We start from the raw sequence: 56,265 nt of genomic DNA, 5'->3' as shown, positions 1-56,265 counted from the left end.
ACGGCCGCATCGCCCGCGACCGCAGCACGGCGGTGGCCCGGTGAGCGCCGTGCTGCGGGCCGCCCGCGCGGCGGTCGCGCGCCGCAGGCTGCAGACCTTCGTCCTCGGTGTGGTGGTGCTGGTCTCCAGCGCGATGGTGGTCGCCACCCTCGGCCTGCTGGCAGCCGTGTCCGGCCCCTTCGACCAGGTGTACGCCGCCGCCAAGGGCGCCCACGTGGTCGCGGAGTTCGACGCCGCCCGGGTCACCCCCGAGCAGCTCACGCGGGCCGCGCACACCCCCGGCGTGAGCGCCGTCGCGGGCCCGTACCCGGAGGCGGTACTGCACCAGGCCGCCATGACCGGCGAGCGGCCGATCGGCCTCGCCGGTGCGCTGACCGTGGTCGGCCGTGACCGGACGGACACCCCGGTCGACGTCCTGAAGCTGTCCGCCGGGCGCTGGGCGACCGCCGTCGGCGAGATCGTGCTCGACCTGCCCCCGGGGCTCGGCCCCCTGCTGATCACCACCGACCGGCACCTCACCACGCCGGACGGCACCGACCTCAAGGTGGTCGGCTACACCGACTCGGCCAGCCGGTCGGCGGGCGGCTGGGTCACCCCCGAGCAGGCGCGGGCGCTGCACGCGGGATCGTGGCAGATGATGTACCGGTTCCACCGGGCAGGCTCCGAAGCCGAGTTGCGCGAGAGCACGGCTGCCGCGACCACCGGCCTGCCCGAGCACGCCATGACCGGGGTGAGTTCGTACCTGGCGATCAAGGCCGCCCTCGCCAAGGGGCCGGGCACGTACGTCCCGTTCCTGACCGTGTTCGGTGTCCTGGGCCTGCTGGTCTCCGTCCTGATCGTCGGCAACGTGGTGAGCGGCGCGGTGGTCTCGGGGTTCCGGCACATCGGCATCCTCAAGGCCCTCGGGTTCACCCCGAACCAGGTGACGGCGGTCTACCTGCTGATGGTCACCGCCCCGGCCGCGGCCGGCTGCGCGCTCGGCGCAGTGGTCGGCGGCGTGGTCGGCAAGAGACTGGTGCGCCAGGCGTTCTGGGGCATCTCCGGCGGCCAGCTGGTGCGCGACGGGGCCGGCATCCCGGGCTGGGCCTACCCGGTGGTGCTGCTCGGGATGCCCGCGCTGGCCGTGCTCTCGGCGCTGCTCCCCGCGCTGCGGGCCCGTCGGCTGCCCGCCGCGGTGGCCGTCAGCGCGGGCGGCGCACCGCGGACCGGCCGGGGCCTGGCCGTCCAGCGGTGGCTGAGCGGCTCGCGGCTGCCGCGCGCGGTGAGCCTGGGCCTGGGCTGGCCGTTCGCCCGGCCGGGCCGCACCGCGCTGACCCTGTCGACGGTGGTGCTGGGGGTCACCACGGTGACGCTGGCGCTCGGCCTCTCGGCCTCGGTGGTCGGGTACGGGCGCAGCCAGCAGCAGACGGACGTGATCCAGGTGCAGGCGCAGGTCGGCAACGCGCAGTGGGACCCGACCCCGGCCACCCACACCGACGAGCAGCTCATGGCACTGCTCAGGGCGATGCCCGGCACGGCGCACGTCCGTGCCGACGCGCCGCTGGAGACCAGGTCGCCCGGCTCCTCGGAGGTGGTCCAGGTCGGCGTCCAGCTGGGCGACAGCGAGGCGCTCCACCCCGATCTGGTGCGGGGGCGGTGGACGGCCGGGCCGGGTGAGGCGGTGGTCTCCGGTGAGTACTGGCGGCAGCACCGCGTCTCGCTCGGGCAGACGATCGTGCTGACCGACGCCGACGGGCGGGCCGTGCCGGAGAAGGTGGTCGGCGAGACCTCGGGCGGCTGGGACGTGACGAGCGTCGAGTGGGACAGGTTCGTGAAGCTCAGCGCCGGCCGGCGGGCCATGACCTTCTCCGTCCAGCTCACCCCCGGCACCGACCCGGCGGCCTACGCGGCGGCGGCCGGCCGGCTCGACCCGGGCCTGCGGGCCTCGGTCAACGGCGGGGCCGACACCATGGAGAAAGTGATCATCAGCGTGGTGTCCACGCTGACCCTGTTGCTGATCATCGTCTCGGCGCTGGGCGTGTTCAACACCGTGGTGCTGGGCACCCGCGAGCGGCGCAAGGACTTGGGGATGCTCAAGTCGATCGGCATGACCCCGCGCCAGGTGGTCGCCATGGTGGTGACCGCGATGACGGCGCTCGGCGCCCTCGGCGGCCTGGCCGGCGTCCCGCTCGGGATGCTGGCCCACCGGATCGTCATCCCGGCCACCGGGCGCAGCACCGGCATCGACCTGCCGGCCTCCCTGCTGCACGTCTGGCGCTGGCAGGTGGTGCTGCCGACCCTCCTGGCCGGTGCGGTGATCGCCGCCCTGGGGGCGTACCTGCCGGCCCGCGGCGCGGCGAAGACGCCGGTGGCCGAGGTGCTGCGGACCGAATAGCCGCCCGCGGCTGTGGTGCGGGTCACAGCGACATGCTGCCGTCACACTGAAATGCGGTGGCGCCCGGCGTGGTTGTGGGGCCTGTGGCGCATCCTCTCCGCGGGTGCGCGAAATGCCTGGGTACCTGTGAGGAACGCCGATGACTGTCGCTGAATCCGCCGCCTCGCGCGCGGCCGAGCTCCTCTCCCGGCCGGTCGAGCTGAACGGCCTGACCGTCCCGAACCGCATCGCGATGGCCCCGATGACCCGCGCGTTCTCCCCGGGCGGCGTGCCCGGGGAGGACGTGCGCTCCTACTACGCCCGCCGCGCCGCCGCCGGGGTGGGGCTGATCGTCACCGAGGGGACGTACGTCGGCCACGAGTCGGCCGGGCAGAGCGACCGGATCCCGCGCTTCCACGGCGAGGAGCAGCTGGCCGGCTGGGCGAAGGTGGCCGAGGACGTGCACGCGGCGGGCGGCACGATCGTGCCGCAGCTGTGGCACATCGGCATGGTCCGCAAGCAGGGCCAGCCGCCGTACGCCGAGGCCCCCGCCGTCGGCCCCTCGGGGCTGCGGCTGGACGGCACCGAGGGCACCGGCCGGGCGATGACCCGCACCGACCTGGACGAGGTGATCGGCGCCTTCGCCGAGGCGGCCGCGGCCGCCGAGCGGATCGGCTTCGACGGCGTGGAGCTGCACGGCGCGCACGGCTACCTGATCGACCAGTTCCTCTGGGCCGGCACCAACCGCCGCACCGACGCCTACGGCGGCGACCCGGTGGCCCGCGCCACCTTCGCGGCCGAGATCGTGGCCGCCGTGCGGGAGGCCGTCTCGCCCGAGTTCCCGGTGATCTTCCGCTACTCGCAGTGGAAGCAGGAGGCGTACGACGCCCGCCTGGCCGAGAGCCCGGAGGAGCTGGAGGCGATCCTGGCGCCGCTGGCCGCCGCCGGGGTCGACGTCTTCCACGCCTCCACCCGGCGGTACTGGCTGCCGGAGTTCGAGGGTTCGGACCTCAACCTGGCGGGCTGGACCAAGAAGCTGACCGGCAAGCCGACCATCACCGTCGGCTCGGTCGGCCTGGACGGCGACTTCATCCGCGCCTTCGTCGGCGAGGGCGCGCCCGTGCGCAATCTCGACAACCTGCTCGACCGCCTGGAGCGCGAGGAGTTCGACCTGGTCGCCGTCGGCCGCGCCCTGCTGCAGGACCCGCAGTGGGCCGAGAAGATCCTGGCCGGCCGCCACGACGAGCTGCAGCCCTACAACGCCGAGGCGACCAAGACGCTTAGCTAGCGGCCACGGTCCTGATCCGTGCGTGATCGCGCACGGATCAGGGCCAGGGCCTGCCGTTCGGGTCACGCCGGGCGGCAGGCCCTAACATGGCGGGATGGGCAGCGGCACAGAACTGGCAGATGCGCACCCCTCGCAGCAGTGGACGGGCGAGCGGTTGGACGCGGCCGCCGCCGTGCTGGCGCTGCTGGCCGACCGGACCAGGCTGGCGCTGATGGAGCGGCTGGGGCGGGGCGAGGCCGACGTCACCACGCTGACCGAGGCCACCGGGGCCCCGCGGCCGTCGGTCTCCCAGCACCTGGCCAAGCTGCGGCTGGCCGGGCTGGTGACCACCCGCAAGGAGGGGCGCCGGGTGGTGTACGCCCTGCGGCACGGGCATCTGCGGCGGCTCGTGGACGAGGCGCTGAACGTGGCGGACCACCAGCTCGGGGCGCTGCCGCCGCACGACTGAGCCCCGGGGAGCCGGCCGCGAGGCGCCTGACCGCCCCGAACAGGTGCGTGAGTGCGCACATGTTCGTACAATGGGACGGTCGCCCCTGCCATCCGCACCCCCGGGACGGGCCCGATGCTGTCCGTACTGCGCAACCGCACCTACCGCCGCCTGTTCACCGCCCAGGTCGTCGCCCTGGTCGGCACCGGCCTGGCCACCGTGGCGCTCGCCCTGCTCGCGTACGACCTGGCCGGGGCCGACGCCTCGGCGGTGCTCGGCACGGCGCTGGCGATCAAGATGGTCGCCTACGTGGCCGTCGCGCCGCTGGCCGGCGCGCTCGCCGGGCGGGTGCCACGGCGGGCGCTGCTCGTGAGCACGGACCTCACCCGGGCCGCCGTCGCGCTCGCGCTGCCGTTCGTGAGCCAGGTCTGGCAGGTCTACCTGCTGGTCTTCCTGCTGCAGGCCGCCTCGGCCGCGTTCACCCCGACCTTCCAGGCCACCATCCCGGAGGTGCTGCCCGCCGAGCGGGACTACACCGCCGCGCTGTCGATGGCCCGGCTCGCGTACGACCTGGAGTCGCTGTTCAGCCCGGCGCTGGCCGCGCTGGTGCTCTCCGCCGTGTCGTACGGCTGGCTGTTCGGCGGCACGGTGGTCGGTTTCCTGGCCTCGGCGGCGCTGGTGGTCTCCGTCGTCCTCCCGAAGGCAGCGGCCCAGCCCGGCGGCGGCTACCGCAGGGCGGGCTCCGGCATCCGGCTGTTCCGGGCCACCCCCCGGCTGCGGGCCCTGCTCGCGCTCGACCTCGCCGTCGCGGCGGCCGGCGCGATCGTCTTCGTGGACACCGTGGTGGTGGTCCGCGAGCACTTCCACCGCCCGGCCGGGGCCGTCTCGCTGGCGCTCGGCTCGTACGGGGCGGGCTCGATGCTCACTGCGCTGCTGCTGCCCCGGCTGCTGGCCCGGGCCGGTGACCGGCAGGTGATGCTGCCCGCCGCGCTCGCGCTGCCGCTCGCCCTCGCGGCGGCCGCCGCCGTCACCGCCGCCCCCGGCACCGGTGCGAGCTGGGCCGCGCTGCTCGGGGCCTGGGCGCTGATCGGCGCCGCGAGCTCCGCCGTGCTCACCCCCGGCGGCCGGGTGGTCCGCCGCTCGGCCGCCGACGCCGACCTGCCCGCCGCCTTCGCCGCGCAGTTCTCGCTCTCGCACGCCTGCTGGCTGCTCACCTACCCGCTGGCCGGCTGGCTCGCCGCCGGGGCCGGCCTGCCCGTCACCGCCCTCACCCTCGGCGCCCTCTCGCTGGCCGGGGTGCTCGCGGCGGCCGCGCTCTGGCCCGGTCACGACCCCGAGACCCTCGACCACGTGCACGCCGAACTCCCGGCCGGCCACCCCCACCTGGCCGACGCCCACCCCGCCACCGCCGGCGGCTGGCGCCACGGCCACCACTACGTGATCGACCAGCACCACCACAGCTGGCCCTCGGCCGCCGCCCACTGACGGGCCGTCGTATCGTGACCACCGGCGGAAGGAGCACCGTGGCCGAGACCCTGGGCACGAGCAAGGCGGAACTGGTCGAGCAGGCGCAGCGGCGGATGCGGGAGGTGATCCCGGACAACACCTGGACCACCCGGCAGAAGCTGGCGCTCACCTGCCGGATCCTCTTCGACGCGGGGCACGACTCCGGCCTGGCCGGGCAGATCACCGCCCGCGCCGAGCAGCCGGGCACGTACTGGACGCAGCGACTGGGCCTCGGCTTCGACGAGATCACCGAGGAGAACCTGCTCCTGGTGGACGAGGACCTGCGCGTGCTGGCAGGCGAGGGCATGGCCAACCCGGCCAACCGGTTCCACAGCCACGTCTACCGGGCCCGGCCGGACGTCAACTGCATCATCCACACCCACCCGCTGCACGCCTCCGCGCTGTCGATGCTGGAGACCCCGCTGGTCGTCTCGCACATGGACTTCACCCCGCTGTACGAGGACTGCGGCTTCCTCCCCGACTGGCCCGGCATCCCGGTCGGCAACGAGGAGGGCGAGATCATCTCCGCCGCGCTCGGCGACAAGCGGGCCCTGCTGCTGGCCCACCACGGGCAGTTGGTGGCCACCGGCTCGGTCGAGGACTCCTGCGTGCTCGCCGTGCTGATCGAGCGGGCCGCCCGGCTGCAACTGCTGGCCTCGGCGGCCGGGCAGATCCGCCCGCTGCCGCCGGAGCTGGCCCGCGAGGCCCACGACTGGACCTCCACCCCCAAGCGCGGCCAGGCCGCCTTCGCCTACTACGCCCGCCGCGCCCTGCGTGCCGGGCACGGCGACGCCCTCAGCGGCTGAACAAGCGGCTTGCGGTTGCCGCAACGTCAACTTCTACCGTCGTGGTCAGGGCCGGAGACACCGGCCCGGTGATGGGAGGCCCACCGCCGTGCGCTGGTCGATCGCGGAAGTGTCCCGGATGTCGGGCGTGACGTCCCGGACCCTCCGGCACTACGACGAGATCGGGCTGCTGCCGCCCGCGGGGATCGCGGGCAACGGGCACCGGTACTACGCCGAGGCCGAGCTGCTGCGCCTGCAACAGATCCTGCTGATGCGGGAGCTGGGCGTGGGGCTGCGGGAGATCCGGGCCGTGCTCGACAGCGGGGTCGACCAGGTCGCCGCCCTCCGCGAGCACCACCGGCAGCTCCTTGCCGAGCGGAGCAGGCTGACGACGCTGGCCCGGACGGTCGAGCGGACCATCGCCGAGTTGGAGGCACACGAGGAGCGGGACGAGATGACGACGATCAACCGGCCGGAGAACCTGTTCGAGGGCTTCGAGCTCTCCGAGGGCGGGACGGCCGCCGAGGCCGAGATCCGGGAGAAGTACCCGCAGGCCTGGGAGCAGTCCCGGCAGGCGGTCGCGGCGATGACCGCCGAGGACACCGAGCACTGGCAGCGCGAGGTGACGGCCCAGCTGATCCGCTTCGCCGAGTTCATGGTCGCGGGCACCCCGGTGACCGACCCGGCGGTGCAGGCCGAGGTCGACCGGCACCACCAGGGCGTCAGCCGGTTCTGGACCCCGAACGCCGCCGGCTACCGGGGCCTGGCCCGGACCTACGCCGAGGACCCGGCGTACCGGGCCAACTTCGACAAGATCGCCGAGGGCCTCGCCGAGTACCTGCGCGAGGCCGTGAACCACTACGCGGACACCCGGCTCAGCTGAGCCGCTCCCGGCCCGGCGCCGCCGCGAGCAGCCCCGCCACGGTCGCCGCCTCGGGGGCGCCGAGCCGGGTGAAGATCCGCAGGGCCGCGTCGAGATGGCCGGCCGCCTCCTCGGGGGCGGCCGGCTCGGGCAGCTTCGGCAGCGCCACTCCCAGGACGGTGTGGGCCAGGCCCTGGCAGTAGGCCTTGCCGAGCTCCTCGGCCATCCGCAGGGCCGCCGCGGCGTCCTGGGCGGCCTCGCCGTACCGCCCCTGGTCGACCCGGCACTCCGCCAGTCGCGCCAGGCACAGGCTCTCCCAGTCCCGCTTCCCGAGCTGCCTGAACTCGGCCAGCGCCTGCGTCAACTGCTCGGCGGACTCGTCCGGCCGACCGGCACTGCGCAGCACGCACCCGTAGCTGTAGAGCACCGTCCCCACCCCGTCCCCCTGGGCCCGGGCCAGCCGGACGGCCTCGGCGGAGGAGGCCACGGCCGCCTCCGCCTCGCCGAGCGCCAGCAGGACCCGGGCCGTGGTGGCAAGGACCCGGGAGGCCGAGGCCTGGTCGCCGAAGCCCTCCGCCAGCTCCTTGGCCAGACGCAGCAACGGAAGTGCCTCGACCGAGCGCCCGCTGGAGAAGTACAGCGCCCCCAGCGTGTTGGCGGCCAGGAAGCGGCAGCAGTCGTCACCCGCCCGCTCGGCGAGCGCCACGGCCAGGGCCAACTGCTCGGCGGCGGGCTCGTAGGCGTCCGTACCGTAGTCCAGCCTGCCCGCGAGGTAGTGCGCCCGCGCCTGCGCACCCAGCGCCCCGACGCTCTCGGCGGCCTCGACCGCGCACTCGATCAGCCGCCGGAACTCCGCCCGGTGCGCCGGCCCGGCCACCTGGGTGAACCAGAGCAGCAGCAGGTCCACCGCCTGCCGGACACCGTGCTCGCCCTCCCCGGGTTCGGCCGGGACCTCGCGCAGCGCGGCAGCCACCACGGTCGACAGCAGCTCGTGCTCCACCCGCAGCCACTGGCTGGCCCCGGCCGGGCCCGTCGGCACCAAGCCGGGGGCGGCCGTGGGCTGCAGGTGGCGCAGCAGGGCATGGGTCGGCTCGAGCAGCCGGGAGACACCGACGGCCGTGGCCAGCAGGTGGTCGAGCAGCCGGTCGAGCGCCGCCTGCCGCCCTTGCCGCGGGTCGGTCCGCAGGCAGAGCCGGCGGGCGTACAGCCGGATCAGGTCGTGGTAGCGGTAGCGCCCGAATCCGTACAGCTCCAGCAGGCCCGCGTCGACCAGGTCCTCGGCGTACTGCTCGGCCTGCCACTCCTCCGTGCCGAGCAGCGCGGCCACCGCGTCCAACGGCAGCTCGGCACTGTCAGCCAGCGCCAACAACCGGAAGGAGCGCGCCAGTTCGGGCGACAGTACCTCGTACCCGAGCTGGAAGCAGGCCTCCACGGCCAGATCGTCGGCCTTCAACTCGTCCAACCGGCTCTGCTCGTCGCGGAGTCGGGCGAGCAGAGCCGCGAGCGGGCGGCCAGGACGAGCCGCCGCCCGGGCCGCCGCGATCCGGATCGCCAGTGGCAGCTGCCCGCAGGCGGCCGTCAACTCCGCTGCAGCTTCGGGCTCTTCGGCCACCCGGTCGGGGCCGACCACGGCGGCGAGCAGCCGCAGGGCCTCCGACTCGTCGAGAACGGTCAGATCGACCTGCCGGGCGCCGGAGAGCAGCAGCGCCCGGCTGCGGGTGGTCACCAGGACCGCGCAGCCGGCTCCGCCGGGGAGCAGCGGCCTCAGCTGGGCGGCGTCCCGGGCGTTGTCCAGCAGCACCAGCACCCGGCGCTCGGCCAGCAGTGAGCGGTACTGCGCGGCGCGCTGCTCCACGTCCTCCGGAATCGCCGCCTCGGCGACCCCGAGGCTCTGCAGGAAGTGCGCCAGTACGGTGCCGGCGGCGGCCGGAGCGGGGGAGGCACCACGCAGGTCGACGTACAGCTGCCCGTCGGGGTACTCCGCCCGGAGGCGGTGGGCCAGACGGACGGCGAGGGAGGTCTTGCCGACGCCGCCGATCCCGGAGAAGACGGCGATCGGCAGGCTCCGCTCGGCGCGGGAGCCGGGCTCGTCGGCAGCCGCACCCCGCCCGGCCAGCCAGTCCAGGCTGGACTCGACCAGGGCGCTGCGGCCGGTGAAGTCCGCCAGATCGGCCGGAAGTTGGCGCGGCACGGGAGCGTCGGCCCGGGCCGGGCGGGCGGGGGCGCTACGCGGCTCGGGGACGTCCAGGGTCAGGGCCGGGTCGGCCCGCAGGATGCGGGTGTGCAGGGCGGCAAGATCGGTGCCCGGATCGACGCCGAGCTCCTCGGCGAGCAACCGGCGGGTCTCGGCGTAGACCGCCAGGGCCTCCGCCTGCCGCCCGCTCCGGTAGAGCGCCAGCATCAGCAGACCGCGCGGCCGCTCCCGCAGCGGGTGCTCGGCGGTCAGCACCCGCAGCTCCGCCGCGCTCTGCTGGTGCAGCCCCAGCTGCAGCGCGCAGTCGTACAGGTCCTCCTGGGCGCGCAGCCGCAGCTCGGTGAGCCTGTCCCGCTGGCGCTCGGCGTACGGGCCGGGGACGCCCGCGAGGGCCGTGCCGTCCCAGCGGTCCAGCGCGCCGGCGAACCGCGCGTGCGCCTCGGCCGCGCCCCCGGCGGACCAGGACCGGTGGGCGGCCGCCACGTCCTGCTCGAACAGCTCGCTGTCCAGCGCCTCCGGCGTGGTGCGCAGCAGGTACCCGTCGGCGGCCGAGACCAGGACGGCACCGGTGCGCCTGGCCTGCCGCTCCGGCTCGAGCACCGTCCGCAGCCGCCAGGCATAGCTGCGCAGGACGCCGGCCGACCTGGCAGGCGGCTCCTCACCCCAGATCGCGTCGGTCAGCTCGGCCATGCCCACGGCCCGTCCGGCCTGCAGTGCCAGCACGACCAGCATGGCCCGCTGCTGCGGAGGCCCGAGGTCCAACTCCTGACCGGCCCGCCACCCCCTGACCGGCCCGAGCACACCGAACCGGACGTCAGCCGAAGACTGCGCGGCGTCGTGCGTCATCTCCCACCCCCGATTTCGACCACATTTTGTCCGGTTCTGGCCAGTCGATTGCTCGCCGTTGATCGAATATTGATTGATGCTACGCACACTTGCGGAGCCCGCCCACCGAGGCACCACCAGCGCAACGAAGCAGGAGAATCGCCATGGCCGAGCCCATCATCGCCGACCAGACGCAGGAAACCCCCACCCACCCGAACCACCAGATCGCTCCCAGCCACCTCCGGCACGGGTCCGGCACCATCCTGGACATCACCGGCGTCGCCGAGGGGACCAAGCCGCAGGACCCCCGCGGGGAGATCTGACCCTCCCGCCGGCACGCCGAAGGCCGCGTACACCTCCAGGGTGTACGCGGCCTCAGGTATTGCGGGCACTCACCGGGCCGGACCGGTCGTCATCTCCCGATGCGGCAGCCGAGCCCGGGCCCGTCCCGGGAGCAGCAGCAGACCGAACAGCACCTGCGCCACCACCAGGCCGGGCCGGCCGGGAAAGGCCAGTACCAGCACCGGCACCGCCAACCCCGCCGCCACCGCCGGCCGCACCCACGCCGCCCGCCGCCACGGCGAGACCAGCGCGAAGAGCAGGACCGCCGGAGCGGTCACGAACACCGCCAGGTACCACGGCAGAACGGCAAGCGTCAGGGCTCCGTCGGGCATGTCCCCGAGCGCCCAGGCCATCACCAGGACGAGCACCCACAGATACGCCAGGTACCGGACCGTCACCCGCGCGAACCACCGCCCGGCGTGCTCGTCTCCCCCGCTGCCACCCATCTCTCCCCCTTCGGACGGACTCCGTCCAGGGTGACGGACCGCGCGGGCCGGCACCTGAGTACCCGTACTCAGCTACGCGTGGACGGCTCCGGCCGGCCTGCCGTAGGCCTGGGCGGCCAGCTCGGCGTGCTTCGCCTCCTGCATGGCCGTCACCTTCCGCACCACCAGGACGGCGAGCACGGCGGCGACGATCATCAGGGCGTCCCCGGCGGCCTCCAGCGCCGCGCCCGTGCGGAAGGACTCCATGTCGGTGGCCTTGCCACCCAACCTGGCCCCGACCTGGCCGAGGATGTTGCCGCCCATGAAGGCGGCCCACCAGAAGTTCAGCAGGGCCGGGGAGGCGGGCTGCGGCACACCGTTCCCGTCGGGCCGGCCGCTCGACCACCAGATGTCACCGGCGATCTGCCGCGGGACCCACAGGGCCATGAACGGGACGAACCAGCCGCCGATCGCCCAGCCCCGGCCGCGCTGCTGCCTGCCGTAGTCGAACGCCTCGGCGTTGACCCGGGCCCGGTGGAACCAGGTGATGAAGGTGACGCCACTGGCGATCAGTGCCACCAGGCTGACCACCGAGGCCAACTGGGCGAAGTGGTCGGCGTCGTCGGCCGCGGCGAGGTCCACCGAGCTCAGGTCGGTGATCGCGTCGTCCGCCATACGAAAGAGCTTGAGATCGGCGATCAGCTCGAGGACGGTGGCCGCTCCGCAGACGGCGAGCAGGATGCAGGCGGCCACCGCCGCACTGCGCGGTGAACGGTAGACGGCGGGCTTGGCCATGCGCGTGTGCTCCAGGATCGGATGCCGGACGAGGAAGCGAAAACGTACCCTCGACCGCCTCCATCAAGGCAACACAATTTCCTCGCCGTATTCACGTCCTGTATCAATTGGCCGCATTATCCGGGCAAATGTCCGGTAAATTCCGTCAGCCGGCGGGGGTGAAGCTCTGGGTGCCGACCACGTCCAGCAGGGCCAGCCGGCCGGCCGCGTCCGTGCCCGGGGGCGGGGTGAACAGGACCAGGCGCTGGTCGCCCTCGGGGGCGAGGAGCACCTGGCAGTCGAGGTCGACCGGGCCGATCGCGGGGTGGAGCACCCGCATCCGGGTGTGCCGCCGGACGGCGACTTCGTGGCGCTCCCAGAGCGCGGCGAACTCCGCGCTGCGCTCGCGCAGCCGCTCCACCAGCCGGGTGGACGCGGCGTCGCCGGAGCGGCGCCCGGTGGCCGCCCGCAGGTCGGCCACGTGCAGGCGGCTGTAGTGCTCGTGCTCCTCGGCGGGGTACGCCGTCCGGGCCGCCGGGTCGGCGAACCAGCGCCAGACCACGTTGCGACCGTGCTCGGAGACGGTGCAGACCCCGCCGAGCAGGGCCCGGGCGATCTCGTTCTGGGCCAGGACGTCACCGAGGTCGTTCAGCACCTGGGCCGGTGTGGTGCTCAGCCGGTCGAGCAGGTGCAGCAGGCCGGGGCTGACGTGGTCGCCCGTGGCGCGCCCGGCCGGCGGCTGGTGCCCGGCCAGCAGGTGAAGGTGGTCCCGCTCGTCCCCGCTGAGCCGCAGCGCCCGGGCCAGCGCCGCGAGCAGCTGGGTCGAGGGCTTGGGGCCCCGGGCCTGCTCGAGACGGGTGTAGTAGTCGACCGACATGCCGGTCAGCTGGGCCACCTCCTCACGCCGCAGCCCCGGCGTCCGGCGCCGGGCCCCGGCGGGCAGGCCGACCTCCTCGGGGCGGACACGCTCCCGGGAGCAGCGCAGGAAGTCGGCCAGCTCGGCGCGGTTGATCGTCATGTGATCATCCTGCCGGAGGCGGCAGGGCTCATCCAGGGACTGCCGGTCCCAGGCTCCGCGAGGCTCTCCCGCCCACCCTGGCCCGGCTCCACAGTGGTGCCACCGACCACCGCTGAAGGAGCCTCACATGACCACCACCCGCACCGTCACCGTCGCCGACGCCCAGGTCGGCTACGACATCCACGAGGCGGAGGGCTCGACCGCCCCCGCCCTGGTCCTGGTGCACGGCACCGGCTCGGCCGGAGCGGCCCTGACCTGGGGTCAGCTCGCCCCGCGGTTCGCCGAGCGCCGCACCGTCATCACCCCGGACCTGTCCGGCACCGACCGCACCACCGACGGCGGCGGCCCGCTCACCGTCGAAGGCCTGGCCGCCCAGGTGATCGCCGTGATCGAGGACGCCGGCACCGGCCCGGTCGACCTGCTCGGGTTCTCGATGGGCTCGCCGGTCGTCACCGCCGTGGCCGCGCAGCGGCCCGACCTGGTGCGGCGCCTGGTCCTGGTGGCCGGCTGGGCCCACACCGAGGGGGACGAGTACCTGCGCAACCTCTTCACCCTCTGGCAGAGCCTGGGCCCGCTGGACGCCGGAGCCTTCGGCCGCAGCGTGACCATGACCGGTTTCAGCCGCGGCTTCCTCAACCTGATCGGCCGTGAGCAGGTCGAGCAGCTGACCCTCAACCTGCCGCCGACCCCGGGCACCCTGCGCCACGTCGACCTGGACGCCCGGATCGACATCCGCCACCTGCTGCCCCTGGTCCAGGCGCCGACCCTGGTGATCGCCGGCAGCCAGGACGCGACCGTGCCCGTCGAGCAGACCCGCGCCCTGCACGCGGCACTGCCCGACGCCACCTACGCGGAGGTCGACGCCGGGCACGTGCTGTTCTTCGAGCAGCCGGAGGAATTCCTCAAGCTGGTCGGCGAGTTCGTCTCCGCGCGGTGACTACAGCTTGAGCTGGTACTGGTGGCGGGTGTGGGTGGGGCGGTAGCCGAGCGCCTCGTTGACCCGCCGCATGGCCGGGTTGTCGTCGGCGGTGTCGGCGAGCAGGCCGGCCACGCCGGGGTGCCGCTCACGGGCGTACGCGATCGAGGCGGCCTTCATCCAGCGGGCCAGACCGCGGCCGCGGTGCTCGGGGAGCACGCCGGTGCCGTAGTGCTGGGCGTCACCCGATCCGCCGCCGGGGAGCACGAGTTCGGTGAAGGCGACGACCGCGCCGCTCGCCTCCTCGACAGCCGCGACGGTGTGCAGCACGTCCCCCCGGTCGACGATCGCGCCGACCGCCCGCCGCACCCGGTCCAAGTCCCAGATCACCCGGCCGAAGTCGACCGCCCCCATCGGCATGTCGTCCATCGCGCGCCGCGAGGCCACGAAGCTCCCGGCCAGCTCCTCCGGCACCATCCCCTCCCAGGTGGCCAACCGGTAGCCGGGGTGCGGTGTTTCGATCTCCGCCGCCAGCGTGGCGGCGTCCGCGTCGGCCGACGGGAGCCGGGTGAAAAGCAGCGTGAGAGCCACCTCGAAGCCCCGGGCGGCGAGGAAGGCCGCGCCGCCACTGTCGCTCCCGGCCTGGGCGAGCAGCACGCGGCGCTCCTGCCGCCGCGCGGCGGCGACGGCCTCGGCCAGCAGCCGGGTACCGATCCCGGCCCGGCGCTCGGCCGGATGGACGTTCACATCGAGCTCTGCCAGATGCAGTTGGCCGGCACCGGTGAACAGCTGCAGATAGGCGGCGCCTAGCGGACTGCCCTCGGCATCGGCGGCGAGCCAGGCGAGCCGGCCGCCGGGGTCGGCATCGGTCAGGGCGGTGATACGTACGGTCAAGGCAGCTCCGAAGGTAAGTGGCCTACTCGGCCCAGGGGATGGTACGCGCAGCGTCCCCGCCGGGGGCAGAGGCCATTCCGTCCACCCGCATGGCGATGTGGGCCCGGAAGTCCTCGGGTGCGGTGATCTTCCGGGCCAGGCCGGCCGGGATCACCATGGTCTGACCGGCCGTCACGGTCTCGCTCCGGCCGCCCCAGTGCAGCTGCAGGGAGCCGGCCGTGACCGTCCAGACCTGTTCGCGGCTGACCACGTGCTCGGGCCCGGCCTGCCCGGCGGCCATCTCGGCCGTCCAGGTGCTGAGTTCGGCGCTGCCGCGGCTGGGGGCGGCCAGCCCGGTCATCCGGGCGTTGGGCGAGACGGTGACGTGCGCCGGGTCCGCGTCGATCACCCGGGGCTGCGGCTCCTCGGCCGTCACCCACTCGACCAGCTGGACCACCACGCCGTTGGGGTCGGTCAGTTGGAGCAGCCGCTCACCCCAGGGCTCCTCGGTGAGCGGGAGCGTGATCGGCGCACCGGCCGCCCGCAGCCGCTCCTGCTCGGCGGCCAGATTGGTGACGGTGAGCGCGACGATCAGGCCGGCGGCCCGCTGCTCGCGCTGCTCGGGCGGCAGCACCTCGGCGCCCCGGCGCAGCAGCACCAGGTCGACCGCTTCGTCCGGGCGGGCCAGTCGGGTGAAGTCGCCCTCAGCCAGGGCGACTTGGTAGCCGAGGTAGGTGCAGAAGAAATCCCGGGAGGCCGCCGGGTCGGCGACGGTGAGGGAGAGGACCGAAGAGGTGACGCGCAACGTGACTCCTTGAGAGGTCGGCCGGTCGTTCCTTGCGATGGACATAACTTTACGACTGTCCTACTCGGGCCCGCAAGAGATTTTTGCCCCCGACGTAAAAATGCCCCCGACCCAGCACGCGGGTCAGGGGCAGCAGTGCGACGGCAGGTCAGTCCGGCGGCGCCGGGTAGCCGCCGAGGGCCGCGTCGAGCAGGTCGAAGACGTGCGCCGTCTCGGGGGCGAGCAGCTCGGCGATCCGCTCGTTCGACTCCCCCGCCAGCGTGAGCTCCTGGAGCCGCCGGAAGAGCAGCTTGTGCGCCGCCCCGATCAGCGCGGCAGCCGCTCGCGGGGCGATGCCCGCCGCCGGGCCGGCCCCCGCCTCCAGCGCCTCGACCAGCGCCGCCTCCCGCAAGTCGTACAGCTCCCGCACCCGGGCCACCAGGGTCGGGCTCTCCGCCACCATCCGGGCGAACTCGGGCCCGGCGAACCCCGCGACGGCGTCGTGCCCCTGCGTCCGGGCGACGAACTCCCGGCGCAGCGCGGCCACGACGCCCTCACCCTCGGCCCGCTCGGCCACCGCGCGGGCCAGGCTCTGCACGAAGACCTCGCTGTGGTCGAGCGCCAGGTCCTCCTTGTGCGGGAAGTAGTTGGTGACCGTCTTCTTCGCCACCCGGGCCGCCGCCGCGATCTCCGCGATGGTGGTCCTTTCGAAGCCCTGCGCGATGAAAAGCCTGGTCGCGTGGTCGGAGATCAGCTGCCTGGTCTCCAGCTTCTTGGACTCCCGTAGTCCCAGGACCTCAGTACTCATGGGGGAATCTTAGGCTGGTGGCAAGTTTCGTCGACAGCGCACGTGCCACCATCAGCGCCCGCAGCACCCCGTTCAGCACCGCCGTCAGCACCCAGCCCGCCAGCCCGGTCATCCGCCCGCCTGTTCCTCGTCCGTCGAATTCGGTCATCGCAGACATATCGCGCAGAGCGGTTGGGGACCGAACAACCGGGCGGTGAATTCACCCGGATGCCGCGTGACCAGGTCGAAAGTCCGGCCAGGAAGGCAGATGACAAGTCGATCGTCCGTACGAGAAGATGCCCGTCTACTGACATGAACGCCCGTCAGCCGCCCCGGAAGCCGGGGCCGCACGGGCGGCCTAGCTGGGGGCTTCCTCTCCGTGCGTTCTCACAGACTCGCCGGGCTGATCGGCGCGAGCACACTCGCCGCCGCCGTCGCCCTGCCACTGCCCGCCGCCCACGCGGCCGATGCGGGCACCCTCTACGTCGACAAGTACAAAGCCGCCTGCACCGACCAGGGCACCGGCACCCAGGCGCAGCCGTTCTGCCACGTCCAGGCGGGCGTGGACGCCGCCAAGCCCGGTGACACCGTGTCGATCGGCGGCGGCAGCTACCCGGAGACGGTGACCGTCACCCACTCCGGCGAGCCCGGCAAACCGGTCACCATCACCGGCCGCATGTTCACCGACGAGAGCTGGTCCCCGACGGTGGTCGGCAGCTCCACCGGCTCGCAGCCGAGCATCGTGCTCGACGGCGTGCACGATGTGGTGGTCCAGAACCTCCGAGTCGCATCGTCCGCCGAGGCCTTCCTGGTCCGCGACTCCGCCGCGATCGTGCTCGACCACCACCTGGTGACGCGCAGCACGGACGCGACCGCCCCACTGGTCCGCCTGACCGGTGCCACCAAGGACGTGCGGATCAGCCGCTCCTGGTTCGACAACGGCTCGGCCACGGCCGTCCAGGTCGGCCAAGGCGTCCAGGGTGCCGTGGTCAGCACCAACGTCCTGTACGCGTCCGGTGCCACCGCCGTGCAGGTCACCGATGCACCGGGCACCGTGGTCACGTCCAACACCGCCTTCCGTACCTGCTCGACGGCCATCGCCCTGTCCGGTGACTCGCACGGCTCGACCGTCGAGAACAACGTGGTGGCGCCGGGCTTCAACCTCAGCTGCCCGCAGGGCACGACCCCCTCCGTCAGCGTCTCGGCCGCCTCGGCCACCGACACCAGGTACGACTACAACCTGGTCTCCCCGATCGGCTCGGCCACGCCCTACTCCTGGGCGGGCACCACCTACCCGACCGCTGCCGGGCTGCTGGCCGCGACGGGCCAGGGCAAGCACGAGCTGTACACCGACGCCAAGATGGGGGCGAGCCAGGCGCCGCAGTCCGACTCACCACAGGTGGACTCGGCCGACGCCGAGGCCCCCGGCGAGCTGAGCACCGACGTCTACGGCCACCACCGGGGCGACGACCCGAACGTCCCGGACACCGGGAACGGCACCGGATCGCACGACCGCGGCGCGATGGAGCTGACCAGCCTCTCGTCCGTCACGGTCTCCACCACGCCGCACCAGGGCCCGGCACCGCTGTCGGTGACGCCGACCGTCCGTCTGCAGACCAACTGGACCAGCCCGCAGTACTCCTACCTCTTCGACTTCGGCGACGGCAGTGCCCCGGTCACCAGCTCCGACGCCGCCGTCCCGCACGTGTACCAGTCCCCGGGGAGTTACGTCACGACGGTCCGGGTCACCGACGACCAGGGCAACAGCGTGCAGTCCTGGGGCGTCACCCAGGTCAAGGAGAACGGCCCGCTGGTCGCCGCCTTCACCGCCAAGCCGAACCAGCAGTGGCTGAGGTACCAGTACTCCTTCAACGCCTGGGACTCCACCAGCCCCTGGCAGATCACCAAGTACCACTTCGACTTCGGTGACGGAACCCGTGGTGTGGACAGCGACCCCGGCAGCTCCACGGTCACCCACGTCTTCGGCTCGTCCACCCCGGTGACTGTGAAGCTCACCGTCACCGACGAGGGTGGCCGTACCGCCTCGGTGGAGCAGCGGCTCACCCCGTCCTACGCTCCGTCCGGGTACACCGCCATCACCCCCGCCCGGATCCTCGACACCCGCCAGGGCTGGCAGGCCACCCGGCTCGGCAACGGCGGCCAGGCCGACATCGGCTTCGGCGACGGCAACATGGGCTGCGCGAAGACCCCTGCCAACGTGCCCGCGTACGCCACCGCCCTGGTGGTGAACGTGACCGCCGTCAATCCGAGCACCGCCGGCTACCTCACGGTCTGGGCGGACCACTCCGGCCGGCCCGCCACCTCGAACCTCAACTTCAAGGCCGGCCAGACCGTCGCCAACCTGGTCACCGTGCCGGTCGTGGGCGGCATGTGCCCGCAGCTGCACATCTTCAACTTCTCCGGCGGCGCCGACGTGGTCGCCGACGTCCAGGGCTACTACCTGCAGGACTTCGGCGCCCGCTTCACCACCACCGCCCCCACCCGGCTGCTCGACACCCGGCACACCGCCGGCTACGAGACCAAGGGCCTCGGCGCGGACGAGCAGTACGTCCTCAAGACCGGTCTGCCCAAGGGCACCACGGCCGCCGTCCTGAACGTCACCGCCGTCAACCCGACGGCGGGCGGCTACCTGAGCGTCACGCCGGTCTCGGTGCGGCACCCGGGCACCAGCAACATCAACTTCACGGTGGGCCAGACCGTCGCCAACCAGGTGATCGTGCCGGTCGACGCGGACGGCAACGTGGGCATCTACAACCGCTTCGGCAACACCCACGTCGTGGCGGACCTGATGGGCTACTACAGCCCGACCGGTGACTCGTTCTTCACCCCGGTCTCCCCGACCCGCCTGGTCGACACCCGCAAGCCGTCGCCCCTGCCGCTCGGCCAGGGCGGCACGCTGGCCGTGCCCACCGGCGCACCCGCCGGGGCCACCGGGGCCGTGCTGAACGTGACCAGCACCGGCTCCACCAACGGCGGCTACCTGACGGTCTGGGCCGACGGTGCCACCAAGCCCGGCACCAGCAGCGTCAACTTCGGCGTCGGCCAGACCGTCCCGAACCACGTCACCACGCCGCTCGGCGCGAACGGCAGCTTCGACGTGTACAACTTCGCGGGCCGGACGCACGTGATCGCGGACCTGTTCGGGTACTTCACCAAGCCGTAAGGCAGCGTCGTCGACGGGGTGACGGCGGGGGCTCCCCCGCCGTCACCCCATCGTTTTGGCTCCGTCCAACGACTCCCGGATGATGTCGGCATGGCCCGCGTGCTGCGAGGTCTCCGCGATCAGGTGCAGGAAGACCCGGCGGGGCGTCCAGGCCGTGCCCGGCGGGAACCAGGGCCGCTCGGGCAGCGGCTGCGGCGCGCTCAGGTCCGGCAGGGTGGCGATCAACTCGTCCGTGCGGCGGGCCACTTCCGCGTAGGCGTCGAGCAGCCCGGCCAGCGTCTCACCTTCGGCCATCCTGAACTGGCCCTCCCAGTCGACCGGTTGGGCCTCCATCGCGGCCGCGCCGCCGGTCACGAAGCTCGTCCAGCGCGCCTCCACCCCCGTCACGTGCTTGATCAGGCCGCCCAGGCAGAGCGCACTCACGGTGGTCCGGGTGGCGGCCTGCTCGTCGGTGAGCTCCCGGCAGGTGTACCGCAGGAAGCCCCGGTGCTTGTCCAGGGTCTCGATCAGGTCGGCCCGCTCGGCGGCGTCCGGGAGCTGAGGAGTCGTCATGGCGGCCAGCCAACCACAGCCACAGGCGTGTTGCGGGGCGCCGCCGTGCCGCCGCGCGGGAGAATGTCCCCATGGAGCACACCATTCGGCTCGCCCAGCAGCCCGAGGCGGACGCCCTGCTCGGCAAGCAGTACGGCGTCCGCCCGCCCGGCTGGCGCGAGGCCGCCGGGCTCTACGGCGAACAGGGCTGCTTCCGCTCGGTGGCCGACATCACCGGCCCGGAGTCCCTGGCCGAGGTCCGCAGCTTCAAGCAGGCCGCGAAGAAGGCCGCCAAGGAGGGCTGAACCGGACGGGCCCAGGGCCCGTCCGGCCGCACAGGCCCTAACGCCCCAGCACCACACCGCCGTTGACGCCGATGATCTGCCCGGTGATGTAGCCGGAGGCGGGTGAGGCGAGGTAGCCGATCACACCCGCGACGTCGGCCGGGACACCCGCCCGGCCGACCAGGGTCTCGGCCACCTTGGCGGCGTGGAACTCCTCGGTCCAGCCCTCGCCGAAGATCTCCGTCTCGGCGATGTAGCCGGGGGCGATCAGGTTCACCGTGATGCCGTCGGGGCCGAGCTCGCGGGCCAGGCCGAAGGCCCAGCCGTGCAGGGCGGCCTTCGCCGCCGCGTACGCCCCGGCCGAGTGCGGGCCGGCGCCGCCGCGCTGGGCGGCGGTGGAGCTGACCACCAGGAGCCGGCCGCCGGGCCGCCGCAGCTGCCCCCGCAGGGCGGTGGTGAGCAGTACGGCCGAGAGCAGGTTGCCCTCCAGGCCGCTGCGCCAGGAGGCCGCCAGCGCGTCCAGACTGTCGTCCGCCGGCTCCGGCACCCGGGCCCCGGCGTTGTTGACCAGCACGTCGACCGGCCCCAACCCGGCCACTTCGTCGGCCACTCGGGCGATCTGCACCGGATCGGTGAGGTCGGCCACCAGCGGGATCACCCGGGCTTCGCCGACCGCCTCGTCGATCTCCTTGCGGGCCAGCTCCAGCGGCTCCGCCCGGCGCCCGATCACCACCACCCGGCAGCCCTGGTGGGCCAGTTCGGCCGCGATCGACTTGCCGATGCCCGAGCCGCCTCCGGAGACCACCGCAAGGCGCTCACCGGTGGCCTGCCGGCCCTTCAGCTGCTGGTCCGTCATGTCCCGCTCCCCCCAACCGGCGGCGCGTCCCCCGCGCCGAATCGCGGCACAGTTTAGGGACCGGTGGCGCGCCTCCCGCAGGCGGGCGCCACCGGGGCCGAAAACACCAGGTCAGCGGGTGCTGTTGCGGTAGAACGGGGCGTCGTCCGGGCCGGTGAAGGACGGGCGGTACCAGCGGGCCTCGCGCAGCGAGCCGCGGATCTCGTCGGCCACGCCGAGCACGGAGGCGAACAGGGCCATCCGGGCGGGGATACCGGCGTCGGTCTGGCGGAAGATCGCCAGGCGCGGGTCCTGGTTGAGGTCGGCACTCAGGTCGTTGGCGCCGGGGCGGCTGTCCCGCGGCAGCGGGTGCATGATCACCGCGTCCTCCCGGCAGACCCGCTCGACCAGCGAGCGGTCGATCCGGAAGTCGTCGCTGTACGGCACGGGCTTGTCGGCGAAGCGCTCGGTCTGCAGCCGGGTCGCGTAGACCACGTCCGCCTCGCGCAGCGCCTGCCCCGGCTGGTCGCTGACCTCGACCTGGTGGCCGCGGCCCTCCGCCAGCTCGAGCAGCTCGGCCGGCATGCCCAGCTCCTCCGGCGCCACGCAGACGATGGTCATCTTCTCGTAGCGGGTGAGCAGCTTCATCAGCGAGTGCACGGTGCGGCCGTGCAGCAGGTCGCCGACCAGGGCGATCCGGCGGCCGTCCATGGTCTTGCCGAGCCGGCCGAATTCGCGGTGCAGGGTGAAGGTGTCGAGCAGGGCCTGGGTGGGGTGCTCCCCGGCGCCGTTGCCCGCGTTGACCACCGGGACGTTGGTCGCGGCGGCGAACTCGTGGATGGAGTTGACCTCGGGGTGGCGCATGACCACCAGGTCGCAGTAGCCGCCGACCACCCGGGCGGTGTCGGCCAGCGACTCGCCCTTGGAGATCGAGGTCACCCCGGTGCCGGTGGTGCTGGTCACGGCGCCGCCGAGCCGCAGGAAGGCCGACTCGCAGCTGAGCCGGGTGCGGGTGCTCGCCTCGAAGAAGAGGCTGGCCAGCACCGCGCCCTCCAGCACCCTGGTCACCTGTTCGCCCCGGGCCACCGGCACCAGCACGTCCGCCAGTTCGAAGAGGCGCTCCAACTCGTCCCGGTCGAACTGGTCGCTGGAGAGAATGTGCTTTCCGGTCAGTGACATGGCGGCTCTGACTTCCTCTGTAGTGCTCAGGTGTCCGACTCGGCGCCTCTGGCTGCGCGCCGCCAGTGTACTGGGGTGACGGCCGCCCCAACATTTCCGGAATTCCCCCGCGGCCCGCCAATTCCCCGGTGTCTTTCGGCTCCCGCGCCGAATTCCTTCCCAGGCCCGGACGGACGCCCGTAGAGTCGTCGGCATGGCGATGCGGGATTCCACCACGGGCGGGCCGGACGAGCTGCCGGCGAAGATGATCGCGGAGGCGCGGCGGGCGTTCTTCGTGATGTTCGCGCTGCTCTGCGCGGTCTGGGCGGTGCAGGTGGCCAACTGGGCCGACGACTACCGGCTCACCCATGACTACGGCATCGTGGCGCATTCCCCGAGCCGGCTCGCGGACGTGCTGGCGGCGCCGTTCCTGCACGTCAACTGGGTGCATCTGGAGGGCAATTCCGGCCCCCTCTTCATCTTCGGCTTCCTCGCGGCCTACCGTGGCGTGAAGAAGTTCCTCGCGCTGACCCTGCTGATCACGCTCACCAGCGGCGCGGCGGTCTGGTTCTTCGAGCGCGGGGACGTGGTCACCGTCGGGGCGAGCGGGGTGATCTACGGATACTTCGGATATGTGGTGCTGCGCGGCCTTTTCGACCGCAATCTGATCGACTCGCTGATCGGCCTGGTGATGGGCGCCTCTTTCGCCTACATCCTCACCACCGCCGTCCCCGGCACCCCGGGCGTCAGCTGGCTGGCCCACCTGGGCGGTCTGGTCGGCGGCCTGCTCGGCGCCTGGCTCTTCCGCGACCGCAGCCGCCGCTCGGCCTCGCCCGCCGCGCCCGCCACCGCCGAGGCCCACGCGACCGCGACCGCGCCCACGTCCGCGTCCGCGTCCGCGTCCGCGCCCGCGCCCGGCAAGGGCGGCGCCCCGGCCGGCGACCGCGCCGCGCTGCTCAAGGAGCTGGACGACCTGGGGCTCTGACCTTCAGGTATAGACCATTCTCGGACGGCCGGGCTAGCGTGGTGCTGCCCTGACCAGCACCTGCCCCGGAGCCGCCCCGTGGAGTCCTCCGTCCTCGCCTTCGCGACCGACCTGCTCGACGAGGGGCCCGACACCTTCTTCGGCAACCTCACCGACCGCGCCGGGGTCGGCGGCGTGACCCTGGCCTCGGTCTACCACGAGGCCCGGGACGTCTTCCCGCACAACCCCCGCCGGGTGGTCCGCTACCTGGAGCCCGGCGCGGCGTACTTCCGCCCGGACCCCGCCCGCTGGGCCGGCCGCCGCCTCGCCCCCCGCCCCGCCGCCGCGATCGGCGACACCGACCCGTTCGCCCTGGCCGCCGAGCAGGCACAGCGCCGCGGCCTCAAGCTGCACGCCTGGACAGTCTTCTGCCACAACGACCGCCTCGGCTTCGAGCACCCCGACTGCGCCCCCGCCAACGCCTTCGGCGACCGCCACCTCACCGAGCTCTGCCCGGCCAACCCCGAGGTCCGCGAGTACGCCACCACCCTGGTCGGCGAGCTCGCCCGGTACGGCGTGGACGCGGTCCGCGCCGAATCCCTGCACTTCCACGGCCTGCGCCACGGCTACCACCACGAGCGCTACTTCGAGCAGCTCGGCCCCGTCACCGAGGCCCTGCTCGGACTCTGCTTCTGCCCGCACTGCCTGGCCGCCGCCACCGCGGCCGGCGTGCCCGCCGAAGAGGTCCGCCAGGCCGTCCAGGCCGAGATCCGCACCCGGCTGGCAGACGAACAGCGCGCTCTGGCCCCCGCCGCCCTGGACGAACTCGCGGGCGGCGCACTGGCCGCGTACGTGGACGCCGCCGCCACCACCGTCACCTCGCTGACCGCCGAGGTCGCCGAAGCCGCCGCGCAGGCCGGGATGCGGCTGAGCTTCATGGACGGCGGCGGCCCCGGCAAGGGCTGGCTGGCCGGCATCGACCTCCCCGCCATCGGCAAGGCCGCCCACCAGGTCGAGACCCTCGGCTACGCCCGAACCCCCGAGGCCGTCCGGGAGAAGATCGCCGCCTTCGCTCTGCACGGCGTCCGCCCCGAGGCGATGGCCGTCATCCTGCGCCCGATGGCCGAGGACTGCGACGGCCCCGAGAACCTCGCCGCCAAGATCGAGACCCTGCGCGAACTCGGCGTCCCCGAGGTCGAGTTCTACAACTACGGCCTGATGCGGCTCTCCTCCCTCGACCGGATCGGCGCCGCTCTGCGCAGCGCATGACATCCGTCATGCCGCAGTGGTGACCCCGCACCCTGCTGCCGGCCCCCGGCCGACGGGCAAGATGATGATCACAACGACAAGCCACGGGGGCGGACATGAACTTCCTGAAGAAGCGCAAGCAGACCGAGCAGATCGACCTCACCACGGTCGACCCGGCCGAATGCCGGCTCCCGGTCTGGTTCTTCGCCTTCGAGGGCGTGCTCGCCGGGGCCTTCGACCTGCTCAAGGCCTTCCCGGCCGCCTGGCCCGCCCTGGCGGTGCTCGCGGCGGTCAACATCGTCCTCTCGCTCACCATGCTGCGGCGGCGGGCCAAGCTTGCCAAGGCCCTCTGGCGCGGCAAGGAGACCCGCAAGGTCGCCTTCGCCCTGCTCGCCCTGCGCCTCGGCAGCCACGGCGTCCTCCACCTCCTCGGCCTCGCCGTGCTCTCCCCCCTCGCCCACCTCGCCTTCGCGCTGACCATGGCCGCCGTCACGGTCGCCCTGATGGCCTACACCCAGCACGTCGCCGTCCGGGCCCTGCAGGCCAAGCCCCTGACCCTGGCGGCCTGACCCGCGCCCCCTGGGCCCTGCCCGGCCTGGGCCTGCCCGGCCGATCTCGCCGGGCCGGCCGAGTACACCTAGCGCCGCCGCTTGGACGTCCCGAAGATGCTCCGCGAGATCTCCCGCCCCAGCTGCGTCCCCGCCGACCGCGCGAACGACCTCAGCGCCGGGCTGTTCAGCAGACTCCCCAGCAGCCCGCCCCCGTCGTCCCCCTTGTGCTCCGGTACCTCCGCCGGAGCATCCGGCTCGACCGGAGCCGGAGCCTGGGCCGGAGCCGGCTCCGACCGGGCCGCCAGCTTCTCGTACGCCGACTCCCGGTCCACCGCCTCGCGGTACTTCGCGTTCACCGGCGAGGCGTCCACCGCCGCCCGCAGCGCGGTCTCCTCCACCGGCCCCATCAGCGACTGCGGCGCCCGCAGCCTGGTCGCCGCCACCGGCGTCGGCGCCCCCTGCTCCGAAAGCACCGTCACCACCGCCTCCCCCGTCCCCAGCTGAGTGAGCACCTCGGTCAAGTCGTAGGCGGACTTGGGAAAGGTCGAGACCGTCGCCTTGAGCGCCTTGGCGTCCTCCGGTGTGAACGCTCTCAGCGCGTGCTGCACCCGGTTGCCCAGCTGGGCGAGCACGTCCCCTGGGACGTCCTTCGGCGTCTGCGTCACGAAGAAGATGCCCACCCCCTTCGAGCGGATCAGCCGCACCGTCTGGGTGATCGCCTCCAGGAAGGCCTTTGAAGCGCCCTTGAACAACAGGTGCGCCTCGTCGAAGAAGAAGACCAGCTTCGGCCGGTCCAGGTCGCCCACCTCCGGCAGCTCCTGGTAGAGGTCGGCCAGCAGCCACATCAGGAAGGTGGAGAAGAGCCGCGGCCGGTCCTGCACCGCCGGGAGCTCGAGCACCGAGACGATCCCCCGCCCGTCCGGCGCCGTCCGCAGCAGCTCGGCGGTGTCCAGTTCGGGCAGCCCGAAGAAGGCTCCGGCCCCTTCGTTCTCCAGCAGGGTCAGTGACCGCAGGATCACCCCGGCGGTGGCCGCCGACAGTCCGCCGATCCCCTTCAGCTCCTCCTTGCCCTCCGGCGAGGTCAGGAAGGAGATCACCCCGGCCAGGTCCTTGAGGTCGTCCAGCTCCCACCCCTTCCGGTCGGCGTAGTGGAAGACCAGCCCCAGCGAGGCCTCCTGGGTCTCGTTCAGGTCGAGCACCTTGGCGAGCAGCAGCGGCCCGAAGCTGGTCACCGTCGCCCGGACGGGGATGCCCACCCCCTGACCGCCCAGCGCGTAGAACTCGGTCGGGCACCCGAGCGGCTCCCAGGTCTGCCCGACCTCGGCCGCCCGCCCCTTCACCCGGTCGTTCGCCGTTCCAGGGGCCGAGATGCCCGAGACATCGCCCTTGATGTCGGCCAGGAAGACCGGCACGCCCTGGGCCGACAGTTGTTCGGCGATCAGCTGCAGGGTCTTGGTCTTGCCGGTGCCGGTCGCCCCGGCCACCAGGCCGTGCCGGTTGAGCACCCCGAGCGGCACCCGCACCTGCGCCTCGGGGTACGCCGTGCCGTCCACGACCACCGCCCCGAGGTCGAGCGCGGGCCCGGTGAAGGCGTACCCGGAAGCGATGTCGGTGGCGGTGGCAGCGGTCATGACGGCGGTCTCCCCAAGCGGCGCGGATCAGTAGAGATCGACTAGGAGCGGGATGTATCACGCTATTCCTATGTAATCGCTACAAATCGCCGAGCGCAGGCCAGGCCGCGCTTGCTGGGCCTGGCGCCGCGGTGACGGTAGGCTTTCCGTGTGATCTTCAAGCGCATCGGCAATGCACGGCCGTACCCGGATCACGGCCGGACCAGCACCCGCCAGTGGGCGGACGTCGCGCCGCGTCCGGTGCGGCTGGACCAGTTGGTGACCACCAAGGGCCAACTCGACCTGGAGACCCTGCTGGCGGAGGATTCCACCTTCTACGGTGACCTCTTCGCCCACGTGGTCAAGTGGCACGGCGACCTCTACCTGGAGGACGGTCTGCACCGCGCGGTCCGGGCCGCACTGCAGCAGCGCCAGGTGCTGCACGCCCGGGTCCTGGAAATGGACTGACTCCCCTTCACACTTCCTCCCCACCCTGCGTGAGGTGCCGGTACATCCTTTCGAGTGCCGTCGTACTCCAGATGATGATCATTTTGTACCTTCGCAGTCCCAGTGGCACTAGTCTTCCGAGTACGGCCCAAGCTGCGGCGTCACGCCCGCTCGGCCGCACCCGTCACTGGCCCGTACCCGCGCGGGCCGTACCCGTCACCGAGCCTGCCCAGGCGCGAGGGGGAGACAGACTGTGAGCATGTTGACTCCCCAGGGGTTGAAGGGGAAGCAGTACCGGATCACCGGGAAGAGCTACCCCCGCCTCGGGCGCCCGCCGCGCAAGAGCAAGAAGGTGCTGGCCGTGGTCGGCGCGGTGCTGGCGCTCGCGCTGATCGCGCTCGGCGGCGTGCAGCTGGTGGACATCTTCAGCGGCAAGAACCGGCACGCCACCGCGCAGGCCTGCGCCTCCCCGAGCGCCTCGGGCAAGCCGCTGGCCGCCCCGGTCGCCGCCGGCTCCGCCTCCCCCGCGCCCGGCGGGTCGGCCGCACCGGCCGCCTCCGGCAAGCCGGGTGCCCCCGTGGCCACCAGCACCGCCGTGCCGCAGCCGCAGGCCGTCACGGTCAACGTCTACAACGCCGGCACCAAGGCCGGGCTCGCGGCCCGGACGGCCGACGAGCTCAAGAAGCGCGGCTTCGTGATCGGCAAGGTGGGCAACGCCCCGGCCGCGCTGGACAAGAAGGTCACCGGCACCGCCCAGGTGATCAGCGGCCCGGCCGGGATCGGCGCCGCCACCCTGATCGGCTCCCAGGTCGCCACCCCGGTGGTCTCGGCCGACACCCGCGCGGACGCCACCGTGGACTTCGTCATCGGCGACTCCTACGCGGCCCTGCTCGACCCCACCCAGGCCGCCGCCGCGCTCGCCCTGGCCACCAAGCCCTCCCCCGCCCCCTCGGCGGGCCCCGGCAGCTGCTGAACCGCCGCAGACAGCCCGAAGGGGCGCGAGTCCACGACTCGCGCCCCTTCTGCTTGCCTCGGAACTACCCGGCGGTGCCGTAGAGGCGGTCGCCCGCGTCGCCCAGGCCCGGCACGATGTAGCCGTTCTCGTTCAGCCGCTCGTCCAGCGCGGCCGTCACCACGGTGACCGGCAGGCCGGCCAGCTCACGCTCCATCACCGCGACGCCCTCCGGCGCGGCCAGCAGCACGACGGCGGTGACGTCGGTGGCGCCGCGCTCGATCAGCATCTTGATCGCCGCGACCAGGGTGCCGCCGGTGGCCAGCATCGGGTCGAGCACGTACACCTGACGGCCGGAGAGGTCGTCGGGCATCCGGGTCGCGTACGTGGAGGCCTCCAGGGTCTCCTCGTTGCGGACCATGCCCAGGAAGCCGACCTCGGCGGTCGGGAGCAGGCGGGTCATCCCGTCCAGCATGCCCAGACCGGCGCGCAGGATCGGCACCACCAGGGGGCGCGGGTAGCTGAGCCGGGTGCCGGTGGTGACGGCGACCGGGGTGGTGATCTCCACCTGCTCCGTCCGGACGTCCCGGGTCGCCTCGTAGGCGAGCAGGGTGACGAGCTCGTCGGTGAGCCGCCGGAAGGTCGGGGAGTCGGTGCGCTCGTCGCGCAGGGTGGAGAGCTTGTGGGCCACCAGGGGGTGGTCGACGACATGGAGACGCATGGTTCGACCATAACGGGCGTTGGGACGGCTGTACGACACCACGGCGGCCCCTGTCCTGGCGCCGGCACCCCGCCGCAGGGGGCACCGATATGTCCGAACCGAGACCTTTCCTGTGGTATCAACCCGACACTTCTGGGAAAGTCGGCTCGTATGAAGAGCAACCCGGACGCCGGAGCCGCTTCTCCCGAGGCCGCCGCCGAGACCGAGCACCCGCCCGAGACCGAGGCGGAGCGCCGACGGCGGCGGGCCGTCTTCCTGCGGGAACTCGCCGAGGCACGCGAACTGAGGGCCCGGGTGCAGCCGCGCCGCACCAAGGAGCGGCGGATGCGGGAGGCGCTGCGGATGCGGACCTTCCGGATCTGACAAGGTAAGCCACCCCAAACTGACGACTTCCGGGCCAGATCGCCGGTTGTCCACCGGCCATTCCGACACGACCTGCGAAGACGCGGTGCCGAACACCCCCCGCAGCGGCGAGCTTTCTGTCACGATGCCGGTGGGACGGCCCGAAGGGCGGGCCGCCTCTGGCGCGGGGGCGGCCAGCCGAGCCCGCCCGAGATCGCCGACAGCCGAGACCGAGCTTGGGAGTGTCCCCGGTGTACTTCGCTGCTGTGCTTGCTCGCACCGACGACGGGTGGGAAGCGAGCGAGACCGAACTCGACGACGTGGAGACCCTGGCAGACCTCGCCGACCTGGCCCGGGAGGCGGCCACGGACGACGACACCGTCCTGATCCTGATCGAACAGGAGGACAGCTGGTTCGGCGTGGTCCGGGTGGACGGTGAGGACGACCCGCGGATCTTCGTCTCCGACGCCGCGGCCGCCGCCCGCAGCTCGTACGGCACGATGCTCACCGACGAGCTGCTCGGCCGGGACGACGAGGACTTCGACGACCTGGACGACCTCGAGGCCGAGCTCTCCGAGGACGCGGACGAGGACGAGGACGCCGGGACCGAGGTGGACGAGGACGAGGAGGACGCCGCCGCGGCCGACGCCGTCGGCCCGCTCGGCGACGCCGACCTCCTCGCCGACCTCGGGGTCAGCGCCGCCGCGCTGCGCGGCCTCGACTCGGACGCGATCGGCGAGATCGCCGAGGCGCTGGGCTGCACCGACGTACTGGAGGCCGTGCGCTGATCCGTGCCTCGGGCACCCTCCCGGTGCCCGACACTGGACCCATGCAGATCGCTCCCCTCCCGGCTCCCGTGCGCCCCGACCCGGTCCGCGACCGCTGGCACGACCTGATGCGCCTCGCCATCGACGAGGCCGCACTGGCCACCGCCACCGGTGACGTCCCGGTCGGGGCGCTGGTGCTCGGGCCCGACGGCACGGTGATCGGGCGCGGCCACAACGAGCGCGAGGCCGTCGGCGACCCGACGGCCCACGCCGAGGTGGTCGCCATCCGGCAGGCCGCCGAAGCCGTCGGAGAGTGGCGCCTCAGCGGCTGCACCCTGGTGGTCACCCTGGAGCCCTGCACCATGTGCGCGGGCGCCATCGTCCTCTCCCGCCTCGACCGCGTCGTCTACGGCGCCTACGACGACAAGGCCGGCGCCGCCGGCTCCCTCCTCGACGTCCTCCGCGACCGCCGCCTCAACCACCGCCCCGAGGTCATCTCCGGCGTCCTCGCCGACACCTGCTCCGCCCAGCTCCTCGCCTTCTTCGACACCCAGCGCTGAACTGATTTCGTTCCGGCCGGGGACGTCCGGTAGAGTCTCCCTCGGTAGCGTGTCCGAGCGGCCAAAGGAGCACGCCTCGAAAGCGTGTGTGGGGGCAACTTCACCGTGGGTTCGAATCCCACCGCTACCGCCAGCATCACGAAGGGCCCCGACTGATCACAGTCGGGGCCCTTCGTCGTACGCGCGGCCCGGTACGACGGAGCGGGCCCGCGGAGAGGGATCTCCGCGGGCCCGCTCCGTACGGACGGGTCAGGACCGGGCGCTGCGGCGGCGGGTGGTGATGAGCGCGCCGGCGCCCAGGGCCACGGCTGCGCCGCCGACGGCGGCGAGGGTGCCGAGGGGGGCGTCGGTGCCGGTGGAGGCCAGGGTGCCCGGGGTGGCCGAAGTGGCCGAAGTGGTGGCGGTCGGGGTGGTCCCGGTCTGGGTGGTGGTGTTGGTGACCGGGACCGTCTTGGTGCCGTCGGTGGCGGGCTTGTCCTTGGCGCGGGCCGCGAACTGACCGACCTTGAGGAACTGCTCGACGTCGGCGGCGGTGCCGGCGAGGGCCTTGCGGGCGGCCTCGCGCAGGGCCGGGCCGCTGCTCGGGTCGTCCAGGATCCGCTGGGCGGCGGCGCGGTTGTCGTCCTCGGCGCGGGCGATGTACTGGCCGGTCCTGAGGAAGGCGCGGACGTCCTCGATCGTGCCCTCCAGTGCGGCGCGGCCGGCCTTCTGCACGGCCGGGCCACCCTCCCCGGTGATCTGGGCCACCCGGGCCCGGTCATCGGTGTCCTGGGCGCGCTGCCACCCCTGCTCGAGGAACTGCTCGACGTCGGCAGCGCTGCCCGCGAGAGCCGCCGCGGCAGCCTCGCGCACCTTCCGGCCGCTCTTCGGGTCGTCCAGGATCTGCTGGACCTTCGCCCGGTTCTCGTCCTCGGCCCGGGCCGCGTACTGGCCGGTCTTGAGGAAGGCGCGGATGTCCTCGACGGTGCCGTGCAGGGCGGCCAGGGCGGCCTTCTTCACGGCCGGCCCACCGGCCGAGTAGATCTGGACGCACAGGACACGGTCGTCACTGTCCTTCGCGGACTGCCAGCCCTCCTTGAGGAACTTCTCGACGTCCACCGCGGTGCCCGCGAGTGCCTTCTTGGCCGCCTCACGCACGCTGTAGCCGCTCTTCGGGTCGTCCAGGATCTGCTGGACCTTCGCCCGGTTCTCGTCCTCGGCCCGGGCCGTGTACTGGCCGGTGGTCAGGAACGCGCGGAGCGCGTCGATGCCGTCCGCGTCGAGCGTGGCGCTGCCGGCCTTCTTCACGGCCGGGCCGCCCGCGTTCATGATCCGCAGGACCGCTACCCGGGCATCGTCCCGGCGGATCTTGTCCACCTCGACCGCGAGGAAGTGCGCGCGGTCCTCCGGGGTGCCGGCCAGCGCCTTCGCCGCGTGCTCGCGCAGATAGGCGCTGGGGGCGGTGAGCAGGTAGTCGTTCGGGTAGACGAGCAGCGCCTCGATCGCCGCCCGGTTCTCCGCGTCCGTCTTCACTCCGGACTGGTCGGCCTGCGCGTGCCCAGCCGGGGCGGCCACCTCGGCGAAGGCCGAGGTGGCGCCCACGACGGGCGCGGCGGCCGTGGCCAGAAGGACGGCGGCGGCGAGCGAATGACGGATCTTCAACGGTCCCCCGAAGGTAAAAGGCCGCCCCAGGATCGGTCAGCGGCAGGCAAACAGATCGTATAGGAACGACCAGCACTGGTCGAACAGTATTCCGACGAGTAGGCCGGACCGAGGGTTGTACGGGAGACCGCTCCGCTTTGGGATGATGGCGCCATGGGTACTTGGGGGCGGGTGGCCGGTTGGAGCGGGGTCGGGATCGTCGTGGCGGGGATCACGGTGTTCCTCACCTCACAGGGCCTGGACCGGGCGAACCAGTGGAGCGGGGTACTGAGCCTGTTCCTCGGGCTGGCCGGGCTGGTGCTGTCGGTGCTGGGCTTCTCACGCGCGAAGGCGGGGGCGCAGACGGTGGACGGCGCGAGCGCGGGCGGCTCGATCCGCGCGGTGCGGGGCGTCAAGGGTGACGTGGTGATCCGGTCCGCGGCGCCCACCCGGCCCGCCCCGGCGGCCGGGCCGGTGCCCACGACGGCGCCCGAGCCCGGTGCCCAGTCCGCCCGGGGAGCCAGGGCGGGCAAGGAGATCGACCTCATCGACGGGGTCGAGGGATCGGTCCGGCTGGACGAGACCCCGTGAGCGGCAGCTGGCTGCGCCGCTGGTTCGGGAGCCCTCAGTCGGCGGCCGAGGCGCAGGTCGGCGGCAGCATCATCCAGGTCAACGGCGTGCACGGCACCGTGTGGATCAGCGCCGGTGACACCGAGCCGCTCGAGGACCTGGAGGCGGCCCGGCAGCAGTACGTCGCCCGGCTGCACGAGCGGTACCACCGGCTCGACCTCGAGGTGCTGACGCCGCTCTCGCTGCAGGACGAGCCGCTGCCGATGCACCTGCGCGAGGTGTTCGTCCCCCAGCTGGTCCGGCCCAACCCGCCGTCCGTCGAACTGCCCCGGGAGCTGCTGCGCCGCCTGGCCGACGCGGGCGAGATACCGGCGGAGGAGCTGCCGCCCGGCATCGAACCGGAGGCGGTGGCCGCGCTGCGCGAGGCGTACCGGCAGCAGCCGGCCGTCCCCGTGCTCTCGGTCCTCGGCCGGGTCACGGACGGCCGGACGGTCCTGCTCGGCGACCCCGGCGCGGGCAAGTCGACCCTGGCCCGGTACCTCTGCCTGGCCCTGGCGGCCGGGGTCTCGCCGGGCCTGGAAGCCCTCGCGGAGCACCTGCCGCTGATCGTCGAGCTGCGCGGGTACGCGGAGGCGAGCTGGCGCGAGCGCACCTTCGAGGACTACCTCGCCCACCTGTACTCCACCGAGGGCCTCGGCCTGCCGCCCGCGCTGCTCAAGCGACAGCTGGGCGAGGAGCGGACCCTGGTGGTGTTCGACGGCCTGGACGAGCTGTTCGACCCGGGACTGCGGGACAAGGTCAGCCTTCAGATCGCGGCCTTCGCCCACCGCTACCCGCGGACCAGGGTGCTCGTCACCTCCCGCGTCATCGGCTACCGCTCCGGCCCGCTGAGCGCGGCGGGCTTCGACCACTACATGCTGCAGGACCTCGACCGCGCCCAGATCGGCGAGTTCACCGAGCGCTGGTACGGCCAGGCCTGCCCGGCCGACGCGGCCGAAGCACGGCGGCTGCGGCGGCGGGTGCTGGACGCGGTGGAGCACTCGTCCTCGGTGCGGGAGCTGGCCGGGAACCCGCTGCTGCTCACCATCCTCGCCATCATCGGCCGCCGCCGGGAGCTGCCGCGCGACCGGCGCACGGTCTACCAGCACGCCGTCGAGGTGCTGGTCGAACACTGGGACCCGAGCAAGTACCTGACGGACCGCCGGGTCGACAACGGCATGCCCTACATCTCCGCCGAGGACCGGCTGGAGCTGCTGCGGCTGGTCGCACGGCGGATGCAGGAGGGCGAGAACGGCATCGCCGGCAACCACATCCCCGGCGAGGACCTGGTCGCCGCCTTCGAGGTCTTCCTGCGCGAGCGGTACGAGCTCCCCGCCGACCGGGCGGCGCCGGCTGCGCGGGCGATGCTGCAGCAGTTCCGGGAGCGGAACTTCATCCTGAGCCGGTTCGGCGGCGAGGTGTACGGCTTCGTCCACCGGGCCTTCCTGGAGTACCTGGCGGCGGCCGACATCGCCCACCGGTTCAACCGGGAGCGCTCGCTGACGGAGGAGCAGCTGCTGGGCGAAGTCTTCGGCGGGCGGTGGCGGGATCCGGCCTGGCAGGAGGTGCTCCTGCTGCTGGCCGGGGAGGTCGACGAGCGCTTCGTCGCGGCGGCGGTCGACCAGCTGCTGGCGGCGGATCCGGGCTGGCCGCAGGAGGGACGGGCGGTGCCGGAGCAGGTGCTGCTGGCGGCGCGGTACTTGGGCGAGGTCCGAAAGCTCGGGCTGCTGACGCGACAGAGCGTCGCGGTGGTGGACGCGCTGGGCCAGGTCCTGGAGGACTGCGAGCGGGAGGGCCGGGACTTCCTGCCGGACGGCTGTGCCGAGCGGTACTCCCAGGTCGCGCCCGTGCTGGCCGGTCTCGGCCCGGGCTGGCGTGGACGGGAGCGGCTGCTGCACCGTCATCTCGTGTACGCGGGCACGGACGACGTCGTCGGCAACTCGCTGGGCATGCTGTCGGCCCACCTGACCGCCACTCTCCTCGCGGGTGACCGGAGCGACTTCTCCGCGCTCCGGCGGTGGGCCGCTTCGGCACGGGCGACCCACCGGGCCGCCGCCGTCCGGGCCCTGTCCGTGGGCTGGCCGGGCGATCCTGAAGTGGCCGCCTTCCTGGCCCCCATGGTTGCCGACGACCCGGACACCGGCGTCCGACGGACGGCACTCGCCGCACTGGCCAATCTGTGGCCGGACGACGACCGGGCCCACGAGGCCCTGGGCAGGGCGTCCCGCTCGGACCCTGAGGACTCGATCCGCCTCCTCGCCGCACTGCACCTGTACCGACCGGCGAGCACGCAAGCCGGCCGCGACGACCCCGGCCCTGACCGTCCGGAAGGCGGAGACGGCTCCGATCCGCTGGCTTCGGCCAAGGACCAGGCCCTCAACGATCCCGATCCCATGGCCCGTAGAGCGGCCTTCCACATCCTCGGCCAGATCACCCTGCCCGGGGCCCGTGACTTTCTCCGTGACGTCGCCACCGGCGACGCACGACCCGGGCACCGCGCGGACGCCTTGGACGCCCTGAGGATGTTCTGGCAGGAAAGCCCGGACGACTCGGCGCTGATCTACCAGCGGGCCCGCCACGAAGCCGACTCGGCGCCCCGCTGTGCCGCGCTCAGGGCCTTGGGAAGACCCGCCCGACAGGATCCCGAGCTGCTGGCGTTCCTGCTCGAGCTGGCCGTCGGTGACGCCGACGCACAGGCCCGGCTCGCCGCCACCGAGGCCGCCGAACAGAGTGCGCCGTACGCCAGGGCCACGGCCCTGCTGGTCGACCGCGCGGCGAACGACCCGGCCGCGGAGAACCGGCGGACCGCTTACCACCTGCTCGCCCCGGATCCGCACGTCCCCGGCCTGGTGGAGCTGCTGTGCGAGCACGGTCTGACCGATCCCGCAGGGGATGTCCAGCTCGCCGCCCTGGCACACGTGATCGCCACCCCGGTCAGCGATCCGCTGCTCGCCGAGCGCCTCGGTGAGCTCGCGGTGGGCAGCGTTCCGTACGTCCGCGCCCTGGCCGTCCGGGCCCTCGCGGCCAACCACCTCGCCGAGCCCGCCGTACGGGAGCTGCTCCAGGACCGCGCCGCCACCGACGAGTCGGAGGAGGTCCGCGAGGTCGCGCTCTACGCCCTGGCGCGTGGCCTGCACCCGGACGCCGAGTTGGCGGCCTTCCTGCGCGAGCGGGCGGTCGAGGACGCGGACGAAGCTCCCCGCTCGGTCGCCCTGCGCAGGCTGCCGTTCGCGCAGCCGGACGCCGCGGCGACGATCCCGTTCCTGGGCGAGCGAGCCGTCGCCGATCCGTCCGACCGCGTCCGCGTCGAGGCGCTCCGCGCGCTCGCCTTCCACTGGCCCGACGACCCACGCACCGCCGCCGCACTGACCCGCGCAACCGCCGACGATTCCCAGGCCGTACGCGAAGAAGCCGTCCGGCTGGCCGGGGGCTGACACCAGGTACCCCGGGGTCATCGGCCGTTCAGAGGGGGTGCCTATGCTGGCCCGGCACGGTCGGCATCCGGGTTGGCCTTGCTACACCGAGGGAGGGCCCTGCGCCATGGAGAACCAGATCATCCACAAGGCCGCGTTCCTGCTGCACGAGTGCCACGAGCCTGAGGCCACCGTGGTGGAGCGGCTGAAGGACTACTTCCCGCACCTGTCGCTGACCGAGCGCGAGCGCTACGTCTCGGAGGCCTGGGACCAGGTGCACACCAAGAACGGCGCCGTCTGAGCACCGAGCCCCTGAGACGAGAAGAGGCTCCGCACCCGGGCCACTGACCACCAATGCCCATGTGAGTGCGGAGCCGCTGCTCGGAGGGGGGAGCAGCCTCGGGGGGACAGACTGCTCCCCCGGGCGGAGCTCCCACAACCGGTGCCGCGTCGGGGGGAAGCCGCGGCACCCGGTCCCACAGCGGGGAGTTCCGGTTCCATGTACCGGGGATTCCTGCCAGATCCTCGCTACGTCATCCATCCTGCCGGGGTGGCGGACGGCGGGCATCGGGAGAAAGACCGCACTCGCCGGGACCTTCGTCCCGCCGGGTGAACGCGTCTCTCACTGCTTCGGCCATCCGGTGGATAAGCTGCGAGCAGGAGCGGACGGACGAACGGGCCGTCAGAGGCCAGCAGAGTGGCAGGGAGGCGGGCCGAGGCGATGGCACAGGCGCGGAAGATCGGCATGTACCTCCTGCTCATTTTCGTCATCTACACGATCATCACGTCTCCCGCCAGGGCGGCCGAACTGGTCCAGTCGGGTTTCGTCGGCATCTCGGACGCGGCCAAGGCGGTCGGCACCTTCATGACCGGGCTGGTCAAATAGCGGGCGGGTGCGACGGCCGGCGAACGCGCCGGTTACGGTGAGCCGGTTCAAAGCCCTCAACCCGCTAGGAGCGGCATCGTGATCCGGCACCTGGTCCTGTTCAAGCTCAACGACGGCGTCACCAAGGACGACCCGCGTGCCGTCGCGGGCGCCAAGGCCTTCGAGGAGCTCGGCGCGCTGATCCCCGAGCTGCGCCAGTGGGAGTGCGCCTGGAACATCACCGAGCGGGACATCGCGTACGACTTCGCGATCAACAGCCTGGTCGAGGACCGCGAGAGCCTGCAGGCGTACCTGACCCACCCGGCCCACCAGGCCGCCGCCGGGCAGTGGCGTGAGTTCGCCACCTGGGTGATCGCCGACATCGAGGTCTGAGCCCGGACGGCCCAGCGGTCGTACCCGAAGAATCAGCGCAGGCCCCCGGAACCGCAGCCGTTCCGGGGGCTTCGTCGTGCCCTCGACCGGGTGCGGCCGAATGCCTGTCAAGCCGCCAACACACCTATTTGCGGTGCTTGCCCGCTCATGGCACGACTTGTGATGCTATGACCGATTTTGCCGACTTCGGGAGGGGTGACGTGCTCGTGCGGACGCAGGGGACGCAGGAAGGCGCCGCAGTGGACGTGCGCACCCTCACCCGGGTGCTGTTCGAGCGGCTCACCGAGCTCCCGCCCGGCGCTCCCGAGCGGGACCGGGTGCGGGCGGCGTTGATCGAGGTCAACATCCCGCTGGTGCGGTACGCGGCCACCCGGTTCCGCAGCCGCAACGAGCCGATGGAGGACATCGTCCAGGTCGGCACCATCGGCCTGATCAACGCGATCGACCGGTTCGACCCCGGGCGCGGGGTGCAGTTCCCCACGTACGCACTGCCGACCATCCTCGGCGAGATCAAGCGGTACTTCCGGGACAACGTCCGCACCATGCACGTGCCCCGACGGCTGCAAGAGCTGTGGGTGCAGGTCAGCGGCGCGATGGAGGAGCTGACGGTGACCCACGGGCGCACCCCCAAGGTGCCCGAGATCGCCGCCAGCCTGCGCATCCCCGAGGAGGACGTCCGGGCCTGCCTGGACGCCGGGCGGGCCTACAGCGCGGCCTCGCTGGAGGCCGCGCAGGAGCACGAAGGCGGGCTGGCCCTGCTGGACCGGCTCGGCTACGAGGACTCGGCGCTCGCCGACGTGGAGCACCGCGACATGGTGCGCCACCTGCTGGTGCAGCTACCCGAGCGGGAGCGGCAGATCATCATGCTGCGGTTCTTCGCCAACCTGACGCAGTCCCAGATCAGCACCGAACTCGGCATGTCCCAGATGCACGTCTCGCGACTACTGTCGAGGATCCTGACTCGGCTGCGGACCGGTAACTCCTGGGAGGAGTGAGCCGGCCGACAGGGCTGACCCGGGAGTCGCTGCGCGTGACCACGATGTGACAAGTTGCGACGTTCGGGTTTGCCGGGGCGCGTGATCCGGTATGGAGCTGGAGAAGTCGTCCGACCGGGAACTGCCACTCGGTAGCGCCCGTTCAACTGTCAGTCACGAGGGGGTGGGGTGCATGTCCGGAGAGCCGGGCGGCGCAGAGATCCACAGTGCCACGACCGTCGCCGAGCCGGCCCCTGCGCAGGTGGCCGCACTCATCCCCGCGCAGAGCGGTCCGCTGCCCGGCCAGAGCGGTCCGCTGCCCGAGATCGACCGGACGCTGGACACCCGCACGCTCTCCCGCTCGCTCTTCCAGCGCCTGGCCGGCCTGGAGCCGGACAGCGCCGAGCACACCTACGTCCGTGACACCCTGATCGAGCTCAACCTGCCGCTGGTGCGGTACGCCTCCGCGCGCTTCCGCAGCCGCAACGAGCCGATGGAGGACATCGTCCAGGTCGGCACCATCGGCCTGATCAAGGCGATCGACCGGTTCGACCCGGAGCGCGGGGTGGAGTTCCCCACCTTCGCGATGCCCACCGTGGTCGGCGAGATCAAGCGCTTCTTCCGGGACACCAGCTGGTCGGTGCGGGTGCCGCGCCGCCTGCAGGAGCTGCGTCTGGCCCTCACCAAGGCGGGCGACGAGCTCTCCCAGCGCCTCGACCGCTCCCCCACCGTGGCCGAACTGGCGGCGTACCTCGGCGTCTCCGAGGAGGACGTGGTCGAGGGCCTGGCCGTCGGCAACGCCTACACCGCCAGCTCGCTGGACTCCAGCCCCGGCGAGGAGGACGGCGACGGCCCGCTGGCCGACCGGCTCGGGTACGACGACCTCGCGCTGGAGGGCGTCGAGTACCGCGAGTCGCTCAAGCCGCTGCTGGCCAAGCTGCCGCCGCGCGAGCGGCGGATCATCATGCTGCGCTTCTTCGGCAACCTGACGCAGTCGCAGATCGGCGAGGAGATCGGCATCTCGCAGATGCACGTCTCCCGGCTGCTGACCAAGACCCTGACCCAGCTGCGGGCGGGCCTGGTCGAGTAGGCCCACCCGGGCAGACCCTAGTCGAGCAGGTTGTGGCGCAGGCCGGCCAGGACGGTGTCGTCCAGGCCCAGGCCCTCCTGCCAGAACTTCTCGAAGGTGCCCCAGCCGTTCTCGAGCTCCTCGAAGGCGGCCTCCAGGTACGGCCGCTCGGCGTGGAAGATCGGCAGCATCAGCGACGGGTCCTTCATCAGCCCCTGGCTGCGGAAGCTCTCCACGATCGTCTTGATGATGGCGCCCGAGCGCTCGTTGGTGAGCAGGTAGTCGGTGAAGACGGTCTCCCGGTCGACGCCGAGCGCGGTGAGGATCAGCGCGGCCGCCCAGCCGGTACGGTCCTTGCCGGCCGAGCAGTGGAAGAGCACCGGCGGCCCGTCCGGCGCGGCCACCAGGCGCAGCACCTCGGCGAAGCGCTCGCGGCCGAGCGGCGAGGTGACGAACCAGCGGTAGAGGCCCTCCATCATCCGGGCGGCCTTGCCGTCGCCCAGCACCTCGCGCTGGCGCTCGGCGTCCCGCCCGGCCAGCGCGTCGCGCAGCGAGACGTAGATGTCGAAGTCCGTGGCGTAGACCGGCACGTGGTGCAGCGTGATCCCGTCCGGCCCCTCGGGCTCGACGGTGACGCTGTCGGCGGAGAACTCGGCCGAGCGGACCTCGGCCACCGGCAGGCCCGGGATGACGTCGGGCCCGGCCTCGCGGACCTCCTCCATGCTGCGCAGGTCGATCACCCGGCGCAGGCCGCTGCCGGCCAGCACCTCCAGGTCGCGCTCGGAGAGCCGGTTGAGCGCGTCCGAGCGCAGCGCGACGCCCGAACGGACCCGGCGGCCGTCCTGGGTGAGGTAGCCCCCCAGGTCGCGGGCGTTGACCGCGCGCTCCAGGCCCAGGTTGCGGGCGGTCTCGACGGACGGCTGCTCGGTCACGGCTCCTCCTGGGGGTACACGGGCTCGGCGCACGGGCGTACGAGTGCGCCGGACTCGATCAGTCTAGGGCGGTACGCACCGGACCGACCGAGCCCGGAGGAGCGCGGTGTCAGGAAGGGGTTACTTGACGGCGAGCCAGATCACGGCCGCCAGAACGGCGAGGGCGACCACCGCGATGCCGACGATCTTGCCGGTGCGGTTGGAGCTGGCGGAGCCGTAGGTGGAGACGGAGCCGGGAGCCTGCGGGGCGGGAGTCTCGTCGACGAACGCCCGGAACATCTGGGTGCTGCCGGCGGGGTCGTAGTCGTTGTCAGCCATGGCAGGGACTCTAGCCAACTCCGCCGGTCAGCCGACACCCCGGACCCCCGGGCGGGTGACCTGCGGTGAGGGACTTGAGACATCAGGGCGCGGATTCGGCGCGAGGCGCCCCCGCCGGGTGGCCGATCGGGTTGACTGCCGGTATGACCGACACCCACAGCGACACTCCTGCCCGGGGCAGCGGCAAGGTCAGCCTCGGCGGCTCGGAACTCCACGTCTCCCGGCTCTGCCTGGGCGGCAACGTGTTCGGCTGGACGGCCGACCAGGCCCAGTCCTTCGCCGTCCTGGACGCCTTCGCGGCCGGCGGCGGCAACTTCGTCGACACCGCCGACGTCTACTCCGCCTGGGTACCCGGCCACCGGGGCGGCGAGTCGGAGACCGTCCTCGGCGCCTGGCTGCGCAGCCGGGGCAACCGGGACGAGATGGTGATCGGCACCAAGGTCGGCGGGCACCCGGCGATGCCCGGCATCTCGGCCGCGAACATCCAGGCCGCCACCGAGGGCTGCCTGCGGCGGCTCGGGGTCGAGCGGATCGACCTCCTCTACACCCACTGGGACTTCCCCGAGACCCCGGTCGAGGAGTTCGTCCCGGCCCTGGACGCCCTGGTCCGGGCCGGGAAGGTCCGCGCGGTGGCCGCCTCCAACATCAGCGCGGCCCGGCTGAGCTCCGCCCTCGACTTCGCCGCCCGCGAGGGCATGGCGGCGTACGTGGCGGTGCAGCCGCACTACAACCTGGTCTCGCGGCGCAGCTACGAGGGCCCGCTGGCGACCGTGGTGGCGGCGCGGGGCCTCTCCTGCCTCCCCTACTACGCGCTGGCCTCCGGCTTCCTCACCGGCAAGTACCGCCCCGGCGGCGGCCGGGCGGACTCCGGCCGGGGCCACGGCGCCGCGGACTTCCTCAACGACCCGCGGGCCCTGCGCGTCCTCAGCGCGCTGGACAAGGTCGCCGACCTGCACGACACCGAACCGGCGACGGTCGCGCTGGCCTGGCTCAACGCCCAGCCGACGGTGGCCGCACCGATCGCCTCCGCACGGACCGTCGAGCAGCTCCCGGCGCTGCTCGACGGCGCTCGGCTGGCGCTGACGGCGGAGGACCTGGAGCTGCTGGACGCCGCGAGCAACTAGGCACTGTCCAGGGGCGCGGGGAACTGACCCGCTGTGCGCCAGTGCGGCGATGTGCGTGGTTGGCCGCGCCGTTCCTCGCGCCCCTGGTGGTGCTGCCCCTGGTGGTGCTCTATGCCCTCCCGAAGTGGGTGGGGTAGTAGCCGGCCGAGAGGGTGGAGATGCGGACTGTCTTGCCCGGGCGGGGGGCCTCGACGTAGCGGTTGTCGCCGAGGTAGATGCCCACGTGGTGGATGCCGGAGGCGCGGCCGTTGCCGGACCAGAAGACCAGGTCGCCGCGGCGGAGCTCGCCGGCGGTGATGGCGGTGGTGGCCCGGTACTGGTCGTCCGCGACGCGGGGGAGGCTGATGCCGCTGCGGCGGTAGGCCTGCTGGACCAGGCCGGAGCAGTCGTAGCCGGAGGGTCCGTTGCCGCCCCAGACGTACGGCTTGCCGAGCTGGGCGAGGGCGTAGCCGATGGCGGCCTCGGCGTTGGAGCCCGAGGCGGGCGGGGGCGGGGTCACCGGGGTCGGGCGGCTGCCGGACCGGCCGGTGCGGTCGAGGTAGACGTCGTAGTGGCTGGTCCAGCGCCACTCGCCGGAGGAGTTGCGGAACCAGTAGCGCGAGCCGTCCCAGCCCTGCTGCTGGCCGCCGCCACCGCTCGGGGCGGTGCTGCGGTTCAGGTAGACGCTCTGGTGGCTGGTCCAGCGCCACTCGCCCGAGGTGTTCTTGAACCAGTACCGCGCGCCGTCCCAGCCCTGCTTGCTCGGGGCGGGCATCGCGTTGGCGGTGGTGGCCCCGACGGTGAGGCCGAGGACTCCGGCGCCGGCCAGCACGGTGGTGGCGATGCAGGTGCGGCGGACCAGCCGGTGTATTCGACCCCCGGGGTCCACCGGAGGTGCGGTGCAGGCCGCGCAGGCGCAGGGGCCGTCCGGGGCGTCGGCGAAGCGGATCGGGCTGCGGTCGGTGGCTATCTTCATGCGGGGCGTCCTTCCTGGTGGCCGGTCCTGACGGCCGGCCGGTGGCTGCCCGCCCGGGAGCCGGGCGAGGGTACGGGGGCGGTGAGGGGCACACCGGCGGGCGAGACGAAGGCGACCAGCAGCTGCTCCATCAGGGCGCTGCGGGCGGCCTGGTCCAGCTCGTTCGCGGTGGCCCGCTCCAGCCGCCGCACGGCGAGGGCGGCGGCCTCCACCGCGTCGTCCACCAGCACCGTCCGCAGCCCGGCGTCCAGGTCGGCGAGCCGCCGGCGCCGCATGCTCTCCGCCACCTCCGGCGCGTACTCCAGGGCCAGCGGCTGCACGGAGTAGACCTCGAGCCCGGCGGGGGCGGTCTCGGCGGCCAGCGCCCGGGTGAGCTCGTCGGCGAACCAGTTGCCGTCCCGCAGGGCCGGGCCGGGGGCGGAGTTGCTGTCGCAGGGCAGCGTGCTGGCGGTGCGGGTGAGCACGGCGTGGGTCTGCTCGCGCAGGTAGTCCTCGTGCTCCGCGAGGCCGAGCACGGCCCGCGCGGTGTCCCGGACCCGCCAGACGATCAGCAGCTGGACCACGATCGGGGTGCCGGTGCGGTCGGTGACGGTGACCGGTTCGCTGCGCCAGTGCCGCAGGCGGACGTCCACCGGGAGGCGGCGCAGCGCGGGGTTGACCCAGACCAGGCCGTGGCGGCGGACGGTGCCCCGGTAGCGGCCCCAGCGGGTGAGCACCCTGGTCTCGCCGCTGCCGTTGACCAGCAGACCGGCGAGCACCAGGACCGCCACCAGCGCGGACGCGGCGGCGACGGCCACCACCGGGGCGGTGACGTCCGGCCCGCCGGTCTCCTTGGCGACGGCGCTGCGCAGGTCCGGCAGGGCGGCCAGGTGCGGGAGCACTCCGGTGCGGGCCAGCGCGACGGCGACGCCGGCCAGCGCGAGCAGCAGCACGAGCAGGGCCAGCCAGCCGGGCAGCGCGCGGGCCGGGCGCTCGCGCAGCGTCCCGTCGGCACGGGGCGGCCGCCGGGCGGCCGGGTGGTGGCCGGTGACCGGCTCCTCCGGGACGACCACCCTGGGGGTGGGAGCGGTGGGCCGCTCCAGTTCGTCCTCGGCGAGCGCCGGGGGCGTGGTGCGGATCAGCGGCTTGGCGACGGCCTCGGCGAGGGCGCGGGTGAGGCCGTTGGCCGTGTTGAGGGGGGTGGGTGGGTCAGGTCGCGGATCGCGGGTTGCGTCCATGTGCACGGGTCCTCGGGGTCGGTGTTTCGCGCAACGGGCGGCCCGGATCTGACGGGCAGTGCCAGAGCCAGGCTAGGCTGATAACTCATCAAATGCGACATTTACGGATATGGCGTGTCGCTATCCGGACGACCCGGTCGCGGACGTGATGCAGGGTCAGCGGCCGCGGCGACGGCGACCGCTGCCACGCGCGAGCACCCGCCGGGTGACCACCGCCACGGCGGCGAGCAGCAGCAGCACGCCGAGGGAGGCGCCCCGCCAGCCGCGCATCGCGGACTGGTGGGCGGCCGACTCCGCGGTGTCGGCGGGCGGCGCGGCGAGGTCCCGGGCATCGACGCCGGAGTCCTCGTCGGGGGTGGCGGGGTCGGCCTGGTCCTGGTCGTCGGTGGCGGCGGGGGTGCGGCGGGGGCCGTGCGAGGAGGGCGCGGCAGCGGCGGCCGCCGAGGCGGAGCCCGCGGGCGCGGGGCTGGTGACGGGGGCCGGGGACGTACCCGGCACCGGGGCGACGGCGCCGGCGGAGGCACTGGCGACGGCACTGGCGACGGCACTGGCCGAGGCCGGGACGGGAGCGGCGGCCGGGGCTGCGGAGGGTGCCGCGGACTGAGCGGCGGCGGGCGCGGAACCCGGGGCCGGGGCGGCGGACTGGCCGGCAGCCGGTGCAGCCCCCGCCGCCGGGGCCGCGCCCGAGCCGGCGGCTCCGGTCGGCGCGGCGGCAGGTGCCGGAACGGCCGATGCGGGAGCAGCCGGTACGGGAACGGCGGCAGGCGCGGAGCCCGGGGCCGTGCCCGTACCGACGGCTCCGGTCGGCGCGGCTCCTGCCGTCGGGGCGGTGGGGGTGTCCGGCGCGGCGGGCGCGGGCACCGCCGGAGCTCCCGGGGCGGTGGCCGCGGCGGTGGGTGCGGCCGAGACCGACGGCGCCGGGGGCACCAGGACGGGGAACACGCCCGGCAGGCCCGGCAGTCCACCGAACGGCCAGGTCGGGTCGGCCACCGGCGCGGCCGAGGCGGAAGCGGACGGGGTCGGCGAGGCGGGGACGGCCGAGGCCGAGGTGGCGGGCGGGGTCGGCGCGGTCGACGGCGCGGGGGTCGGGACCGGGGGGACGGCCACCGGGAACAGGCCCGTGGTCACGCCGCCCGGCACCGGGTCCGCCGGAGCGGCCCCCGCCGTCGGGCTCGCCACAGCCGTACCGGAGGCCGGGGCCGTGCCGGACGTCGGGGCCGCGGTCGAGCCCGCTCCCGCCGTCGGAGCCGGGCTCGCCGAAGCCGAAGCGGAAGCGGAAGCGGACACGGAAGCGGACGCGGAAGCAGAGGCCGAAGCGGAGGCCGAAGCGGAGGCCGAAGCGGACGGCGACGGCGAAGCCGTGGCTGCCTTCGGGGCGTGGACGGTGATCGGGTCCGCCGCGGTGGAGTTGCCCGCGCGGTCGGTGGCGGTGAGTAGGAGCTGCTGGTCGCCCTCGGGGAGGTCGTGGGCGGGGGTGCAGGCCCAGCTGCCGTCGGCGGCGGCGACGGCGGTGCACAGGACGGCGCCGTGGACGGCGACCGTGACGGTGGCGGCGGCCTCGGCGGTGCCGGTGAGCCGGGGGCGGGACGAAGTGAGCGTCACCGGGCTGGTCATGGCGGGGCGGTCGGGGGCGGTGGTGTCGACCACGAGCGTCACCGGCTTGCCCGCCGTACGGTTGCCGGCCCCGTCCACGGCGGCGGCGGTGAGCTGGTGCTTGCCGTCCGCGAGGTTCTCCACCGGGAGGCAGTGCCAGCTGCGGTCGGCCGCCACGGCCGTGCTGCAGAGTTCGCCGGCGACCCGGGAGGCGCCCACCGTGGAGTCGGTGACGGAGACGGTGGTGCCGGGGTCGCCGGTGCCGGTGAGCAGCAGGCCGGGGTCGTTGGTGAACTCGGGCAGGGTGAGGACGGGCGCGCCGGGCGGGTCGGTCTTCACGGTCAGCTTGACCGGCTCGCCGCGCAGCACCACTCCGCCGCGGGTGGTCTCCACCGGCACCAGGCTGTGGGCGCCCTGTCCGAGGGCCTGGTCGGGGCGGCAGCTCCAGGTGCCGTCCGAGCCGACCTTGCTGCGGCAGAGCGTGGTGTCGCCCTCGACGATCTCGACGCTCGCCCCGGCGACCGCGCCCTCGCCGCGGATCTCCGGCCGGGCGTCGGCCACCACCGCGCCGCTGACCGGCCCGGCGATCTCGGGCTTGGCCGCGCCGACGGTGAGCGCCAGGCGCTGGTCGATCACCTCGCCGGAGTCGGCGAAGCCGCCCGCGCCGACCAGCTGGGAGGCGTCCCGGGCGAGCCGGAGCCGGGCCCAGGTCTCCCCCGAGGCGGCGCCGTCCGGCACCGTCCACTCCAGGGTGACGTTGGCCGCCCCGGCCGGGACTTCGGCCTGCACCCGCTCGGTGGGGTCGAACTTGCCGTTGTGGTCGAAGTCGATCCAGCCGGCCAGGGTGGCGGGCCCGCTGCCGGGGCTGACCGGCACGCTCAGGTCGTAGTAGCGGCCGATGGCGGCCTCGGTGGGGAACTTCACGGTCGGGTCCGCGCCTTGGTACTCGCCGCGGCCGGGCTGCAGCGCGGGCGGCGCGGGCTTCGCCCAGGGGTTGCCGTACCCGCGGTGGTCGACCTCGACCATCGGGCGGGAGAGCTCGTCGACCGCCTCGGGCTCCTGCACGCCTGGCACGGCCGGGGGCACCAGGCCGCGGGCGCTGTGGCCCACGGCCGTGGCCAGCCGGGCGGGCGGGGCCCCGCCGGCGTCCTGGCCGAGGAAGAGGTCGGAGAGCAGGTGGGAGGCGTTGCCGTACCCCTGCGGGGCGGTGCCGACGCCCTCGTCCAGAGTCACGGTGTACGCCTGGCGCAGCGGGACGGGCACCGTGGTGGAGCCCGCGCGGGCGGTGCTGCGCTGCTCGACCCGCAGGGTCACCGCGGTGACGGTGCCGGAGAGTTCGAGGCTGCCGAGGCCCTCGGTGGTGTCGTCGCCCGGGGCCAGCGTGTTGCCGCCGACCTGCCAGCCCGTCCAGTCGGTGCGCCCGACCAGGGTGGGGGCGCTGGGCGAGCCGCCGGTGACGGTGAGCCGGGCGGCGGTCGCGGTGGAGCCCGCCTTGCCGGTGGCGAGCCCGGCCAGGCCGCTGACGTGCAGCCGGGGATTGCGCACCGGCCGGGAGAAGGTGAGCTGCAGGGTGCCCATGGTGCGCCAGGAGCCGTCGGCGGTGGGGCGGTCCTCGGCGACGGTGAAGGTCTGCGCCGGGTCTCCCCCGCGCAGCCCGTCGGCGTAGGCGGCGGCCGCCCCGGCGGCGGTGGCGAGCTTGCCGGCGGCGGGGGTGGCGCTGACCCCGGGCTGCGGAGTGAAGTCGAGCGAGACGCTCAGGCCGGAGGGCAGCACGGCCCGGTGCTCGCCGGTCCAGGTGTCCGGCGTCTGCTGGGCGTCCACCACGGCCGGGTACCAGCCGATCAGCAGTGCGACGGCGGCGGTCAGGGCGACGGCCCGGCCGATCCGGCGGGAGGCGGGCGCGGCGGGGCGGATCCCGGAGCGAGCGGCGGAAGACGCGGCCGGGGGGAACTGTCGGTTCATCCGGCTCTCCTTACGATCACGTGCAGTTCGAGGGTGCTGTCGGTCCGGAACGGCACCGGCGGCCAACTCGCCGCTGCTGAAAGCGAGCTGATGGCTCATTTGCGCTGTTGCAGCCATAACATCCGACAAAAGGGAATCACGATGTGGAGCCAGTCATACCGCGACACCTGGGGCAGAGAACGCGTACCACCCGATTGGCCGCCAATGCACCCACAGCCTGGGACGTACCCCCTGACGACGGCTTTCAGCCATCCGGCCGCCCGGGCAACCGCCGGACACTGCGCGATGCCTGAGCATTCATCAGGGCACCCTGTTCGAATTGCCCGCCGCCTCAGTAGAGTCAGCCCCTGTGACGATTAACCCCGTTCTCATCAAGAGCAGCTATGCGGCGGTCGAGCCGTACGGCACCGAGGTGACCGCGCACTTCCACCGGCAGCTGTTCGAGCACGTCACTCGTCCGGAGGGCTGAGGCCGGCCCGGTGCCCTTCGACCCCGCGGTCATCCGCGCCAGCTTCGCCGTGGTCGAGCTGCGGGCCGCCCACGCGTCCCGGTACTTCTACACCCACCTCTTCGCCCACAACCCCGAGCTGCGACGGCTCTTCCCCACCGAGCTCGCCGAGCAGCGCGACCGGCTGTTCGCCTCGCTGACCGAGCTGGTGCTGCGCGCCGACGACCTCGACCGGCTGACCGGCTACCTGCGCGCCCTCGGGCGGGACCACCGCAAGTTCCAGGCCCTGCCCGAGCACTACCCCGCGATCGGTGCCAGCATGATCGCCGCGCTGCGGCAGTTCTCCGGGCACTCCTGGACGCCGGAGATCGAGAAGGCCTGGACGGAGGCGTACACCGTCATCTCCCAGATCATGATCGAGGCGGCCCGCGAAGCCCCCGCACGGGGCCCGGCCTTCTGGGAGGCCGAGGTGGTGCACCGCCGCCGGGCCGCCCCCGACGTGGTGGTGCTCACTCTCGCCCCCGGGCACCCGTACCCGTACCGGGCCGGCCAGTACCTCTCACTCTGCTCCCCCCGCCGCCCGCAGGTCTGGCGGCCGTACTCGATCGCCAACGCCCCCCGGGTGGACGGCACCCTCGAGCTGCACGTCCGGCGGGTGCCCGGCGGGCAGCTCTCCACCGCGCTGGTCAACGACGTCGTCCCCGGCGAGCGGCTGCGGCTCGGCCCGGCCCTCGGGGACGCCTGCCTGGCCCGCGGCTCGACCCGCCCGCTGCTCGCCGTCGCCGGGGGCACCGGCTGGGCCCAGATCAAGGCGCTCCTGGAGGAGGCCGGCCGGACGGGCTGCCGCCCCGCCACCGTCTACCTGGCCGCCCGGGACCCTCGGGACCAGTACGACCTGGACTCCGTACGGTCGCTGGTGCACCGCCACGGCTGGCTGGAGGTGGTGCCGGCCAACCCCGCGCAGGGCGCCGCCCGGGAGAGCGCGATCGAGCTGCTCCGCGCGGGCCTGGCCGGGCGCGGCAGCTGGGCCGGTCACGACATCCACCTGAGCGGACCGCCCGACCTCGCCCCCGGCCTGACCGGGCTGCTGACCGACCTGGGCGCCGACCCCGAGCTGATCCGGCACGACCCGGTGCCGGCCACCCTCAACCGCACCCAGCCGCTGAGCTGCTCGGAGTGGTTCCTCGACAAGCGGGACGTGGCCTGGATCAACCGCACCGACCTCGGGCGATGAAGCCCGCCCGGGGTCTGGAACGGCAGAAGCCCCGGGCGGCTGCCCGGGGCTTCTGGCTGGTGCGCTCAGCAGGATTCGAACCTGCAACCTCTTGATCCGTAGTCAAGTGCTCTATCCGTTGAGCTATGAACGCGGGTGGTGCTGCGCGTTGCCGGTCCGAGGACCAGCAGTGCGCTCAGCAGGATTCGAACCTGCAACCTCTTGATCCGTAGTCAAGTGCTCTATCCGTTGAGCTATGAGCGCTCGCCCTGCGGGCCTGGGCCTGCGGGGCGGTGCAGGGACAACATTACATGACCTGCGACGCGGGGTGAAATCCATTGCCGCCGGGACGGCGAAGGGCCCCGCCAGCGGCAGCTGACGGGGCCCTTCGGTGAAGCGGAGGCTGAGGGATTTGAACCCTCGATGGGCTTTAAGACCCAAACCGCATTAGCAGTGCGGCGCCATAGACCGGACTAGGCGAAGCCTCCTCGCACGATCTGCTCCGGTCTCCCGGTGCACTCCGTGCGCATGTGATGATGCCACAGCCCAGGGGCTGAACACCAACCGCCGACAACGTTACTAGGCGGGTCATCCGCAGTGCAAAGAAGAATGGGATACTCCAGTCTCCCGAGGAGAGCGCGAGCCACCAGCCCGCAGCCCGTACAGAGGATGAGCCGGGCGCGCCACCAGCCGTGAGGAGACCTGTCGACGTGAGCAGCAGGCCGATCCGAGGTGCTGCCCGCCTCGCCGCGATACTCGACGCCCTGCCGGACGCGCTGCTGCTGGTCAACAGCAACGGCACCGTGGTGGACGCCAACCAGGCCGCGGTCCAGGCCCTGCAGGCCCCGGGCACCTCACTGGTCGGCCGCGGCGTGCTCGACCTGCTGCCGGAGTTCGACCCGAGCCGGATCCCCGGCTCGATGCGCCCGGCCCCCCGCGAGCCGGAGGGCCTGGACCACCCCGTGCGGATGACCGCCCGGCGCACCGACGGATCGACCTTCCCCGTGGAGGTCTCCGGCAACGACTTCACCGACGACGGCACCCTGGGCTCGGCGGACACCCGCTTCGGCTTCGACTCCGTCAGCTCCGCCGGCTCGGACCTGCTCCTGCTGCTCGTCCGGGACCTCTCCGGGCGCCTGGGCGTGGAGGCCGAGCTGCGGCGCCAGCACAAGCAGACCGAGATGATCCTGCGGGCCGCCGCCGAGGGCGTGCTCGGGGTGGACCTCGAGGGCCGCGTGGTGCTGGTCAACCCGGCCGCCGCGCACATCCTCGACTACCGGGCCAGCGAGCTGGGCGGCCGCGAGCTGCACCCGCTGGTCCAGCACTCCCAGGCCGACGGCACCCCGGCGGCGGTGGAGAGCTCGGCCCTGATGGACACCCTGCACTCGGGCCGCAAGCACCGGGTGCGCGGGGCGGTGCTCTGGCGCAAGGACGGCCACCCGGTGACGGTGGACCTCACCACCGCGCCGGTCCGCGACGGCGACCAGCTGGTCGGCGCCGTGATGACCTTCACCGACCGCACCCGCGAGCTGGCCCTGATCGCCCGCAACGAGCACCTCACCGCCGTCCTGGAGAGCGAGCTGGGCGGCGCCCTGGAGGCGCTGCACCGCCGGATCGACGCCCTCGCGGGCGACCCGGCCGGGCAGCTCTGGCCCGAGGCCAACTGGACGCTGCGGCGCCTGGCCGACGAGTGCCGCCGCTTCTCCACCCTGATAGCGGGCGTGCTCAGCCACCAGCGCTCCGAGGACGCGCTGGAGACCGGCCGACGGACCGCCCGGCGGGCGTCCGTACGGCTGGACGAGGTGGTGCGGGCGGCCGTCGAGCAGGCCGGGGAGCTGGTCGGCGCCGGGCGGGTGCGGTACTCGGTGCACGCCGCCGCCCTGGAGGTGACCGCCGACCGCGAGCGGCTCGCCCAGGCGCTGGCGCACCTGGTCGCGGACGTGAGCGGGGTCGCCCTCTCGCTGGACGGGCCGGCCGCGCCGGTGGGCGAGCAGCTCGGCGTCCCCGCGCTGCCGCCGGTCGGCGGGGACGTACCGAGTGTGGTGCTGGCCGCCGCGCAACGCGGCGAGGTCGCCCGGATCGAGGTCCGCGGTCCGGGCCGGGACAGCAGCCCGGTGCACCTGCCGATCGCCCGCTCGATCGTGGAGCGGCACGGCGGTGTGCTGCAGCGGCACGAGCTCCCCCAGGGCGCGGGCACCACGTACGTGGTCGAGCTCCCGCTGGACCCGGCGGCGGTGGCCAGGGCCGCGGCCGAGGGGCAGCGCAGCGTGCCCAAAGAGACCGACACCGCCATGCTCCCGGACCTCCCCGAAGTCCCCCCCGCTCCTCCCGTGATCCCCGCCCCCGCCGGGCCTGACGAACGGCCGGGACGGCCCGCGGAAGGGGACACTCCGTCGCAGGGCACCCCGACCGGCTGGCCGGTCGGCGGCGTGGCCGCACCCGACGCTCCCCGGGCCGACGGCACCGCCGCGCCGCAGGCCGGCCCCTCCGGCCGGGCCGACGACAGCTGGCCCGGGCTGCCTGCCGAGGGCGGTACGCCGCCGCACGGCCCGGGCGGTCGCCCTGGTACCGACCGCGCTCCGGCCCGGGCCGACGACAGCTGGCCGGGGCGGTCCGCCGAGAGCGGTACGCCGCCGCACGGCAGCCCCGCCCGGCCCGCGGCCGACGCCCCCGCCGCCCAGGACACCGCGGGCGGTACGCCGCCGCACGGCACGGCCGCGCCCGGTGCGCAGCTGCGGGCGGGTGAGACGGCGGAGGCCGGGGAGCCGGGGGTACGGGCCGGGCGTCGGCGCCGGGTGGCCGAACCGGCCGCCGCGCTGGCGCTGCCCGGGGTGCCCGACCCGGGGACCCCGCTCTACCCCGGCCTCGAGCACGCCCTGCCGGCCGCCCCGGCCGAGCCGGTGACCGCTCCGGCGGTGCCGCCGACCGGCCGCCGCCGACGCCTGGCCCTGCCCGGGCAGGCCGAGGCCCCGACCACCCCGGAGGCCGCCCCGGCCGAGGGCGCCGCCCCGCGCGCGGCCTTCGCCCTCCCCGCCGGTGACAGCACACCGGCCGAAGCCGCCACCCCGGACCACCCGGCGGCCTTCGCCCTGCCGGGCGCCGAGGCCACGCCGTTCGCCATGCCCGGCGGCGACAACGGCACCGCCGCCACCGACCGCCCGGCGGGCTTCGCCGCTCCCGAGGGCAGCAACCCCGGCACGCCGGACCACCCGGCGGCCTTCGCCCTGCCCGGGGCCGCCGCCGACCGCCCGGCGGGCTTCGCCGGGCCGGAGGCCGAGCGGCCGAACCCCGCCACGCCGGCCCTGCCCGGGGCGGGCGGCACCGGCGCCGAGCAGGCGGCCCCGTCCGCCGAGGCCGGGCAGCCGGGCCAGCCGCAGCCCGTCGGCAGCGGTCTGGCCGAGCTGACCCCGCCGCGCCCCCGGGGCGGCTTCGCGGGTGCGTTCCCGCAGGCCTTCCCGCCGGCGGCGGAGCCCCGGCCCGCCGCCGGCTCGGCCCCGAGCTGGCCCGAGCCGAAGCCCGGCGCCGTACCCGGGGCCACCGCGACCGCGACGGCGCCGCCCCAGCAGTGGCCCGATCCGGAGGCGGCGGAGGCCTCGACCGCGCTGCTCCCCGCCCTGCCCGCCCAGACCTCTCCCGAGGCCCCGGTCGAGCCCCGGACGCCACCCAGGCCGATGGCCGAGCTGGCTCTCGCCAGTGCCGAGCAGGTCGACCCGGCCGAGCTGACCATGGTCGCGCCCGCCGTGGACGGCGAGGCCCGGCGTCTGCTGGTCTGGCCGGAGCCGGACCCGTCGACCAAGCTCGCCCTGCAGGCCCGCGGCTACCGCCCGGTGATAGTCCGCTCCCGCGAGGAGGTGGACGCGCAGGTCGCGGCGTACCCGGCGGCGCTCTTCGTCGACCCGCTGACCGGCCCGATCACCCGCACCGCCCTGCAGTCGCTGCGCACGGCCGCGCTGAACAGCCGCGTCCCCGTCCTGGTCACGGCCGGTCTCGGCCAGGCCACCCGGGACGCCGCGTACGGCGCCGACCCGGCCGTGCTGCTGCGGGCGCTGGCGCCCCGGGACAGCGAGCAGCACGCCCCCCGGGTGCTGCTGGTGGAGTCCGATCCGGACATCGCGGCGGCGCTGATCACCAGCCTGGAGCGGCGCGGCATGCACGTCGAGCACGCCACCAGCGAGAACGACGCCGTCTCCCGGGCCAGCAGCGTGCAGCCGAACCTGGTGGTGATGGACCTGCTGCAGATCCGCCGCCGCCGGCTCGGCCTGCTCGACTGGCTGCGCACCAACGACCGGCTGCACCGCACCCCGCTGGTCGTCTACACCTCGGTGGACCTCGACCCGCAGGAGCTGCCGCGGCTGCGCACCGGCGAGACGGTGCTCTTCCTCGCCGAGCGCTCGACCTCCGAGGACGTGCAGGCGCGGATCGTCGACCTGCTCGGCCGGATCGGCGCGCTGGGCGAGGTCTCGGCCGCGGGCCGGTGAGGCGTCGCGGTGGCCGCCGGTCGGTGACCGGCGGCCGGGCGGGGCGTCAGCCCTTGCCGAGGACGGTGACGTCGAGGGCGTTCTCGGCGTAGCTGGCCCGGATGACCTTCTTGTCGAACTTGCCGACGGAGGTCTTCGGGACGCTCTCCACGACCGACCAGCGCTCGGGCAGCTGCCAGGAGGCGATCCGCCCGGCCAGGAAGTCGCGCAGGCCGGCCAGGCCGACGGTGGCGCCGGGCCGCAGCACCACGGTGGCCAGCGGCCGCTCGCCCCACTTCTCGTCCGGCACGGCGACCACGGCGGCCTCGGCCACCTCGGGGTGGGCCATCAGGTGGTTCTCCAGCTCGACCGAGGAGATCCACTCGCCGCCGGACTTGATGACGTCCTTGGCGCGGTCGGTGAGGGTCAGGTAGCCGTCGGCGGTGATGGTGCCGACGTCCCCCGTGCGCAGCCAGCCGTCCGGGCTGAACTTGTCCTCGGGCCGCTCGGGCTCGGCGCCGGCACCGGCGAAGTAGGCGCCCGCGATCCACGGGCCGCGCACCTCCAACTCGCCTGCCGAGACGCCGTCGTGCGGCATCCGCTCGCCGCCGGGGCCGATCAGGCGGGCCTCGACGGAGGCGGGGAAGATGCCCTGGGTGACGCGGTACGGCCACTCCTCCTCCGCCGTGAGGCCGGTCGGCGGCAGGGCGAAGGTGCCGAGCGGGGAGGTCTCGGTCATGCCCCAGGCGTGCACCACGTTGATGCCGTGCCGCTCCTCGAAGGCCTTCATCAGCGCGGGCGGGCAGGCCGAGCCGCCGATGACGACCATCCGCAGCGAGGAGACGTCGTGACCGCCGGCGTCCAGCTCGTCCAGCAGGCCGTTCCAGATGGTCGGCACGGCGGCGCTCAGGGTCGGCCTGACCTGGTCGATCATCGCGGCCAGCGGCGCGGGCTGGAGGAAGCGGTCCGGCATCAGCAGGTCGGCGCCGACCATGAAGGAGGCGTGCGGCAGGCCCCAGGCGTTGACGTGGAACATCGGCACCACCGGCAGGGCGGTGTCCCGGCTGGAGAGCCCGAAGCTGTCGGCCGAGGTGAGCTGCAGGGCGTGCAGGTAGACCGAACGGTGGCTGTACACCACGCCCTTGGGGTCGCCCGTGGTGCCGGAGGTGTAGCAGATCGCGGCGGCCTCGCGCTCGTCGATCTCGGTCCGCCACGGGTAGTCGGTGGGCCGGCCGGCGATCAGCGCCTCGTACTCGTGCACCCCGCCGGTGAAGTCCGCGAGCAGCGCCGGGTCGTACGCGCCGCTGACCACGATGTGCTGGAGCGTCGGGTTCAGCTGCGGCAGCACCCCGGCGAGCAGCGGCAGGACGCTGCCGTTGACGATGATCACCCGGTCTGCGGCGTGGTTGATGATGTACGCCAGCTGCTGGGCGGGCAGCCGCAGGTTGAGGGTGTGCAGCACGGCGCCCATGGACGGGATGGCGAGGTACGCCTCCAGGTGCTCGGCGTTGTTCCACATCAGGGTGCCCGTGACACTTCCCTCGGTCACGCCGAGTTCGTCGCGCAGGGCGTGGGCGAGCTGGGCGGCGCGGGCGCCGACCTCGGCGTAGCTGCGGACCACGGGGCCGGTGCCGTCCCAGGTCGTCACCTTGGACCGGCCGTGGATGGTGCTGCCGTGCTGGAGAATGCGGGCGACGGTGAGCGGGACGTCCTGCATCGTGCTGAACACGGGTCCTCCTTGACCGGGCGGGCTGGGGCAGGCCCGGCTACTGACCGGTAGCCATGGCTGCTCAGCCCGATTCTGTCGGTCCCGGCGCCCGCTGTCAGCCGCCTCGCCCGGAGTGAGACCTCGCTTACGTCACGGCGCCACCAGGCCGTCGAGCTGGTCGCGGTCGACGGCCAGGGTGGCTCCGCCGTAGGTCTCGCGGACGTCGCCGTGGTGCTGGTGGACGCGCTGGTGGTAGACCCACTGGTCGGCGCCGAGGGCGCCGGTGCCGTCGGTGCTGGCGCGGTCGTCCCATCGGGCGTACCAGACCACGTCGGGCATCGGGGAGTTGCCCGCGCGGGCGGCGGCGGAGAGGTCGCGGATGCCGGAGTCCGCGCTGGAGTAGAAGCCGGAGTGGTAGCCGCTCTCGTGCAGGGCCTGGGTCCAGCCGAGGGCGAAGTCGACCACGGCTCTGGTACAGGCCGCGTCGCCGCCCGGGTAGGTCTCGATGTCGAGGTAGACCGGGGTGCCCTGGCCCAGGCCCAGGGCGCGGACGGCCCGGGCGGCGTCGGCCGCCTCGGCCCGGCCCTGGTCCACCGCGTGGGCCGGGTCGATCCGGTCCGGCTTGTGCGGCAGGGCGCTGCACGGGGCCTGCCGGCCGACGTGGGTGGGCAGCAGCTGCCAGCCCATGCCCCGCACCTGGCGGACCCAGTCGGGGGTGAGCCGCCGCTGGTCGCAGGCGCGCTGACCCCCGCTCACGTAGATGCCGACGGCACGGTACGGCGAGGCGTCCCGCCAGGCCCGCATGGTGCTCAGCTCGGGGGCGCTGCAGGCGTCGAAGCCGGGGCCGGTGAAGACCTTCGAGGGCAGCGCGTCCCGCTTCCTCCTGGAGTCGGGCAGGACGGTGGGGGGCGGCTGCGGGGCGGGGCGGACGGCCCCGGCGAGCTCGACCCGGCGGGCGGGGCCGGCCGGTGCCTCGGTGACCTGGGAGAGGGGATCGGTGGCGAGCAGCAGGACGAGGGTGGCCGTCGCGAGGGCTGCCGGTCCTAAGTAGCGCATTCTTCGGTGGTACTGACGCCCCCTCG

49 protein-coding genes, 4 tRNA genes and 1 pseudogene (1 of these 54 only partly in view) are annotated in these 56,265 nt (G+C 73.6%); 30 read left to right on the top strand and 24 right to left on the bottom strand.

The window, feature by feature from the left end; translation table 11 throughout:
- From ABT095_RS13105 to ABT095_RS13075, 7 genes are all read left to right on the top strand, one after another.
- Positions 1 to 44 carry the 3' portion of an ABC transporter ATP-binding protein gene (locus tag ABT095_RS13105; RefSeq protein WP_350529436.1) on the top strand. It extends 670 nt beyond the left edge of the window, so only the last 44 of its 714 coding nucleotides appear in the window; its start codon lies beyond the left edge, outside the window; it ends in the stop codon at positions 42 to 44.
- Complete coding sequence (locus tag ABT095_RS13100) at positions 41 to 2,374, top strand: ABC transporter permease (RefSeq protein ID WP_350529435.1); 2,334 nt, start codon at positions 41 to 43, stop codon at positions 2,372 to 2,374. The genes ABT095_RS13105 and ABT095_RS13100 overlap by 4 nt, the downstream gene beginning before the upstream one ends.
- Positions 2,375 to 2,513: 139 nt before the next feature.
- The gene (locus ABT095_RS13095; protein ID WP_350529434.1) at positions 2,514 to 3,641 is read left to right on the top strand and encodes an NADH:flavin oxidoreductase; all 1,128 of its coding nucleotides are present in this window, start codon (positions 2,514 to 2,516) and stop codon (positions 3,639 to 3,641) included.
- Positions 3,642 to 3,735: 94 nt separating this feature from the next.
- Complete coding sequence (locus ABT095_RS13090; protein WP_350529433.1) at positions 3,736 to 4,089, top strand: ArsR/SmtB family transcription factor; 354 nt, start codon at positions 3,736 to 3,738, stop codon at positions 4,087 to 4,089.
- A gap of 114 nt (positions 4,090 to 4,203) precedes the next feature.
- The gene (locus ABT095_RS13085; protein WP_350529432.1) at positions 4,204 to 5,553 is read left to right on the top strand and encodes an MFS transporter; all 1,350 of its coding nucleotides are present in this window, start codon (positions 4,204 to 4,206) and stop codon (positions 5,551 to 5,553) included.
- Positions 5,554 to 5,591: 38 nt separating this feature from the next.
- Entirely contained in the window at positions 5,592 to 6,380 is a 789-nt protein-coding gene (locus ABT095_RS13080; RefSeq protein WP_350529431.1) for an aldolase, read from the top strand.
- An 88-nt stretch (positions 6,381 to 6,468) separates the two neighbouring features.
- On the top strand, positions 6,469 to 7,242 hold the full coding sequence (locus tag ABT095_RS13075) for a MerR family transcriptional regulator (protein WP_350529430.1): 774 nt from the start codon (positions 6,469 to 6,471) through the stop codon (positions 7,240 to 7,242).
- Here the strand turns inward: ABT095_RS13075 and ABT095_RS13070 are convergent.
- Positions 7,235 to 10,261, bottom strand: coding sequence for an AfsR/SARP family transcriptional regulator (locus ABT095_RS13070; RefSeq protein ID WP_350529429.1), 3,027 nt, complete (start codon positions 10,259 to 10,261; stop codon positions 7,235 to 7,237). The two genes, ABT095_RS13075 and ABT095_RS13070, sit on opposite strands and share 8 nt — an antisense overlap.
- 143 nt (positions 10,262 to 10,404) lie before the next feature.
- On the opposite strand from ABT095_RS13070, the gene ABT095_RS13065 reads away from it, so the two are divergent.
- Positions 10,405 to 10,563, top strand: a complete 159-nt coding sequence (locus tag ABT095_RS13065) for a hypothetical protein (RefSeq protein ID WP_350529428.1) — start codon at positions 10,405 to 10,407, stop codon at positions 10,561 to 10,563.
- Positions 10,564 to 10,632: 69 nt separating this feature from the next.
- On the opposite strand, the gene ABT095_RS13060 is transcribed toward ABT095_RS13065, so the two are convergent.
- The 3 genes from ABT095_RS13060 to ABT095_RS13050 all read right to left on the bottom strand — a co-directional run bounded on the left by ABT095_RS13060 (position 10,633) and on the right by ABT095_RS13050 (position 12,799).
- Complete coding sequence (locus ABT095_RS13060; protein WP_350529427.1) at positions 10,633 to 11,028, bottom strand: hypothetical protein; 396 nt, start codon at positions 11,026 to 11,028, stop codon at positions 10,633 to 10,635.
- Positions 11,029 to 11,100: 72 nt separating this feature from the next.
- Positions 11,101 to 11,802, bottom strand: a complete 702-nt coding sequence (locus tag ABT095_RS13055) for a DUF4328 domain-containing protein (protein ID WP_350529426.1) — start codon at positions 11,800 to 11,802, stop codon at positions 11,101 to 11,103.
- Positions 11,803 to 11,947: 145 nt separating this feature from the next.
- Positions 11,948 to 12,799, bottom strand: a complete 852-nt coding sequence (locus ABT095_RS13050; RefSeq protein ID WP_350529425.1) for a helix-turn-helix transcriptional regulator — start codon at positions 12,797 to 12,799, stop codon at positions 11,948 to 11,950.
- A 127-nt stretch (positions 12,800 to 12,926) separates the two neighbouring features.
- Between ABT095_RS13050 and ABT095_RS13045 the strand changes: the two genes are divergently transcribed.
- A complete protein-coding gene (locus ABT095_RS13045; RefSeq protein WP_350529424.1) occupies positions 12,927 to 13,736 on the top strand; it encodes an alpha/beta fold hydrolase in 810 nt (269 codons plus the stop codon).
- Here ABT095_RS13045 and ABT095_RS13040 read toward each other — a convergent pair whose 3' ends face one another.
- The 4 genes from ABT095_RS13040 to ABT095_RS13025 all read right to left on the bottom strand — a co-directional run bounded on the left by ABT095_RS13040 (position 13,737) and on the right by ABT095_RS13025 (position 16,328).
- A complete protein-coding gene (locus ABT095_RS13040) occupies positions 13,737 to 14,609 on the bottom strand; it encodes a GNAT family N-acetyltransferase (protein ID WP_350529423.1) in 873 nt (290 codons plus the stop codon). It lies immediately after the preceding gene.
- A 22-nt stretch (positions 14,610 to 14,631) separates the two neighbouring features.
- The gene (locus tag ABT095_RS13035; protein WP_350529422.1) at positions 14,632 to 15,393 is read right to left on the bottom strand and encodes a VOC family protein; all 762 of its coding nucleotides are present in this window, start codon (positions 15,391 to 15,393) and stop codon (positions 14,632 to 14,634) included.
- A gap of 148 nt (positions 15,394 to 15,541) precedes the next feature.
- Positions 15,542 to 16,180 (bottom strand): TetR/AcrR family transcriptional regulator, encoded by a 639-nt coding sequence (locus tag ABT095_RS13030; protein ID WP_350529421.1) that lies wholly within the window; start codon positions 16,178 to 16,180, stop codon positions 15,542 to 15,544.
- Complete coding sequence (locus ABT095_RS13025) at positions 16,170 to 16,328, bottom strand: hypothetical protein (protein ID WP_350529420.1); 159 nt, start codon at positions 16,326 to 16,328, stop codon at positions 16,170 to 16,172. Before ABT095_RS13025 ends, ABT095_RS13030 begins: the two co-directional genes overlap by 11 nt.
- A gap of 210 nt (positions 16,329 to 16,538) precedes the next feature.
- Here ABT095_RS13025 and ABT095_RS13020 point away from each other — a divergent pair, with 210 nt between their 5' ends.
- Positions 16,539 to 19,343: a PKD domain-containing protein gene (locus ABT095_RS13020; protein ID WP_350529419.1), complete on the top strand. Its 2,805-nt coding sequence runs from the start codon at positions 16,539 to 16,541 to the stop codon at positions 19,341 to 19,343.
- A 42-nt stretch (positions 19,344 to 19,385) separates the two neighbouring features.
- Here ABT095_RS13020 and ABT095_RS13015 read toward each other — a convergent pair whose 3' ends face one another.
- The gene (locus tag ABT095_RS13015; RefSeq protein ID WP_350529418.1) at positions 19,386 to 19,895 is read right to left on the bottom strand and encodes a DinB family protein; all 510 of its coding nucleotides are present in this window, start codon (positions 19,893 to 19,895) and stop codon (positions 19,386 to 19,388) included.
- Positions 19,896 to 20,008: 113 nt separating this feature from the next.
- On the opposite strand from ABT095_RS13015, the pseudogene ABT095_RS13010 reads away from it, so the two are divergent.
- Positions 20,009 to 20,179, top strand: a pseudogene (locus tag ABT095_RS13010) (HhH-GPD-type base excision DNA repair protein); the annotation flags it as partial.
- 37 nt (positions 20,180 to 20,216) lie between these two features.
- On the opposite strand, the gene ABT095_RS13005 reads toward ABT095_RS13010, so the two are convergent.
- Complete coding sequence (locus ABT095_RS13005; protein ID WP_350529417.1) at positions 20,217 to 21,014, bottom strand: SDR family NAD(P)-dependent oxidoreductase; 798 nt, start codon at positions 21,012 to 21,014, stop codon at positions 20,217 to 20,219.
- Positions 21,015 to 21,125: 111 nt separating this feature from the next.
- Positions 21,126 to 22,172 carry an aspartate carbamoyltransferase gene (gene pyrB, locus ABT095_RS13000; protein WP_350529416.1) on the bottom strand — a complete coding sequence of 349 codons (1,047 nt, stop codon included), beginning with the start codon at positions 22,170 to 22,172 and terminating at the stop codon, positions 21,126 to 21,128.
- Between the two features lie 193 nt (positions 22,173 to 22,365).
- On the opposite strand from pyrB, the gene ABT095_RS12995 reads away from it, so the two are divergent.
- From ABT095_RS12995 to ABT095_RS12985, 3 genes are all read left to right on the top strand, one after another.
- Positions 22,366 to 23,136, top strand: coding sequence for a rhomboid family intramembrane serine protease (locus ABT095_RS12995; protein ID WP_350529415.1), 771 nt, complete (start codon positions 22,366 to 22,368; stop codon positions 23,134 to 23,136).
- A 78-nt stretch (positions 23,137 to 23,214) separates the two neighbouring features.
- Positions 23,215 to 24,384, top strand: coding sequence for a hypothetical protein (locus tag ABT095_RS12990; protein ID WP_350529414.1), 1,170 nt, complete (start codon positions 23,215 to 23,217; stop codon positions 24,382 to 24,384).
- Positions 24,385 to 24,479: 95 nt separating this feature from the next.
- On the top strand, positions 24,480 to 24,932 hold the full coding sequence (locus ABT095_RS12985) for a hypothetical protein (protein ID WP_350529413.1): 453 nt from the start codon (positions 24,480 to 24,482) through the stop codon (positions 24,930 to 24,932).
- Positions 24,933 to 25,000: 68 nt separating this feature from the next.
- On the opposite strand, the gene ABT095_RS12980 is transcribed toward ABT095_RS12985, so the two are convergent.
- A complete protein-coding gene (locus ABT095_RS12980) occupies positions 25,001 to 26,545 on the bottom strand; it encodes a helicase HerA-like domain-containing protein (protein ID WP_350529412.1) in 1,545 nt (514 codons plus the stop codon).
- Between the two features lie 150 nt (positions 26,546 to 26,695).
- Here ABT095_RS12980 and ABT095_RS12975 point away from each other — a divergent pair, with 150 nt between their 5' ends.
- Complete coding sequence (locus ABT095_RS12975) at positions 26,696 to 26,992, top strand: type II toxin-antitoxin system VapB family antitoxin (protein WP_350529411.1); 297 nt, start codon at positions 26,696 to 26,698, stop codon at positions 26,990 to 26,992.
- 238 nt (positions 26,993 to 27,230) lie between these two features.
- Positions 27,231 to 27,944: a LytR C-terminal domain-containing protein gene (locus ABT095_RS12970; RefSeq protein ID WP_350529410.1), complete on the top strand. Its 714-nt coding sequence runs from the start codon at positions 27,231 to 27,233 to the stop codon at positions 27,942 to 27,944.
- Positions 27,945 to 28,008: 64 nt separating this feature from the next.
- Here ABT095_RS12970 and upp read toward each other — a convergent pair whose 3' ends face one another.
- On the bottom strand, positions 28,009 to 28,644 hold the full coding sequence (gene upp, locus ABT095_RS12965; protein WP_350529409.1) for a uracil phosphoribosyltransferase: 636 nt from the start codon (positions 28,642 to 28,644) through the stop codon (positions 28,009 to 28,011).
- A gap of 150 nt (positions 28,645 to 28,794) precedes the next feature.
- Between upp and ABT095_RS12960 the strand changes: the two genes are divergently transcribed.
- The 4 genes from ABT095_RS12960 to ABT095_RS12945 all read left to right on the top strand — a co-directional run bounded on the left by ABT095_RS12960 (position 28,795) and on the right by ABT095_RS12945 (position 30,446).
- Positions 28,795 to 29,007: a hypothetical protein gene (locus ABT095_RS12960; RefSeq protein ID WP_350529408.1), complete on the top strand. Its 213-nt coding sequence runs from the start codon at positions 28,795 to 28,797 to the stop codon at positions 29,005 to 29,007.
- Between the two features lie 230 nt (positions 29,008 to 29,237).
- A complete protein-coding gene (locus ABT095_RS12955) occupies positions 29,238 to 29,774 on the top strand; it encodes a tRNA adenosine deaminase-associated protein (RefSeq protein ID WP_350529407.1) in 537 nt (178 codons plus the stop codon).
- 41 nt (positions 29,775 to 29,815) lie between these two features.
- Positions 29,816 to 30,313, top strand: coding sequence for a tRNA adenosine(34) deaminase TadA (tadA, locus tag ABT095_RS12950; protein WP_350529406.1), 498 nt, complete (start codon positions 29,816 to 29,818; stop codon positions 30,311 to 30,313).
- A 43-nt stretch (positions 30,314 to 30,356) separates the two neighbouring features.
- Positions 30,357 to 30,446 (top strand) — tRNA-Ser (locus ABT095_RS12945).
- A 116-nt stretch (positions 30,447 to 30,562) separates the two neighbouring features.
- Here the strand turns inward: ABT095_RS12945 and ABT095_RS12940 are convergent.
- On the bottom strand, positions 30,563 to 31,954 hold the full coding sequence (locus ABT095_RS12940; protein ID WP_350529405.1) for an ALF repeat-containing protein: 1,392 nt from the start codon (positions 31,952 to 31,954) through the stop codon (positions 30,563 to 30,565).
- Positions 31,955 to 32,107: 153 nt separating this feature from the next.
- On the opposite strand from ABT095_RS12940, the gene ABT095_RS12935 reads away from it, so the two are divergent.
- From ABT095_RS12935 to ABT095_RS12905, 7 genes are all read left to right on the top strand, one after another.
- Positions 32,108 to 32,524 (top strand): hypothetical protein, encoded by a 417-nt coding sequence (locus tag ABT095_RS12935; RefSeq protein WP_350529404.1) that lies wholly within the window; start codon positions 32,108 to 32,110, stop codon positions 32,522 to 32,524.
- Entirely contained in the window at positions 32,521 to 35,976 is a 3,456-nt protein-coding gene (locus ABT095_RS12930) for an NACHT domain-containing protein (protein ID WP_350529403.1), read from the top strand. The genes ABT095_RS12935 and ABT095_RS12930 overlap by 4 nt, the downstream gene beginning before the upstream one ends.
- Before the next feature lie 106 nt (positions 35,977 to 36,082).
- Complete coding sequence (locus tag ABT095_RS12925) at positions 36,083 to 36,256, top strand: hypothetical protein (protein WP_350529402.1); 174 nt, start codon at positions 36,083 to 36,085, stop codon at positions 36,254 to 36,256.
- 396 nt (positions 36,257 to 36,652) lie between these two features.
- Positions 36,653 to 36,841, top strand: a complete 189-nt coding sequence (locus ABT095_RS12920; protein ID WP_350529475.1) for a hypothetical protein — start codon at positions 36,653 to 36,655, stop codon at positions 36,839 to 36,841.
- A gap of 78 nt (positions 36,842 to 36,919) precedes the next feature.
- Positions 36,920 to 37,213, top strand: coding sequence for a Dabb family protein (locus ABT095_RS12915; RefSeq protein ID WP_350529401.1), 294 nt, complete (start codon positions 36,920 to 36,922; stop codon positions 37,211 to 37,213).
- 167 nt (positions 37,214 to 37,380) lie between these two features.
- Complete coding sequence (locus ABT095_RS12910; protein WP_350529400.1) at positions 37,381 to 38,208, top strand: RNA polymerase sigma factor SigF; 828 nt, start codon at positions 37,381 to 37,383, stop codon at positions 38,206 to 38,208.
- A gap of 172 nt (positions 38,209 to 38,380) precedes the next feature.
- Positions 38,381 to 39,277, top strand: a complete 897-nt coding sequence (locus ABT095_RS12905) for an RNA polymerase sigma factor SigF (protein WP_350529399.1) — start codon at positions 38,381 to 38,383, stop codon at positions 39,275 to 39,277.
- A gap of 17 nt (positions 39,278 to 39,294) precedes the next feature.
- Here the strand turns inward: ABT095_RS12905 and ABT095_RS12900 are convergent, their stop codons facing one another.
- Both ABT095_RS12900 and ABT095_RS12895 read right to left on the bottom strand, forming a co-directional pair.
- Positions 39,295 to 40,188 (bottom strand): tyrosine-protein phosphatase, encoded by an 894-nt coding sequence (locus tag ABT095_RS12900; RefSeq protein WP_350529398.1) that lies wholly within the window; start codon positions 40,186 to 40,188, stop codon positions 39,295 to 39,297.
- 120 nt (positions 40,189 to 40,308) lie between these two features.
- Positions 40,309 to 40,506: a hypothetical protein gene (locus tag ABT095_RS12895; RefSeq protein WP_350529397.1), complete on the bottom strand. Its 198-nt coding sequence runs from the start codon at positions 40,504 to 40,506 to the stop codon at positions 40,309 to 40,311.
- Between the two features lie 143 nt (positions 40,507 to 40,649).
- Between ABT095_RS12895 and ABT095_RS12890 the strand changes: the two genes are divergently transcribed.
- Entirely contained in the window at positions 40,650 to 41,630 is a 981-nt protein-coding gene (locus tag ABT095_RS12890; protein WP_350529396.1) for an aldo/keto reductase, read from the top strand.
- A gap of 109 nt (positions 41,631 to 41,739) precedes the next feature.
- Here the strand turns inward: ABT095_RS12890 and ABT095_RS12885 are convergent, their stop codons facing one another.
- The 3 genes from ABT095_RS12885 to ABT095_RS12875 all read right to left on the bottom strand — a co-directional run bounded on the left by ABT095_RS12885 (position 41,740) and on the right by ABT095_RS12875 (position 47,357).
- Entirely contained in the window at positions 41,740 to 42,585 is an 846-nt protein-coding gene (locus tag ABT095_RS12885) for a C40 family peptidase (protein ID WP_350529395.1), read from the bottom strand.
- Positions 42,582 to 43,802 carry an SPFH domain-containing protein gene (locus ABT095_RS12880; protein ID WP_350529394.1) on the bottom strand — a complete coding sequence of 407 codons (1,221 nt, stop codon included), beginning with the start codon at positions 43,800 to 43,802 and terminating at the stop codon, positions 42,582 to 42,584. Before ABT095_RS12880 ends, ABT095_RS12885 begins: the two co-directional genes overlap by 4 nt.
- A gap of 156 nt (positions 43,803 to 43,958) precedes the next feature.
- Entirely contained in the window at positions 43,959 to 47,357 is a 3,399-nt protein-coding gene (locus ABT095_RS12875) for an Ig-like domain-containing protein (RefSeq protein ID WP_350529393.1), read from the bottom strand.
- A gap of 479 nt (positions 47,358 to 47,836) precedes the next feature.
- On the opposite strand from ABT095_RS12875, the gene ABT095_RS12870 reads away from it, so the two are divergent.
- Complete coding sequence (locus ABT095_RS12870; protein WP_350529392.1) at positions 47,837 to 49,039, top strand: globin domain-containing protein; 1,203 nt, start codon at positions 47,837 to 47,839, stop codon at positions 49,037 to 49,039.
- Positions 49,040 to 49,096: 57 nt separating this feature from the next.
- On the opposite strand, the gene ABT095_RS12865 is transcribed toward ABT095_RS12870, so the two are convergent.
- The 3 genes from ABT095_RS12865 to ABT095_RS12855 form a co-directional block, all read right to left on the bottom strand.
- Positions 49,097 to 49,172 (bottom strand) — tRNA-Arg (locus ABT095_RS12865).
- 37 nt (positions 49,173 to 49,209) lie between these two features.
- A tRNA-Arg gene (locus tag ABT095_RS12860) sits at positions 49,210 to 49,282 on the bottom strand.
- Between the two features lie 133 nt (positions 49,283 to 49,415).
- Positions 49,416 to 49,506: transfer RNA gene (locus ABT095_RS12855), tRNA-Ser, on the bottom strand.
- Between the two features lie 222 nt (positions 49,507 to 49,728).
- Between ABT095_RS12855 and ABT095_RS12850 the strand changes: the two genes are divergently transcribed.
- Positions 49,729 to 53,496, top strand: coding sequence for a PAS domain-containing protein (locus tag ABT095_RS12850; RefSeq protein ID WP_350529391.1), 3,768 nt, complete (start codon positions 49,729 to 49,731; stop codon positions 53,494 to 53,496).
- 46 nt (positions 53,497 to 53,542) lie between these two features.
- Here the strand turns inward: ABT095_RS12850 and ABT095_RS12845 are convergent, their stop codons facing one another.
- Both ABT095_RS12845 and ABT095_RS12840 read right to left on the bottom strand, forming a co-directional pair.
- Positions 53,543 to 55,204, bottom strand: a complete 1,662-nt coding sequence (locus ABT095_RS12845; RefSeq protein ID WP_350529390.1) for a long-chain fatty acid--CoA ligase — start codon at positions 55,202 to 55,204, stop codon at positions 53,543 to 53,545.
- A gap of 129 nt (positions 55,205 to 55,333) precedes the next feature.
- Entirely contained in the window at positions 55,334 to 56,239 is a 906-nt protein-coding gene (locus ABT095_RS12840; protein WP_350529389.1) for a glycoside hydrolase domain-containing protein, read from the bottom strand.
- Positions 56,240 to 56,265 lie beyond the last annotated feature (26 nt).

This window comes from Kitasatospora sp. NPDC002227, assembly GCF_040296285.1.
In the GTDB taxonomy this organism is placed as follows: domain Bacteria; phylum Actinomycetota; class Actinomycetes; order Streptomycetales; family Streptomycetaceae; genus Kitasatospora.
The sequence above is the reverse complement of the archived record's forward strand: the minus strand, read 5'-3'. Positions and strand labels throughout refer to the sequence as shown.

Bases quoted from the DNA above. Each gene is read 5' to 3' on its own strand.
- ABT095_RS13095 (WP_350529434.1), top strand. From the start codon at position 2,514: ATGACTGTCGCTGAATCCGCCGCCTCGCGCGCGGCCGAGCTCCTCTCC.
- ABT095_RS13090 (WP_350529433.1), top strand. From the start codon at position 3,736: ATGGGCAGCGGCACAGAACTGGCAGATGCGCACCCCTCGCAGCAGTGG.
- ABT095_RS13085 (WP_350529432.1), top strand. From the start codon at position 4,204: ATGCTGTCCGTACTGCGCAACCGCACCTACCGCCGCCTGTTCACCGCC.
- ABT095_RS13070 (WP_350529429.1), bottom strand. From the start codon at position 10,261: ATGACGCACGACGCCGCGCAGTCTTCGGCTGACGTCCGGTTCGGTGTG.
- ABT095_RS13065 (WP_350529428.1), top strand. From the start codon at position 10,405: ATGGCCGAGCCCATCATCGCCGACCAGACGCAGGAAACCCCCACCCAC.
- ABT095_RS13060 (WP_350529427.1), bottom strand. From the start codon at position 11,028: ATGGGTGGCAGCGGGGGAGACGAGCACGCCGGGCGGTGGTTCGCGCGG.
- ABT095_RS13055 (WP_350529426.1), bottom strand. From the start codon at position 11,802: ATGGCCAAGCCCGCCGTCTACCGTTCACCGCGCAGTGCGGCGGTGGCC.
- ABT095_RS13050 (WP_350529425.1), bottom strand. From the start codon at position 12,799: ATGACGATCAACCGCGCCGAGCTGGCCGACTTCCTGCGCTGCTCCCGG.
- ABT095_RS13045 (WP_350529424.1), top strand. From the start codon at position 12,927: ATGACCACCACCCGCACCGTCACCGTCGCCGACGCCCAGGTCGGCTAC.
- ABT095_RS13030 (WP_350529421.1), bottom strand. From the start codon at position 16,180: ATGAGTACTGAGGTCCTGGGACTACGGGAGTCCAAGAAGCTGGAGACC.
- ABT095_RS13025 (WP_350529420.1), bottom strand. From the start codon at position 16,328: ATGACCGAATTCGACGGACGAGGAACAGGCGGGCGGATGACCGGGCTG.
- ABT095_RS13015 (WP_350529418.1), bottom strand. From the start codon at position 19,895: ATGACGACTCCTCAGCTCCCGGACGCCGCCGAGCGGGCCGACCTGATC.
- ABT095_RS13005 (WP_350529417.1), bottom strand. From the start codon at position 21,014: ATGACGGACCAGCAGCTGAAGGGCCGGCAGGCCACCGGTGAGCGCCTT.
- pyrB (WP_350529416.1), bottom strand. From the start codon at position 22,172: ATGTCACTGACCGGAAAGCACATTCTCTCCAGCGACCAGTTCGACCGG.
- ABT095_RS12995 (WP_350529415.1), top strand. From the start codon at position 22,366: ATGGCGATGCGGGATTCCACCACGGGCGGGCCGGACGAGCTGCCGGCG.
- ABT095_RS12985 (WP_350529413.1), top strand. From the start codon at position 24,480: ATGAACTTCCTGAAGAAGCGCAAGCAGACCGAGCAGATCGACCTCACC.
- ABT095_RS12980 (WP_350529412.1), bottom strand. From the start codon at position 26,545: ATGACCGCTGCCACCGCCACCGACATCGCTTCCGGGTACGCCTTCACC.
- ABT095_RS12970 (WP_350529410.1), top strand. From the start codon at position 27,231: ATGTTGACTCCCCAGGGGTTGAAGGGGAAGCAGTACCGGATCACCGGG.
- upp (WP_350529409.1), bottom strand. From the start codon at position 28,644: ATGCGTCTCCATGTCGTCGACCACCCCCTGGTGGCCCACAAGCTCTCC.
- ABT095_RS12960 (WP_350529408.1), top strand. From the start codon at position 28,795: ATGAAGAGCAACCCGGACGCCGGAGCCGCTTCTCCCGAGGCCGCCGCC.
- tadA (WP_350529406.1), top strand. From the start codon at position 29,816: ATGCAGATCGCTCCCCTCCCGGCTCCCGTGCGCCCCGACCCGGTCCGC.
- ABT095_RS12935 (WP_350529404.1), top strand. From the start codon at position 32,108: ATGGGTACTTGGGGGCGGGTGGCCGGTTGGAGCGGGGTCGGGATCGTC.
- ABT095_RS12925 (WP_350529402.1), top strand. From the start codon at position 36,083: ATGGAGAACCAGATCATCCACAAGGCCGCGTTCCTGCTGCACGAGTGC.
- ABT095_RS12910 (WP_350529400.1), top strand. From the start codon at position 37,381: ATGACCGATTTTGCCGACTTCGGGAGGGGTGACGTGCTCGTGCGGACG.
- ABT095_RS12905 (WP_350529399.1), top strand. From the start codon at position 38,381: ATGTCCGGAGAGCCGGGCGGCGCAGAGATCCACAGTGCCACGACCGTC.
- ABT095_RS12895 (WP_350529397.1), bottom strand. From the start codon at position 40,506: ATGGCTGACAACGACTACGACCCCGCCGGCAGCACCCAGATGTTCCGG.
- ABT095_RS12890 (WP_350529396.1), top strand. From the start codon at position 40,650: ATGACCGACACCCACAGCGACACTCCTGCCCGGGGCAGCGGCAAGGTC.
- ABT095_RS12885 (WP_350529395.1), bottom strand. From the start codon at position 42,585: ATGAAGATAGCCACCGACCGCAGCCCGATCCGCTTCGCCGACGCCCCG.
- ABT095_RS12880 (WP_350529394.1), bottom strand. From the start codon at position 43,802: ATGGACGCAACCCGCGATCCGCGACCTGACCCACCCACCCCCCTCAAC.
- ABT095_RS12875 (WP_350529393.1), bottom strand. From the start codon at position 47,357: ATGAACCGACAGTTCCCCCCGGCCGCGTCTTCCGCCGCTCGCTCCGGG.
- ABT095_RS12840 (WP_350529389.1), bottom strand. From the start codon at position 56,239: ATGCGCTACTTAGGACCGGCAGCCCTCGCGACGGCCACCCTCGTCCTG.